Annotated in this window: 47 protein-coding genes, 2 tRNA genes and 1 pseudogene (1 of these 50 running past the window's edge); 7 read left to right on the top strand and 43 right to left on the bottom strand. The window is 69.7% G+C overall.

The genetic code is table 11. The features are described 5' to 3' along the window. From ACWC1K_RS41465 to ACWC1K_RS41450, 4 genes are all read right to left on the bottom strand, one after another. A protein-coding gene (locus ACWC1K_RS41465) for a LytR C-terminal domain-containing protein (RefSeq protein ID WP_450838383.1) crosses the window boundary here: on the bottom strand, positions 1–454 show its start. The gene continues 1,259 nt to the left of window position 1, outside the view; the window shows 454 of its 1,713 coding nt (coding positions 1–454); its start codon is at positions 452–454; its stop codon lies beyond the left edge, outside the window. A gap of 16 nt (positions 455–470) precedes the next feature. After that, positions 471–1,157 (bottom strand): nicotinate-nucleotide adenylyltransferase, encoded by a 687-nt coding sequence (nadD, locus tag ACWC1K_RS41460; protein WP_450838381.1) that lies wholly within the window; start codon positions 1,155–1,157, stop codon positions 471–473. Between the two features lie 79 nt (positions 1,158–1,236). Further along, positions 1,237–1,398, bottom strand: a complete 162-nt coding sequence (locus ACWC1K_RS41455; RefSeq protein WP_450838379.1) for a hypothetical protein — start codon at positions 1,396–1,398, stop codon at positions 1,237–1,239. Between the two features lie 108 nt (positions 1,399–1,506). Next, a complete protein-coding gene (locus tag ACWC1K_RS41450; protein ID WP_450838377.1) occupies positions 1,507–1,668 on the bottom strand; it encodes a hypothetical protein in 162 nt (53 codons plus the stop codon). 125 nt (positions 1,669–1,793) lie between these two features. Here ACWC1K_RS41450 and ACWC1K_RS41445 point away from each other — a divergent pair, with 125 nt between their 5' ends. Then, complete coding sequence (locus ACWC1K_RS41445) at positions 1,794–2,909, top strand: M48 family metallopeptidase (RefSeq protein WP_450838406.1); 1,116 nt, start codon at positions 1,794–1,796, stop codon at positions 2,907–2,909. Positions 2,910–2,955: 46 nt separating this feature from the next. Here ACWC1K_RS41445 and ACWC1K_RS41440 read toward each other — a convergent pair whose 3' ends face one another. The 5 genes from ACWC1K_RS41440 to proB all read right to left on the bottom strand — a co-directional run bounded on the left by ACWC1K_RS41440 (position 2,956) and on the right by proB (position 8,048). Further along, positions 2,956–4,029: an SCO2583 family membrane protein gene (locus ACWC1K_RS41440; RefSeq protein WP_450838375.1), complete on the bottom strand. Its 1,074-nt coding sequence runs from the start codon at positions 4,027–4,029 to the stop codon at positions 2,956–2,958. 111 nt (positions 4,030–4,140) lie between these two features. Beyond that, the gene (locus ACWC1K_RS41435; protein WP_450838373.1) at positions 4,141–4,710 is read right to left on the bottom strand and encodes an SCO2584 family spore wall biosynthesis protein; all 570 of its coding nucleotides are present in this window, start codon (positions 4,708–4,710) and stop codon (positions 4,141–4,143) included. 106 nt (positions 4,711–4,816) lie between these two features. Then, positions 4,817–6,103 carry a glutamate-5-semialdehyde dehydrogenase gene (locus ACWC1K_RS41430; protein ID WP_450838371.1) on the bottom strand — a complete coding sequence of 429 codons (1,287 nt, stop codon included), beginning with the start codon at positions 6,101–6,103 and terminating at the stop codon, positions 4,817–4,819. A gap of 149 nt (positions 6,104–6,252) precedes the next feature. Further along, positions 6,253–6,705, bottom strand: a complete 453-nt coding sequence (locus tag ACWC1K_RS41425; protein ID WP_351471117.1) for a hypothetical protein — start codon at positions 6,703–6,705, stop codon at positions 6,253–6,255. A gap of 236 nt (positions 6,706–6,941) precedes the next feature. Next, the gene (gene proB / locus ACWC1K_RS41420; protein WP_450838369.1) at positions 6,942–8,048 is read right to left on the bottom strand and encodes a glutamate 5-kinase; all 1,107 of its coding nucleotides are present in this window, start codon (positions 8,046–8,048) and stop codon (positions 6,942–6,944) included. A gap of 214 nt (positions 8,049–8,262) precedes the next feature. Between proB and ACWC1K_RS41415 the strand changes: the two genes are divergently transcribed. Then, entirely contained in the window at positions 8,263–9,681 is a 1,419-nt protein-coding gene (locus ACWC1K_RS41415; protein ID WP_450838367.1) for a polysaccharide pyruvyl transferase family protein, read from the top strand. Positions 9,682–9,732: 51 nt separating this feature from the next. Here the strand turns inward: ACWC1K_RS41415 and ACWC1K_RS41410 are convergent, their stop codons facing one another. From ACWC1K_RS41410 to ACWC1K_RS41355, 12 genes and pseudogenes are all read right to left on the bottom strand, one after another. Beyond that, entirely contained in the window at positions 9,733–10,971 is a 1,239-nt protein-coding gene (locus ACWC1K_RS41410) for a glycosyltransferase family 2 protein (protein ID WP_450838365.1), read from the bottom strand. Positions 10,972–11,201: 230 nt separating this feature from the next. Continuing rightward, positions 11,202–13,310 (bottom strand): hypothetical protein, encoded by a 2,109-nt coding sequence (locus tag ACWC1K_RS41405; protein WP_450838363.1) that lies wholly within the window; start codon positions 13,308–13,310, stop codon positions 11,202–11,204. Positions 13,311–13,490: 180 nt separating this feature from the next. Continuing rightward, positions 13,491–14,987 carry a D-ribitol-5-phosphate cytidylyltransferase gene (locus tag ACWC1K_RS41400; protein WP_450838361.1) on the bottom strand — a complete coding sequence of 499 codons (1,497 nt, stop codon included), beginning with the start codon at positions 14,985–14,987 and terminating at the stop codon, positions 13,491–13,493. A gap of 183 nt (positions 14,988–15,170) precedes the next feature. Next, positions 15,171–15,600, bottom strand: a pseudogene (locus tag ACWC1K_RS41395) (hypothetical protein); the annotation flags it as partial. An 85-nt stretch (positions 15,601–15,685) separates the two neighbouring features. Further along, the gene (locus ACWC1K_RS41390; protein ID WP_450838359.1) at positions 15,686–17,236 is read right to left on the bottom strand and encodes an alkaline phosphatase D family protein; all 1,551 of its coding nucleotides are present in this window, start codon (positions 17,234–17,236) and stop codon (positions 15,686–15,688) included. A 308-nt stretch (positions 17,237–17,544) separates the two neighbouring features. After that, positions 17,545–18,984: a VCBS repeat-containing protein gene (locus tag ACWC1K_RS41385; RefSeq protein WP_450838357.1), complete on the bottom strand. Its 1,440-nt coding sequence runs from the start codon at positions 18,982–18,984 to the stop codon at positions 17,545–17,547. A 268-nt stretch (positions 18,985–19,252) separates the two neighbouring features. Next, positions 19,253–20,695 (bottom strand): GTPase ObgE, encoded by a 1,443-nt coding sequence (obgE, locus tag ACWC1K_RS41380; RefSeq protein WP_450838356.1) that lies wholly within the window; start codon positions 20,693–20,695, stop codon positions 19,253–19,255. Positions 20,696–20,824: 129 nt separating this feature from the next. Then, on the bottom strand, positions 20,825–21,079 hold the full coding sequence (gene rpmA / locus ACWC1K_RS41375) for a 50S ribosomal protein L27 (protein WP_020940020.1): 255 nt from the start codon (positions 21,077–21,079) through the stop codon (positions 20,825–20,827). A 14-nt stretch (positions 21,080–21,093) separates the two neighbouring features. Continuing rightward, positions 21,094–21,414, bottom strand: a complete 321-nt coding sequence (gene rplU / locus ACWC1K_RS41370) for a 50S ribosomal protein L21 (protein ID WP_007381993.1) — start codon at positions 21,412–21,414, stop codon at positions 21,094–21,096. A 235-nt stretch (positions 21,415–21,649) separates the two neighbouring features. Beyond that, positions 21,650–25,417: an Rne/Rng family ribonuclease gene (locus ACWC1K_RS41365; protein WP_450838354.1), complete on the bottom strand. Its 3,768-nt coding sequence runs from the start codon at positions 25,415–25,417 to the stop codon at positions 21,650–21,652. Between the two features lie 263 nt (positions 25,418–25,680). Next, entirely contained in the window at positions 25,681–26,445 is a 765-nt protein-coding gene (locus tag ACWC1K_RS41360) for a TIGR03936 family radical SAM-associated protein (RefSeq protein WP_450838352.1), read from the bottom strand. Between the two features lie 48 nt (positions 26,446–26,493). Then, positions 26,494–27,573: a hypothetical protein gene (locus tag ACWC1K_RS41355; protein WP_450838350.1), complete on the bottom strand. Its 1,080-nt coding sequence runs from the start codon at positions 27,571–27,573 to the stop codon at positions 26,494–26,496. A 121-nt stretch (positions 27,574–27,694) separates the two neighbouring features. On the opposite strand from ACWC1K_RS41355, the gene ACWC1K_RS41350 reads away from it, so the two are divergent. After that, positions 27,695–28,390, top strand: coding sequence for a DUF899 domain-containing protein (locus ACWC1K_RS41350; RefSeq protein ID WP_450838348.1), 696 nt, complete (start codon positions 27,695–27,697; stop codon positions 28,388–28,390). Here ACWC1K_RS41350 and ACWC1K_RS41345 read toward each other — a convergent pair. The 13 genes from ACWC1K_RS41345 to ACWC1K_RS41285 all read right to left on the bottom strand — a co-directional run bounded on the left by ACWC1K_RS41345 (position 28,363) and on the right by ACWC1K_RS41285 (position 45,064). Continuing rightward, a complete protein-coding gene (locus ACWC1K_RS41345; RefSeq protein WP_450838346.1) occupies positions 28,363–29,136 on the bottom strand; it encodes a glycosyltransferase family 2 protein in 774 nt (257 codons plus the stop codon). The genes ACWC1K_RS41350 and ACWC1K_RS41345 overlap by 28 nt on opposite strands. Positions 29,137–29,179: 43 nt before the next feature. Further along, positions 29,180–29,536: a carboxymuconolactone decarboxylase gene (locus tag ACWC1K_RS41340; protein ID WP_450698003.1), complete on the bottom strand. Its 357-nt coding sequence runs from the start codon at positions 29,534–29,536 to the stop codon at positions 29,180–29,182. Positions 29,537–29,670: 134 nt separating this feature from the next. Further along, positions 29,671–31,617, bottom strand: coding sequence for a TIGR03960 family B12-binding radical SAM protein (locus ACWC1K_RS41335; protein WP_450838344.1), 1,947 nt, complete (start codon positions 31,615–31,617; stop codon positions 29,671–29,673). A 110-nt stretch (positions 31,618–31,727) separates the two neighbouring features. After that, entirely contained in the window at positions 31,728–33,233 is a 1,506-nt protein-coding gene (locus ACWC1K_RS41330; RefSeq protein WP_450838342.1) for a CYTH and CHAD domain-containing protein, read from the bottom strand. A gap of 57 nt (positions 33,234–33,290) precedes the next feature. Further along, positions 33,291–34,490, bottom strand: coding sequence for a rod shape-determining protein RodA (gene rodA, locus ACWC1K_RS41325; RefSeq protein ID WP_450838340.1), 1,200 nt, complete (start codon positions 34,488–34,490; stop codon positions 33,291–33,293). After that, the gene (gene mrdA, locus ACWC1K_RS41320; RefSeq protein ID WP_450838338.1) at positions 34,487–36,736 is read right to left on the bottom strand and encodes a penicillin-binding protein 2; all 2,250 of its coding nucleotides are present in this window, start codon (positions 36,734–36,736) and stop codon (positions 34,487–34,489) included. Before mrdA ends, rodA begins: the two co-directional genes overlap by 4 nt. Before the next feature lie 83 nt (positions 36,737–36,819). Continuing rightward, positions 36,820–37,500 carry a rod shape-determining protein MreD gene (gene mreD / locus ACWC1K_RS41315; RefSeq protein WP_450838336.1) on the bottom strand — a complete coding sequence of 227 codons (681 nt, stop codon included), beginning with the start codon at positions 37,498–37,500 and terminating at the stop codon, positions 36,820–36,822. A 19-nt stretch (positions 37,501–37,519) separates the two neighbouring features. Then, positions 37,520–38,479, bottom strand: coding sequence for a rod shape-determining protein MreC (gene mreC / locus ACWC1K_RS41310; protein WP_450838334.1), 960 nt, complete (start codon positions 38,477–38,479; stop codon positions 37,520–37,522). A 175-nt stretch (positions 38,480–38,654) separates the two neighbouring features. Beyond that, positions 38,655–39,674, bottom strand: a complete 1,020-nt coding sequence (locus ACWC1K_RS41305; protein WP_099928866.1) for a rod shape-determining protein — start codon at positions 39,672–39,674, stop codon at positions 38,655–38,657. A 300-nt stretch (positions 39,675–39,974) separates the two neighbouring features. Further along, positions 39,975–40,388, bottom strand: a complete 414-nt coding sequence (gene ndk, locus ACWC1K_RS41300) for a nucleoside-diphosphate kinase (RefSeq protein ID WP_030934323.1) — start codon at positions 40,386–40,388, stop codon at positions 39,975–39,977. Positions 40,389–40,459: 71 nt separating this feature from the next. Continuing rightward, positions 40,460–40,828: a DUF4233 domain-containing protein gene (locus ACWC1K_RS41295; RefSeq protein ID WP_450838332.1), complete on the bottom strand. Its 369-nt coding sequence runs from the start codon at positions 40,826–40,828 to the stop codon at positions 40,460–40,462. 6 nt (positions 40,829–40,834) lie between these two features. Further along, positions 40,835–42,319, bottom strand: a complete 1,485-nt coding sequence (gene folC, locus ACWC1K_RS41290) for a bifunctional tetrahydrofolate synthase/dihydrofolate synthase (RefSeq protein ID WP_450838330.1) — start codon at positions 42,317–42,319, stop codon at positions 40,835–40,837. A gap of 120 nt (positions 42,320–42,439) precedes the next feature. After that, on the bottom strand, positions 42,440–45,064 hold the full coding sequence (locus ACWC1K_RS41285) for a valine--tRNA ligase (protein ID WP_450838328.1): 2,625 nt from the start codon (positions 45,062–45,064) through the stop codon (positions 42,440–42,442). A 137-nt stretch (positions 45,065–45,201) separates the two neighbouring features. Here ACWC1K_RS41285 and ACWC1K_RS41280 point away from each other — a divergent pair, with 137 nt between their 5' ends. Next, the gene (locus ACWC1K_RS41280; protein ID WP_450838326.1) at positions 45,202–46,218 is read left to right on the top strand and encodes a hypothetical protein; all 1,017 of its coding nucleotides are present in this window, start codon (positions 45,202–45,204) and stop codon (positions 46,216–46,218) included. Positions 46,219–46,387: 169 nt separating this feature from the next. Here the strand turns inward: ACWC1K_RS41280 and clpX are convergent, their stop codons facing one another. The 5 genes from clpX to ACWC1K_RS41255 all read right to left on the bottom strand — a co-directional run bounded on the left by clpX (position 46,388) and on the right by ACWC1K_RS41255 (position 51,243). Continuing rightward, complete coding sequence (clpX, locus tag ACWC1K_RS41275; RefSeq protein ID WP_030934339.1) at positions 46,388–47,677, bottom strand: ATP-dependent Clp protease ATP-binding subunit ClpX; 1,290 nt, start codon at positions 47,675–47,677, stop codon at positions 46,388–46,390. 178 nt (positions 47,678–47,855) lie between these two features. Next, the gene (locus ACWC1K_RS41270; protein WP_030934342.1) at positions 47,856–48,536 is read right to left on the bottom strand and encodes an ATP-dependent Clp protease proteolytic subunit; all 681 of its coding nucleotides are present in this window, start codon (positions 48,534–48,536) and stop codon (positions 47,856–47,858) included. Positions 48,537–48,584: 48 nt separating this feature from the next. Beyond that, positions 48,585–49,190 carry an ATP-dependent Clp protease proteolytic subunit gene (locus tag ACWC1K_RS41265; RefSeq protein ID WP_360833534.1) on the bottom strand — a complete coding sequence of 202 codons (606 nt, stop codon included), beginning with the start codon at positions 49,188–49,190 and terminating at the stop codon, positions 48,585–48,587. Between the two features lie 354 nt (positions 49,191–49,544). Then, positions 49,545–50,942, bottom strand: a complete 1,398-nt coding sequence (gene tig, locus ACWC1K_RS41260) for a trigger factor (RefSeq protein WP_450838324.1) — start codon at positions 50,940–50,942, stop codon at positions 49,545–49,547. Between the two features lie 224 nt (positions 50,943–51,166). Further along, positions 51,167–51,243: transfer RNA gene (locus ACWC1K_RS41255), tRNA-Pro, on the bottom strand. A 130-nt stretch (positions 51,244–51,373) separates the two neighbouring features. Here ACWC1K_RS41255 and ACWC1K_RS41250 point away from each other — a divergent pair. Next, positions 51,374–51,444: transfer RNA gene (locus ACWC1K_RS41250), tRNA-Gly, on the top strand. A gap of 148 nt (positions 51,445–51,592) precedes the next feature. On the opposite strand, the gene ACWC1K_RS41245 is transcribed toward ACWC1K_RS41250, so the two are convergent. Then, entirely contained in the window at positions 51,593–51,787 is a 195-nt protein-coding gene (locus tag ACWC1K_RS41245) for a hypothetical protein (protein ID WP_016435177.1), read from the bottom strand. A gap of 614 nt (positions 51,788–52,401) precedes the next feature. Here ACWC1K_RS41245 and ACWC1K_RS41240 point away from each other — a divergent pair. Further along, on the top strand, positions 52,402–53,580 hold the full coding sequence (locus ACWC1K_RS41240; RefSeq protein ID WP_450838323.1) for an acyltransferase family protein: 1,179 nt from the start codon (positions 52,402–52,404) through the stop codon (positions 53,578–53,580). A 40-nt stretch (positions 53,581–53,620) separates the two neighbouring features. Here the strand turns inward: ACWC1K_RS41240 and ACWC1K_RS41235 are convergent, their stop codons facing one another. Together ACWC1K_RS41235 and ACWC1K_RS41230 are read right to left on the bottom strand one after the other, a co-directional pair. Then, positions 53,621–54,088, bottom strand: coding sequence for an HD domain-containing protein (locus ACWC1K_RS41235; protein WP_450838322.1), 468 nt, complete (start codon positions 54,086–54,088; stop codon positions 53,621–53,623). A gap of 4 nt (positions 54,089–54,092) precedes the next feature. Further along, entirely contained in the window at positions 54,093–55,283 is a 1,191-nt protein-coding gene (locus ACWC1K_RS41230; RefSeq protein ID WP_450838320.1) for a PP2C family protein-serine/threonine phosphatase, read from the bottom strand. A gap of 162 nt (positions 55,284–55,445) precedes the next feature. Here ACWC1K_RS41230 and ACWC1K_RS41225 point away from each other — a divergent pair, with 162 nt between their 5' ends. Beyond that, positions 55,446–56,684: a GNAT family N-acetyltransferase gene (locus tag ACWC1K_RS41225; protein WP_450838319.1), complete on the top strand. Its 1,239-nt coding sequence runs from the start codon at positions 55,446–55,448 to the stop codon at positions 56,682–56,684. Positions 56,685–56,691: 7 nt separating this feature from the next. On the opposite strand, the gene ACWC1K_RS41220 is transcribed toward ACWC1K_RS41225, so the two are convergent. Then, positions 56,692–57,501, bottom strand: a complete 810-nt coding sequence (locus ACWC1K_RS41220; RefSeq protein WP_450838318.1) for an Fpg/Nei family DNA glycosylase — start codon at positions 57,499–57,501, stop codon at positions 56,692–56,694. Between the last annotated feature and the right edge of the window lie 170 nt (positions 57,502–57,671).

Here is a 57,671-nt window from a genome sequence, read left to right as displayed (position 1 = left end):
CGAACTGCTCGGTGTGGTAGTCCCGTTCGGGCCGGGGCGGGGCCTTGTCGCCCTGGGTCTGCTCCGGCGGGCCGGCCTGCTGCGGGATGTACGCGGTCTGCTCGGTGACGACACGGGGTTGCTGTCCGCTTGCCGCGGCCTGCCCGTAGGGTTCGTACGGCGCCCCGGACGGGCCGCTCTGGTGCGTGCCGGTGCCGTAGGGGTCGTAGGGCGGCACGGGCGGCTGCTGACCGGTGCCGTAGGGGTCGTACTGCTGCGGCACCGGCTGCCGGCCGCCGGTGGCGTACGGGTCGTATCCGTAGCCCTGCTGCTGCCCGTACGGGTCGTACGGCTGCTGCGGGGCCTGTTGTGGCGGTGCCTGCCGGTAGACGGGCCGGCCGTACTCGTCGTAGCCGACGAGTTCGTACTGGTCCTCGTGGTCGCCGCCGTAGCCCGCGTCGTATCGGTCGTTCACCGGTGCCCCTCTCGGCTCACTCGCCGCGGTACAGCTCGCGCTTGTCGATGTAGCGCACGACTCCGTCCGGCACCATGTACCAGATGGGATCTCCCTTGGCGACTCTCGCACGGCAGTCGGTGGAGGAGATGGCCAGCGCGGGAACCTCCACGAGAGAGACACCGCCTTCCGGGAGACCGTGGTCGGTCAGGTGGTGGCCGGGCCGGGTGCACCCGATGAAGTGCGCGAGGGAGAACAGCTCCGCGGTGTCCCGCCAGGTCAGCAGCTGGGCGAGGGCATCGGCGCCGGTGATGAAGAACAGGTCCGTGTCGGGGTTGAGCGCGCGCAGGTCGCGCAGGGTGTCGACCGTGTAGGTGGGGCCGCCGCGGTCGATGTCGATGCGGCTCACCGAGAACTGCGGATTCTCGGCGGTCGCGATGACCGTCATCAGATAGCGGTCCTCGGCCGGGGAGACATGGCGATGGCTCTTCTGCCACGGCTGGCCCGTCGGGACGAACACCACCTCGTCCAGGTGGAACTGCGCGGCGACCTCACTGGCCGCCACGAGGTGCCCGTGGTGGATCGGGTCGAAGGTTCCGCCCATGACGCCGAGGCGGCGCTTGCCCGGATTCGACGGCCCGTTGCCGGGGCCGCTCACCGCTCGGGGTTCCGTGCCGATCGTCGCGTCCTTCGCCGGACCGGTAGGCATGTCCTGCTCTCCCATGCGTGCAGACCCTACCGGCCCGGCCTGAGGACACCGGCCCGAGGATGTCCCGAGTGCCCCGCTATGGGCACCGGGCGCCTCAGCGGTCGCGGTTGAAACGGGTGGTGATCCACAGCAGAAGAAGCAGGATGAACAGCGCGCCACCACCGGTGACGTAAGGGCTGAGGCTCTCGTGGTTGCCGCCGCCCTCGCCCTCGGCGGCAAGGGTGGCCAACTGGGCGGCGGTGCTGTGGAAGCTCATCTCGACAGGACCTATCGGTGTGGGCGGGATAAAGATGTCGGCCCATCGTAAGCGGGCGCCTGCCGGGCGATCACCCCGACTCCGCTGTCGGGGAACCCGGGGCGACCGTCAGTCGTCCTTCTGCTTGTAGCCCCGCAACAGGAACCACCCGGTCAGCGCACAGCCCACCATCATCACGATCAGTACGACCCGGAGCAGATTCCCCGGCGCTTGGTGTGGGGCGGCGCTCGCGGCCTCGGCGAGCCAGGCGGCCGCAGGGGTGTGCTCCATGGTTTTGGACTCCTTCGGTGTAGTGCCCGTCCACGGTAACTCCGCCTAGGCTGGGGCTCGCTTCGGGGGCGCAAAGGGCCGCACAAGGGTCCGCAAAGGGCCACTACACGCACATGGGGGAGAACATGTCCGACGACGGCCACCACGAGCACAACGGGCACGAGAACGTACCGAGCAGGCAGCGCAGGCGCTTCCCGGGGATCTCCTCGCGTGCGTACGAACACCCGGCGGACCGCTCCGCGCTGGTGGCGCTGCGCAAGCTGAGCGGCTTCGACACGGTCTTCAAGGCGCTCAGCGGGCTGCTGCCCGAGCGCAGCCTCAGGCTGCTGTTCCTGTCCGACTCGGTGCGCGTCTCGGACCGGCAGTTCGCGCACCTCAACGACATGCTGCGGGACGCCTGTTACATCCTGGACCTGGAGAAGGTCCCGCCGATGTACGTCAACCAGGACCCGCAGCCGAACGCCATGTGCATCGGCCTGGATCAGCCGATCATCGTCGTCACCACCGGGCTCGTCGAGCTGCTCGACGAGGAGGAGATGCGGGCGGTCATCGGCCACGAGGTGGGCCACGCCCTGTCCGGGCACGCGGTGTACCGCACGATCCTGCTGTTCCTGACCCAGCTGGCGGTCCGGGTCGCCTGGATCCCGCTGGGCACCATCGCGATCATGGCGATCGTGACGGCGCTGCGCGAGTGGTTCCGCAAGTCGGAGCTGTCCGCGGACCGGGCGGGATTGCTGGCCGGGCAGGATCTGGAGGCCTCGATGCGCGGCCTGATGAAGATCGCGGGCGGCAACCATCTGCACGAGATGAACGTGGACGCGTTCCTCGAGCAGGCCGAGGAGTACGAGGCGGGCGGCGACCTGCGCGACTCCGTGCTGAAGATCCTGAACCTGCTGCCGCGCTCGCACCCGTTCACCACCATCCGGGCGGCCGAGCTGAAGAAGTGGTCCGAGTCCCGGGACTACCAGCGGATCATGGACGGCCACTACCCGCGGCGCAGCGAGGACAAGGACGCCTCGGTCTCGGACTCGTTCCGGGAGTCCGCGGCGAGCTACGCCAGCAATGTGAAGAGCTCCAAGGACCCGCTGATGAAGCTGGTCAGCGACATCGCCGGCGGGGCCGGGGGCATCGGCGGGCGGATGCGGCGCGGGTTCGACGGCTTCACGAGCTCGGCTCCCTCGCAGGAGCGCCCGCCGCAGGACGAGCCGCCCACGGACACCCCGCGGCGCGACGAGGACTGATCCGGCGGTTCCAGGTCGGCGGGGACGGCGGCGCCCCGCCGGCCGCTCACACCTTGGGCTGCGCGCTCGTCGCCAGGGAGCCGCACAGGGCGGTGGCGCCGCCCGTGGCGTAGGGGTCGGTGCCTGCGGGGCCGCCCGCCTTGGCCGTCTGCCCGGCCAGCAGCGGGTGGAAGTGGTTCGTCGAGTCCTCGGCGCAGGACAGCGGGCCGGCCTGGACGTAGGAGACCACCAGCTGGGCCTGGTGCAGGCGCAGGTCGTCGCGGTCGAAGCGGAAGTGCAGCTCGCGCCGGACGGTGAACAGGGAGGCCTGGGCCTTGGCGTCGGCGCCGGTCGGCTTCAGCGCGTAGACGAAGGTGTGGTCCGCGGTGACCTCGAGGGTGGCCGAGTCGGTCTCGGTGGCCTGCAGCGTGCCCTGGACGCGGATCCTGCCGTCGGCGAGCTGGGCGCGGGTCTGGTCGAAGCGGACCAGCCATCCGGTGGGCTGGTGGCGGCCGTCGGCTGTCGGGTGCTCGAAACTCTGGTCGAACTGGTCGAGTTGGCTGCCGTCGAGCAGGACGCGCGGGGCGCGGACGTCCTGGCTGCTGAGCACCTCGGGGTAGAGCGCGGACCGGACTATGTAGTCCTTGGCGGTGGTCAGGGCGGCCACCACCTGGCTGTCCGAGAAGTGCGCGGTGCGCCGCGCGGCGGGCAGCGGTATGCCCTCGGCGCCGACGCGGAACTGGGCGGCGGGGCTGTGCGCGTACAGGTACTCGGGATCGGTCGCGCCCGGCACCCTGCCCTGCGGTGAGAGGGGTATGACGGTCATCCGCAGGGGCTCGACGGGCTGCCGGGCGGCGGGGCTCTGGTAGGGGTGCCGTACACCCATGTAGATCGCGGTACCGAAGGCCACCGCTATCAGCAGCACCAGGATCAGCGCCTGCCGGGACAGGCCTCTGCGCAGTGGCGGGCGGCGGCGCACGGCGGGCGCGTGGTCGGCCATGCGCTCCCGCGCGGAGAACTCCTGGAGGCGGGCAGCGCGGACGAACGACTCGTCGAAGACGACGGATCGGTATTCGTCCTCTCCTCCACCGCCGGGGGCGCCCTCGGGTGTCCCCTCAGGTGGGTCTCCAGGCCCTCCCATATATTCAGGGTAGGTCTCCGGGAGCCCCGGTAAACGCCCTGGTACACGACAACTTCTGACAGGTTCTCACCAGGTTCGAAAGAGAGCGCGAAGGGGACGCTCAGGCGCCGCTCAGGGAGTCGGCGGGATGACCGAGAGCGCCGGCTGAGAGTTGTCGGCGGAGGCGGAGGGCGGCGCAGCGCTGCCCTGTTCCAGGCCGGTCGAGGCGGGCGGCGGCGGCCCCTGGTCCCGGCTGCCCGAGGAGGCGCCGCGGTAGACCGCGGTGAAGGCCAGCGCGACCATGCCTATGCCCATCACGAGGGCGAGCATCCAGGCGACCGGGCGGTGCCAGCGGACCTGCTTTCCGTACGTCCCGGGGGCGCCGTAGCGGCCTTCCAGGATGTCGGTGTCGTCCGGGTCGTCGAGCTCGGGATCATGGCCGAAACCGGAGGGTTCGTATCCCTCCTCGTACCGCTCGCCCCTGGCGTGGGCCCGGCGCGCTTCCGCCTCGGAGGCCTCCGCTCTCGCCTGGGCGGCGGCAAGGAGGCGTTCGACGGCGGTCGGCTCGTGCACCACCGCCGCCCGTACGAAGGCCTCGTCGAAGACCACGGAGGCGAACTCTTCGTCCGACACCCCGCGGTCGTGGTCGTCGTCGGGCTCCCAGCCGTCAGGGAACGGCGTGCCCCCCACGTCCTCCGGCACGGGATCCAGAGTAGACCTGGGGGGTCAATTTGGGCAGACGGTATGGAAATTCATCCGCCTTGTGAGACACCTCTCGTGCGGCACGGCCGCCCGGGAGGGCGCGGTCTCAGCGCCGGATGTGTCCGTCGCCGGTGACGATGTACTTCGTGCTGGTCAGCTCCGGCAGCCCCATCGGGCCGCGCGCGTGCAGCTTCTGCGTGGAGATGCCGATCTCCGCGCCGAAACCGAACTGGCCGCCGTCGGTGAAGCGGGTGGAGGCGTTCACGGCGACCGTGGTGGAGTCGACGAGCTGGGTGAAGCGGCGGGCGGCCTGCTGCGAGGTCGTCACGATCGCCTCGGTGTGACCGGAGGTCCACAGCCGGATGTGCTCGACGGCCTTGTCCAGGGAGTCGACGACGGCGGCGGCGATGTCGTAGGAGAGGTACTCGGTGTCCCAGTCCTCCGGTGTCGCCTCGACGACGGTCGCCTTGGAGTCCTTGGCGTAGGCCAGCACACGCGGGTCGGCGTGCACGGTCACGCCGGCCTCGGCGAGGGCGTCCAGGGCGCGCGGCAGGAACTCCGGGGCGATGTCCTGGTGGACCAGGAGGGTCTCGGCGGCATTGCAGACGCTGACCCGCTGGGCCTTGGAGTTGATCAGGATGTCGATGGCCATGTCGAGGTCGGCGCTCGCGTCGACGTAGACGTGGCAGTTGCCGGTGCCGGTCTCGATGACGGGGACGATCGACTCCGTCACGACCGTCTGGATGAGGGAGGCGCCGCCGCGCGGGATCAGGACGTCGACCAGGCCACGGGCACGCATCAGCTCGCGTACGCTCTCGCGGCTCTCGCCGGGTACGAGCTGTACGGCGTCGGCGGGCAGTCCGGCGCCGCCGACGGCGTCCCTGATGACCCGGACGAGGGCGGTGTTCGACTCGTAGGCGGAGGCCGAGCCGCGCAGCAGGACGGCGTTTCCGGACTTCAGGCAGAGGGCGGCGGCGTCGACCGTGACGTTCGGTCGGGCCTCGTAGATGATGCCGACCACGCCGAGCGGGACGCGGACCTGACGCAGGTCGATGCCGTTCGGGAGGGTCGAACCGCGGACGACCTCGCCGACCGGGTCGGGCAGGGCGACGACGTCACGCACGTCGGAGGCGATGGCACGCACCCGCTCCGGGGTGAGGGTCAGCCGGTCGATGATGGCCTCGCTGGTACCGGCCTCGCGGGCCTTGGCGATGTCCTTGGCGTTGGCCTCGACGATCTCGCTCGTACGGACCTCCAGGGCGTCCGCGATGGCGGCCAGCGCGTCGTCCTTGACCGCGCGCGGCAGCGGGGCGAGGTCGGCGGCGGCGGCCTTGGCGCGGTAGGCGGCCCGGTTGACCGGGGACATGGAGTCGTACGGCGAAAGCGTGGTCATGAGGAAAGGTTAGTGCGCCGGACGGGCCCGTCCACCGCGCGTCCCAAACCCCGAGACACGCCCTTTTGTGCCTAAACCGGCGCCGCTCTCGCGGACCTGGTTGCTCGCCGTGAGGGTTCCGCAATTAGTGGTTACGGTCCGTGGTCGGATCAAAAGGGGTGTACGCCGACGGGGGTGGCGGGCGCAGGGCCGTACCCCTCCGCTATGCGCTGGTGGTAGGTCTCGCGGTCGATGACCTCCAGGCCGACGATCTCCCAGGGGGGCAGCTTGGCGGTCTGGCGGTGCTCGCCCCACAGGCGCAGGGCGACGGCGGCCGCGTCATGCAGGTCGCGGGCCTCCTCCCAGTAGCGGATCTCCGCATGGTCGCCCGCGTACCGGCTGGTCAGCAGAAAGGGGTGGTCGTGGGCGAGCTGTTCGAGGCCACGGCGCACCTCCTTCAGCGGGGCCTCCTCGCCGGAGACGCTGAGGGTGACATGCCACAGGCGGGGCAGGTCGGCCGGCTCCTCGTACCGGTCGCCGGCCGCGACGCTCGTCAGGGCGCGCTCCTCGCCGGCCGCGCGGGAGGGGGCGCCGTCACGGGGCGCCGCCGCCCCAGGGCGCACTCGTCTCACGACGGCCTCCTTCACGCAGTGATCGACTGGCGGACGTGCGGAATGTATCCCTGAGACAAAGTTGAGCAGGCCGCAAGGGCTCGTGGGGCGGTTTTGCGGAACGTCCACCTCAGGACGGGCCGATTTGCGGGTCGTTCCCCCCGTTTTCGGCCGAAGCCGGCCCAGAGACTCAGCAGCCGGGGCCGAGGGATCGGCTCCCAAGGTGATGAAAAGTCGTTCCTGAGGCGTCAGGGGTGCAGGAGGACCAGGTCGTCGCGGTGGATGACCTCGCGTTCGTAGGCCGGGCCCAGTTCGCGGGCCAGTTCCCGGGTGGAGCGGCCGAGGAGTTGGGGGAGCTCCTTGGCGTCGAAGTTCACGAGGCCTCGGGCCACCGCGCGGCCTTCGGCGTCCCGCAGTTCCACCGGGTCCCCGGCCACGAACTCGCCCTCCACGGCGGCGATCCCGGCCGGCAGCAGCGACTTGCGCCGCTCGACGACCGCCCGCACCGCCCCGTCGTCCAGCGTGAGGGAGCCCTGCGGGGTGGAGGCGTGCTGCAGCCACAGCAGCCGGTCGGCGGAGCGCTTGCCCGCGGGGTGGAAGTAGGTGCCGGTGTCACCGCCGTGCAGGGCCTCGGCGGCGTGGATCGCGCTGGTCAGGACGACGGGAATGCCCGCGGCGGCCGCGATCCGGGCCGCCTCGACCTTGGTGACCATGCCGCCGGTGCCGACGCCGGCCTTGCCCGTGCTGCCGATCTCGACGTGCGCGAGATCCTCCGGTCCGCGCACCTCGGCTATCCGCGAGGTGCCGGGCCTGCTCGGATCGCCGTCGTAGACGCCGTCGACGTCGGACAGCAGCACCAGCAGGTCGGCGTGGACGAGGTGGGCGACGAGGGCGGCGAGCCGGTCGTTGTCGCCGAAGCGGATCTCGTCGGTGGCGACGGTGTCGTTCTCGTTGACGATCGGGAACGCGCCCATCGCGAGCAGTTTGTCGAGGGTGCGGGAGGCGTTGCGGTGGTGGGCGCGGCGGCTCATGTCGTCGGAGGTGAGCAGCACCTGGCCGACCCGGACGCCGTAGCGGGCGAAGGAGGCGGTGTAGCGGGCGACGAGGAGGCCCTGGCCGACGCTGGCGGCGGCCTGCTGGCGGGCGAGGTCCTTGGGGCGGCGGCGCAGGCCCAGCGGTGCGAGCCCGGCGGCGATGGCGCCCGAGGAGACCAGGACGATCTCCTTCTCCCCGCCGCTGCGGCTCTTGGCGAGGACGTCCACGAGCGCGTCCACCCGGTCGGCGTCCAGGCCGCCGGACGCGGTGGTCAGCGACGAGGAACCCACCTTGACGACGATCCTGCGGGCCTCGCTCACGGCCTGCCTTGCCCCTGCCACCTTGTTCTTCCGTCCCCTCGCGCACTCGGGCTCCCCCGCCCGGCAATCTACGCGAAGGGGACCGTCCCGCGCGCGCGGGGTCCAGTCCCCGGACAGGCGCCACGTAACCATTTGCTCACGCGTTGCATACGGCAAAAAGGTTGCACTGGTTGCGTATAGAAAACAAAGCCCCGGTAAATCTAATTTGAACAGCGTGCCACCTAAAGATCGCCCCGAAGTCAGCCGTACCAGGCGCATACTCCTCCGTTCCGGGAAGAGCCCCTACGACGTCTTTCCAGTCGAGGAGGCCCTCCACCGGGACGTCATCGCCACCAACTCCGGCAATCTGATCTTCAGTGACGCCTCCCACAAGATCCTCGAGACACCCGGCACCGAGGTCGTCTCGAACGGCATCCGGACCGATGTGGCGGCGGCGGACCGGATCAACGAGGAGTACGACGCGTTCGTCGTACCGCTGGCCAACGCCTTCCGGCCGTCGTTCGAGTCACAGCTGAAGCGGCTGACGCGGCTGATCAGCAGGCTGCGGATCCCGGTCGTGGTGCTGGGCATCGGCGCGCAGGCGGGGCTGAGCTACAACGCGGAACGGCTCAAGCCGATGGAGCAGTCGGTGCGCGAGTTCGTCTCCGCGGTGCTCGACCGCAGCGCCTCGATCGGGGTGCGGGGCGAGTTCACCGAGAAGTACCTCAGGGACCTGGGGTTCAGCGATGTCGAGGTCATCGGCTGCCCGTCCCTTTTCCTGTACGGCAAGGAACTCGCCGTGCACAAGCGGGCGCCGGAGCTGACCGCCCGCTCCCGGATCGCGGTCAACGGCTCGCACAGCGCGGTGCAGAAACAGGGCCTCGACAAGGTCGTCGACCGCGCCCACGCCCGCTATCCGCACCTGACGTTCATCGGCCAGAACCTCAGCGACGCACGGCAGCTGCACTGGCGGGACCTGTCCCACCCGAACGCCGCGGTGACCGCGATCCCGACCCACCCGGACCACCCGATGTACCGGGAGGACAAGGTCCGGGTCTACATCGACCCGGTGATCTGGATCGACGATCTGCGGGGGTACGACTTCTCGTTCGGCTCCCGCATCCACGGCAATATCGCGGCGCTTCTCGCGGGCACGCCCGCCACCGTGCTGTGCGGCGACTCGCGGACCCTGGAGCTGTGCCGCTACTTCGACATCCCGCACCGCCGCATCGACAGGCTGCCCCCGGATCTCGACCCGGCGCAGCTGTACGAGGAGGCCGACTTCAGCGGCCTGACCGGCGGCCATCTGGAGCGCTTCGAGCGGTTCACGGCGTTCCTGGACCGAAACGGCCTGGAGAACACGTTCACGCACGGCGACGGCGGCGCGGCCTTCGAGGCCCGGATGCGCTCGCTGGCCTTCCCGGCCGGGGTGCGCCCCTGGAACGACGCCGACCTCGCCTCGCTCACCTCACGCTTCGGCTGGCTGCAGAGCCGTATCAGCGAACTGTCCCTGGACAACGCCCAGTTGAAGCGTGAGCTGGAGCGGGGCGCCGCCAAGTCCGGTACGGCGGGCCCGTCGGCGTCCGTCTACCGGCGGGCCCGTCGGGTGGTGGGGCGGCCGATCCGGCGGGCGCTGCAGTCCGGCAGGCAATAGCGCCTGCGCCCCTTCGGGGCGCTGCTCGGCCCCGCCCGGATCCCCCGGCCGTCAGGCCGCCGCGGCCGTCCCGCCCGGGGTGCGCGTCCTGCCCGCGCCCGCCCGGGCCTTCATCACCCGGCGCGCCTTCCGTACCGCCCGCTTCAGTACCGAGCCGGCGGAGTGTTCGCGGTAGCCGTGGACGGCGCGGGCCTCGCGGGGTGCCGCGAGGTAGACGGAGTCGGGTATGGCGGCCTTCGCATCCCGGAAGTGCGGGTAGACGAGGTAGACCTCCCGGCCCTTCTTCTCCAGGACGGCCGCCGCCTGCTTCTTCGCCTTCACGAACTCCACGACGGGAACCAGGAGTTCGGGCTTCTGCTCGGCGACCAGGTGCAGTCGCAACCGCTCCTCGACCTTGAGGCGGCCTGCGACGCCCTCGCTCCAGAACTCCTCCATCAACGGCTTCGCGAGCTCGAACTTGTGCCGTCGTACCTTCTCGCTGTCCGTGAGGTACTTCGGGCCGAACTGCGGCAGCAGCGTGATCAGGAAGGGGCGGACCAGGAGCATGTCGCGCTTGTCCCCGGCGGGGACGAGTTCGGCGATCAGGTTCATGAGGGCGCGCGCGGAGTCGAAGCGCAGGGTGTAGCCGCCGCTCTTCGTGACGTGCTTGCCGTCGTCGCGGCCCACCAGGTAGTAGCAGGTGTAGTCGGCGAGCACGGAGACGCCGTTCGCCCGCAGATACGCCTCCATCGTGAACAGGGCGTCCTCGCCGGTCCACAGGGACTCGTCGAAGCGCATGCCGTGCCGCTCCAGGAACTCACGGCGGAACAGCTTCTGCGCGCTCAGTGTGAACTTGATGTTGGAGGAGTAGACGTCGGTGCGGTCGAGGGTCTTGCCCCACATCGACTGCGGCGGCTTGCGGTTGATGCCCTCGACGCGGCCGAGGACCACGTCCGTGCCGTTGCGGTCGGCCATCGCGACCATGCGCTCCAGGGCCTCGGGGCCGAGCCGGTCGTCGGCGTCGAGGAAGAAGACATAGCGCCCGGCGGCCTTGCCCAGGCCGACGTTGCGCGGGCCGCTGGGTCCGCCGGAGTTGTCCTGCCGGATCACCGTGACCGGCATCGCCACACGGGCCGCGAACTCCTCCAGGTACTCCCCCGAGCCGTCCGTGGAGCCGTCGTCCACGGCGATGACCTCGATGCGCTCCGGGTCGATGGTCTGTGCCTCGACGGACGCCAGGCACTCGACCAGATAAGGCATCGCTTCGTACGCCCCGATGACGACGCTCACATCAGGCTGCGTCACGGTCACTATCTCCCCCTTGTCAACGGGATATTTCCCCCGTATCGCCTCATTCGCTACCTGAAAAGACGGCCGACCCGGGCAAGCGGTTGCTCTATGACCGGGTTTTCGTGACTCAGTTCACATGGCGAACGGACAGTACGGACACATGAACATACGAAGAAGGGCCCGGTTTTCGAGGATCACTCCTCGAAAACCGGGCCCTTCTCACCCGTTTCACACCACGGGCGGCGGCCTTTTCACGCGGTGGGCGGCTGCGCCGACAGTGCGTCCGACAGTTCGTCCGCGCCGGGGGTGCCGGCCGCGGCGGCCCGGGACTCCTGGCCGAGGTTGCGGGTGTCGGCCTTGAGCGTCAGGTTCGCCACCGCGGTGTTGAACTGCTCGATGGAGGTCGGGTCGTCCGGGCCGAGCAGGTACTGCTTCAGCTCCTTGCGGTCCTCCGCCAGCGTATCGGCGGCCGGGTCGCGGACCGCGTCCAGCAGTGCGCCCAGTTCCTTGGCGCTGTTGGAGAGGATCACCGCGGCGCGCACGGCGGTGTTCTGCCGCTTGAACTCCTCGGCACCCAGTCCGGCGGAGTCCGTGACCGCGTACGGCTTGCCGCTCGCGATGAAGTCGGAGACCACGCTGGAGATGTCGGAGACCATCGCGTCGGAGACGTTGAAGCAGTCGTACAGGCGCGGCTCGGCGCCCGTGATGACGCGGTGCTCCCAGACGGGGAAGGAGCGCCAGTACGCGTCGTTCCACTCGCCCCGCAGCCGGGCGATCTCCTCGTGCTTGCCGAGGTCGACCACGCCGTCGCGCGAGGCTTCGGCCTCGTCGCCCCGGTCGTTCGCGGCGCCGGCCAGCTCGGCGAGGCGGGCCTCGATCCGGGCCAGTTCGGCCTTGGCCTTCGTCTGCTCGGCCGTGTCGGCGGTGAAGCGGGAGTCGGCGGCGCGCGCGGCGGCGGCCTTCTCGACCAGCGCGACGATACGCCGGTGCGCCGCGCCGGCCTCCTTGCTGACGGTGCCGGTGAACGGGTGCGCCTTGTAGAGGACGCGGACCGGCGGGTCGGCCTTCACCAGCTTCTTCACGATGTTCTCGCCGGCCAGCACGAGCGAGGTGTTGCCCGGGTCGCCGTCCCATCCCTCCCAGGTCGGTGCGTACAGCACCGTGGGGCAGCGTCCGTCGGCAGCTGAGTCGCGGGCACCCTCGAGGCCGCCCTGCCAGGTCTTGATCGGCGCCAGCTGCGGGCGGCCGACCTCCACGATGTCCTCGTCGCGGACGCCGACATCGGCTATGGCGTAGCGGTCGCGGCCCGCGCGGCCCGCGGTCCACACCTCGTCGTACACCTTGCTGAACGGGTTCACGCTGGCCAGCTTGTCGCTGTCGCCGTGGCCGATGAAGACGTGCTTCATGGTGGGGACGCGCAGCAGATGGATGTTCTTGCCGACGTTCGCCGCGTACAGCGCCACCCGCACGGTGCTGAGGTCCATGTTCATCAGGTGCACACCGCCGGGCACGCAGATGACGGGGGCCGTGGTGGGCGCCAGGTTGGCCAGGATGACCCGCTCGCGCAGGATGACCAGCGGCTTGGAGTCGAGCTGCTCCATCGTCTCCAGCCACATGTTGACCTGGTACGCGGAGTCCTTGGAGCCCGAGAAGTACAGGACCGTCTCCGGCTTGTACTCCCGCAGCCAGTCGTCGACGGCCGCCAGGACCTTCTCGGCGTTCGGCGGGACCTTGCTGCCGCGGACGTACGGCACCAGCGCGAGGACGTACAGGCAGCCCAGGAAGATGGTGATCCCGATGCCGATGAAGCCCGGCACGGACGACTCCATGGCCGCGGCGACCAGAATGCCCGCGACGGCCGCGAGGTCGAGGTGGAGCATCTTCTCGGCCGAGCGGTCCAGCAGCACACGCGGCGGCGCGTCCGGGATGCGGATGCGCGAGGCCAGATCGACGTTGCGGGTGGCGACCGGCATCCGGCGGCGGTTGCGGATCAGGGTGACGAGGGCGCCGTGCGGGGCCTGGAGGCCGTAGAAGGCGATGAAGCAGGCGACCGCGCCGTAGTAGATCAGGTTGTCCGCGAGGGACAGCCGGGCCAGCAGCAGGATCAGCAGCAGCTCTCGGATCAGGAAGCGGATCGAGAGGCCGGCGCGGACCTTGCTGAGCCGGTTGACGAGGTAGCTGCCCTTGCGGTGCAGATAGTGGTCCGCCAGGTACGTCACGGCGGCCGCTGCCGCGAAGGCGTAGATGCTCGGGACGAGCGCGGCCACCATGATCGCCGGGAAGCCCAGCATCATGAGGACCGCCGCGGCCAGCTCGGCCGCGCTGCCCACCCGGGCGACGCGAATAGCGGTGGATATCACGGAGAACCTGCTCTGGGAGGGGGAGTGCCGGTTTTGTTCTGAAGTGCGCAGGGTTTGTGGCAATTCGGTGGGAATTCGTCGGGTGTACGGATTCAGGCCCCTGCGAACACCCGGTCAATGCACTGCATTGACACCGGAAAGCAGAGGCCTGAATAACGGAAGACTAATTCCCGTCGATTATTACATGCCGTCCTGTCGGTCCAGCACCGAGGCCAGCGCCTGCTCGAAGCCGGAGGCCTTGGCCGCGCCCGCCGTCGGGTCCTGCTGGCGGACGTCGATGACATGGCCGGTCAGCTCGGACAGCAGCACGTCCAGCGAGGTGCGGGCCACGGCCTCCGAGGAGAGCAGCGAACCCTCGGGCTCCTGGCCGAAGGCCTTGGTGCGCATGGGCGTCGCGGTGCGCTCCGGGTTGACGCAGTTGACGCGGATACCGTCGCCGGCCCACTCGTCGGACAGGGCCTGGGTGAGGTTCACCATGGCGGCCTTCGTCGAGGAGTAGAGGCTGTACTCGGCACGGCCGCGGGTGTAGCTGCTGGAGGTGTACAGCAGCAGCTGGCCCTTGGTCTCCGCCAGGTACTTGTACGCGGAACGAGCGATCTGCACCGGGGCCAGGTAGTTGACCTTCAGCGCTTCCTCGATGGTCGCGTTGTCGGTCTCGGCCAGCTTGCCGATGCGCAGCACGCCCGCGGTGTTGACGACGTAGTCGATCCGGCCGGTCTCCGCGTAGGCCTTCGACAGCGCGTCGTCGACCTCCTCCGGGTTCTCCACGTGCGTGCCGGTGGTGGAGCGGCCCAGCGCGTACACCTTGGAGCCGTAGGACTCGGCCAGCTCGGCGATGTCCTTGCCGATGCCGTACGAGCCGCCGAAGATCACGACCGTCTTGCCGGTCAGCAGCTCGCGGTAGGCCTCCTCGCTCACCTGCTCGGGCGCGGCGGTCGAGGCCAGCTGGAACAGCTTGTCCGCGATGAAGACGTCGACCGGCTGGGTGACCTTCATGTTGTACTCGTCGCCCGCGACGACGTGGATCGGCACGTCCGGCAGGTACTTCAGCACGACGGAGCAGTCGTCCGTGGCCTGGAAGTTCGGGTCACCGGCCGCGACCTCGTAGGCCCGCTTGATGGTCGACAGCTTGAAGGCCTGCGGGGTCTGGCCGCGGCGCAGCCGGGAGCGGTCGGGGATCTCGGTGATGAACTCCCCGTCCTCGCCGTGCGTGCGCGTCACGATGATGGTGTCCGCGGACGGGATGGCGACGTCGACGGCCTGGTAGCGCTCCAGGGCGGCCACGCAGTCGTCGATCACGCGCTGTGCCAGCAGGGGGCGTACGGCGTCGTGGAAGAGGACGTTGAGGTCCTCGCCGTCGGCCAGGCCCTCGCCGAGGGCCTGGATGGCGCGCTCGGTGGTCTCGTTCCGGGTCGAGCCGCCCTCGATGATCTTCTTGACCTTCTTGAACCCGGCCTTGGCGACGATCTTCTCGATGTCGGGGACGTATCCCGGCGCCATCAGCACGATGACGTCATCGATCGAGTCGGCCTTCTCGAAGGTGGTCAGGGTGTGCTCGATGACTGCCTTGCCGGCGATCTTCAGCAGCTGCTTGGGGATCGAAAGACCCACACGCTGGCCGGTACCGCCGGCCAGGATCACTGCGGTGGTACGGGGCTTGGCTATGTGCTGGGACACAGAGGACCTACCTTGGGGCGACAGGGAACGCGGAAATGGTCCCACTTGCGGTTACCGCTGTGCAAGGTGAGCGCCGTTCGCTGCATATGTGCGCGCCACCTGTCATTCACCTGGCACCGCTGGTGACGGTGGGGCCACCTCCGTCAGCTGTCTCGGAATTGCTGTGAGTAACTGCACAGGGGTTCAGGGCCGCCGCGGCTTCTTCGGACAGCGGTGGCCGAGCACCTTCACGAGTTCCACCGAAGACGTCCGGTGAACCGTGCGCGCCCTGGCTCCACCGTGCCGAAGCCCGCCGGTCAGGGTTCCCGCGGGCCGCACATCGCTCCCGGGGGTCGGCAGCGCCGGATCGCCGAGGACCCGTACGCCCGTATGGGCGATGCGGTCAATCATCTCGACGCCGATCCCCGCGGCGGCCTCGACGGCTCACCGCGGTGTCGGGATCTTCACGTCCTGCGGCGCCGGGCTGCACGCGTTCTTCATATGCATGACCCGCGCCGTTACGAACGGGACCGGAATACAGCTCGTCGGGCAGTCCATTGCCCCGGAATTCCCTATTAAGATTCCGCAGCATTTCGGTCTCGGTGAGGGTAAGGGATCGATTCGCCGTGTCCGGAGCGCAACGGACGGTAAGAGTCCTGCCCGGGATTACCCAGGAGCACCGTGGGACTCCGGTGAGTCCCACGGTGTCCGCCCTCCGCTCAGACCACCCGCACGCCGGGTTCGCCCGATTCCACCCGCAGCCGCGCCAGCGTGCTCGCCGTGGCGGTCGGCTGCCGGACCGTGTCCACCACCCTCACCTGGGCGTCGATGCCGTCGCGGTCGATGTCGAGGAGGTGGTAGCCGCGGTGGGCGTCGATCAGCTTCCAGTGCGGGTTGTCCGGCATCCGCGGGTCCCACTCGGCGTGGAAGGCGGCCTGGTCCTGGTCCCCGTTGCTGGAGATGGACGTACCGACGAACTCGGCGCCGACGACCTCGGAGTCCGGGTCGTCGTAGTCGGTCTTGAGGTCGCTGATCATCGTGAGGTGGCGGTCGCCGCTGAGCACCACCGGGTTGCGGATGTCGGCGAACTCCTCCAGGAGGGCGTTGCGTTCGACCTGGTAGCCGTCCCAGGCGTCGTAGTACCAGAGCTTGCCCTCGCCGATCTGGAGGTCGGTCTCGGCCATCATTATCTGCGAGGCGATCAGGTTCCAGCGGGCCGGCGAGTCCTGCAGCCCGTCCAGGAGCCACTCCTTCTGCTCGGCGCCGAGCATGGTGAGCGACGGGTTCTCCGCGGCCGCCTGGCTGGTCACCTGGTCGCTGCGGAACTGCCGGGTGTCCAGGACGTTCAGGCGGGCGAGGCGGCCGAACTCCAGCCGCCGGTACATCTGGATGTGCGGGCCGTCCGGGATCGCGGAGGCACGGACCGGCATGTGCTCGTAGTACGCCTGGAAGGCCGCCGTCAGCCGGGCCACGAACGCGTCGTGCGGCTGCTTGTCGGGATCCTGCGGGATCTCCCCGGCCCAGTCGTTGTCGACCTCGTGGTCGTCGAAGGTGACCACCCAGGGCGTGTTCGCGTGCACCGCGGCGAGGTCGGGGTCGGTCTTGTACTGCGCGTACCGGTTGCGGTACTGCTCCAGGGTGTACGGCTCTCCCGTGCCCTCGTGCCTGCGCACGGCCGTGGCCGACGGGGTGGACTCGTAGATGTAGTCGCCGACGAACAGGACGAGGTCGGGGTCCTGGTCGAGCATGTCGGCGTACGGGGTGAAATAGCCGTGCTGCCAGTTCTGGCAGGAGGCGAGAGCGATGCGCAGCGAGCCGCCCCTGCTGTGCGGGTGCGGGGCGGTACGGGTGCGGCCGACGGGCGAGATCTGGCCGTCGGCGCGGAAGCGGTACCAGTACGAGCGGTCCGGGCGCAGGCCTCGTACGTCCACGTGAACGCTGTGCCCGTACTCGGGCCGGGCCTGGGCGACGCCCCGGCGGACGGGCTTTCTGAACCGGTCGTCCTCCGCGAGCTCCCACTCCACCGGGACCGCGGTGTCGGGCATGCCGCCGCCGTTCAGGGGGTCGGGTGCGAGCCGGGTCCACAGCACGATGCCGTCGTGCAGCGGGTCGCCGGAGGCGATGCCGAGGCTGAACACGCCGTCGGGCAGGGTGGCTTCGGTCGCACGGGCCGTCCCCGGCAGCCAGAGCTGGGCGGACGCGGCGGCGCCGAGGACGGCGGCACCGGCGGTCAGAAAGCGGCGTCGGTCGGGCGAGATTGCTCCGGTCATCGCGAACTCCCCTGTCTCGCAAGCCTCTTGGACACGTGAAAGCTCACGCAGCCGGGCGGTCCACCCGCTGAACGGAGGCCTTCGCGTGCATGACAAATGGGCAGACAACAGAAGACCCGTTGCGACACGGGAGCAACACGACGAACGTGATTTTGCCGCAACGGGCCTTACATGCCCTCAATTGACACCGGGCGGAGGGTTGTTCAGTGAGCGAAGTTCAAGCCGAGTTGGACCTCGGCCGCGACCAGGACGACGGCCGTCGAACGCGTTTTCGCCCGGTGAACCCACGGAGAGCTCGCCGCGCGAACTCAGCGGGTGAACTCGCTCCCGAGTCGGGCGAGTTCGGGATCCGTACCGAGGGCTGTGGCACCGAAGGACACGGAGCCCGTGGCGGTGACCCCGGATGCAGTGGAACGGAAGCCCCATACCGAACCGGCATTCGAGTTCTCACCGGGCGCGCCGACGACCAGATCCGCACGGCCGTCGTCATCGCCGTCGAGGAGGGTGACCGCCTCGCCGAAGCGGTCGGCGCGTTCGGCGGTGCCCGGGACGCCCGTCGTGTTCTGGCTGAACACCTTCGTACCGGCGCCGGTCGGCCCGGAGGCGCCGCCGGGCACGACGGCGACCGTCCCGGCGTCCTGTATCCCGGAGAAGTCCTCACCGGGAATGCCGACCGCGATGTCGGCGTAACCGTCGCCGTTCACGTCACCGACCGCGACGTCCGTACCGAAGAGATCACCGAACTCCGTCGCACCCGGCACGCCCGGCGTGTCCTGGTCGATCGTGCGCGGGTCGGCGGTCTGCGGCCCCTGTGCCGTACCGAGCACAACACCGATCCGCTCGCCGTACTCGCTCAGGTCGGGCGTGCCCTCGCCGGAGTACGCGAGCCGGGGCCGCCCGAAGACGAGATCGTCCCGCCCGTCGCCGTTGACGTCACCGAGCGCGATGCTCTCACCGCCCTCGATCTCCCGCCCCTCACCGTCCTTCAGACGCACCGGCGAGGCGAGTCCGTTCCTGGTGCCGTGCAGGTAGAAGAGGGTGTGCCCGACGTTCTGGTCGCCCGGGTCGTCGAAGTCGAACGGCCCGGTCAGCACGACCACGTCGCTGATGCCGTCCCCGTCCACGTCCCCGCCCGCCACGTCCAGCACCTGCACATCGGCATCGGTGAACGAGCTGTCCTGGCTGCGGGCGGGCACTCCGGTACGGCTGAACGGCCCCGACTCCAGCGACGAGGGACCCGCCAGGTCGGCGTGCCCGTCCCCGTCGAAGTCACCGGCGACGACCCGCGCGGAACTGTCGGTGCGGGCGCCCGGCAGAATCGTCCCGCCGGAAAGCCCGCTCTTGCCGCCCCACAGCACGGTCACACTGCCGTGCCGGGCCGTCCCGCCCTGCGTCCACTGCTCGCCCGCCGCCGGGACCACCAGGTCGGTGTAGCCGTCGCCGTCCAGATCGCCTGCGGTGAGATGGGCACCGAAGTAATCGCCCGCCTCGGGAGTGCCGGGCACACCGGAGGTCGCCTGCGTGAAGACCTTCTTGCTCGCGAGGTTCAGCCCGTGCGCCGACCCGTACACGACAGCCACATACCCGGCGGCCTTCTTGCCGCCGACCGTGGCGGCCGGCGCCCCGGTGGCGAGGTCCTCGTACCCGTCGCCGTTGAAGTCCTGCCGGACACTCTTCACCGCGGCGGGCTGTGCATGGGCCAGCGGTGAGGCGACGGCCGTCCCGGCGAGCAGCGCGAGAGCGACCACGACTGCACGCCGTGTTCTGGGCACAACAACGGACTCGGACACGTCGACTCCGGGAATCTGTAGGGCGGTTGACCACGGAGAGGCTCAAGATCCTCATCCGCGTTGCCCAGTACGACTACCCGTGGGGCGAAGTGGTTGCCCTGAAGTCCGTGGCGATTCTGCCCGGCGTTAACCGTCCAGCCCGTCCGGCGTTTGAGGACGAGGCCGTTCAGGCCGAAGCGGGGGCCTGGGGGCGGCAGCCCCCAGTCGTCACCAACCCGCCGCGCGCCTACTCACCGAACGGTTCGAAGCCGCCGTACTCCTGAAGGGCTTCATCGCGCTCGGCCTGCCGATCGCGACGCCGCTGCGCCGCGGGCCTGGGCGCCTCGAACCGGTGGTCCTCACCGCGACGGCCCAGCATCTCCGCCCCGGCCATCACCGACGGCTCCCAGTCGAAGACGACGGCGTTCTCCTCGGGTCCGATGGCGACACCGTCACCCGACCGGGCCCCCGCCTTCATCAACTCCTCCTCCACACCGAGGCGGTTGAGGCGGTCCGCGAGATAGCCGACGGCCTCGTCGTTGCTGAAGTCGGTCTGCCGCACCCAGCGCTCGGGCTTCTCGCCCCGCACCCGGAACAGCCCGTCCTCCTCGCGCGTCACCGTGAAGCCCGCGTCGTCGACGGCCTTGGGCCGGATGACGATCCGCGTCGCCTCCTCCTTCGGCTTCGCGGCGCGCGCCTTCGCCACGATGTCGGCCAGCGCGAACGACAGTTCCTTCAGCCCGAGATGGGCCACCGCCGACACCTCGAAGACCTGGTACCCACGCGCCTCCAGATCCGGCCGCACCATCTCGGCGAGGTCCTTGCCGTCCGGTACGTCGATCTTGTTCAGTACGACGATCCGCGGCCGCCGGTCGAGCCCGCCGTACTGCTTCAGCTCCTCCTCGATGACATCGAGGTCGGAGACGGGGTCCCGCTCGGACTCCAGCGTCGCCGTGTCCAGCACATGCACCAGCACACTGCACCGCTCGACGTGCCGCAGGAACTCCAGCCCCAGCCCCTTGCCCTGGCTGGCGCCCGGGATCAGCCCCGGTACGTCCGCGATGGTGTACACGGTCGAACCGGCGGTCACGACACCCAGGTTGGGGACGAGGGTCGTGAACGGGTAGTCGGCGATCTTCGGCTTGGCGGCCGACAGCACCGAGATCAGCGAGGACTTGCCGGCGCTCGGGTAGCCCACCAGCGCCACATCCGCGACGGTCTTCAGCTCCAGGACGATGTCCTGCAGATCGCCGGGGACACCGAGCAGCGCGAAACCGGGCGCCTTGCGGCGCGCCGACGCGAGCGCCGCGTTGCCGAGCCCGCCGCGGCCGCCCTGCGCGGCGACGTAGGAGGTGCCGTGTCCGACCAGGTCGGCGAGCACATTGCCGGCCTTGTCGAGGACGACGGTGCCGTCCGGCACGGGCAGCACGAGGTCCTGGCCGTCCTTGCCCGAGCGGTTGCCGCCCTCACCGGGCTTGCCGTTGGTGGCCTTGCGGTGCGGGGAGTGGTGGTACTCGAGCAGAGTCGTCACGGACTGGTCGACGGTGAGGATGACGTCACCGCCGCGCCCGCCGTTGCCGCCGTCGGGTCCGCCGAGCGGCTTGAACTTCTCACGGTGGACGGAGGCACAGCCGTGACCTCCGTTACCCGCGGCGACATGCAGCTCGACGCGGTCCACGAAGGTGGTCATGGTGGGTGCCTCCAGTTACGTACGGGTATTACTCATGTCAACACGCGAAAGGCGGACCCGCCTTCCCGCACGGGAAGTGAGGTCCGCCTCGCGAAGCGTTCGGGCTTCAGCCCCGAGTCAGGAACCGACTCAGGCGACCGGAACGATGTTCACGACCTTGCGGCCACGGTGGGTACCGAACTCCACCGCACCGGGCTGCAGCGCGAACAGCGTGTCGTCGCCGCCACGGCCGACGCCCGCGCCGGGGTGGAAGTGGGTGCCGCGCTGGCGGACCAGGATCTCGCCCGCGTTGACGACCTGACCGCCGAAGCGCTTCACGCCGAGGCGCTGAGCGTTGGAGTCACGACCGTTACGGGTGGACGATGCGCCCTTCTTGTGTGCCATCTCTCCTCAGTCCCTTACTTCGCAGCCGCGGGGATCTCAGTGACCTTGATCGCCGTGTACTGCTGGCGGTGGCCCTGACGACGGCGGTAACCGGTCTTGTTCTTGTAGCGAAGGATGTCGATCTTGACGCCCTTGTGGTGGTCCACGACCTCGGCCTGGACCTTGATGCCGGCCAGGACCCACGGGTCGCTGGTCACAGCGTCGCCGTCGACAACGAGCAGGGTCGAGAGCTCGACCGTGTCGCCAACCTTGGCAGTGGAAATCTTGTCAACCTCAACGATGTCGCCGACAGCAACCTTGTGCTGGCGACCACCGCTGCGCACGATGGCGTACACGCGGATCTCACTCTCTCGCTCGGGAACGGCACCCCCGCAGTCCAGCCATCCGGCACGGGCGGCCTCTCCGGAGCACCCAGTGCCCTGGAGGAATGAGGTTTACGGGGATGTGGCGCGTCCATATCCAAGGACACGCCGACGGTCAAGGTTACGGGGCCGTGGCCGGAGGGGTCAAACCGGGCCGGGCCCCACACACGTGCGGCCGGTCACAGGGACCGGCCGCACAGCGCACTGCTCAGCTCTCGTCGGCGGCGGCCGAGACCGCGGTCTTCTTCGCCGCCGTCTTGGCCGCGGCCGTCTTGGCGGTCTTCGCCGCCTTCTTGGCCGTGACCTTCTTCGCCGCCGTCTTCTTGGCAGCCGCCGTCTTCTTGGTGGCGGCCTTCTTGGCGGTGGCCTTCTTGGCCGTCTTGCGGGCGGCCGTCTTCTTGGCCGGAGCCGCCTCCTCGGCGCTCTCCTCCGCGGCAGCCGGCTCATCCGCGGCCGACGGGACGACCACGACGGCCGTCTCCTCGGACGCGGTCGGCGCGGCCTCCTTGCGCACGGCACGGCGCCGCGGGCGGGCCGGAGCGGCGCTCTCGGCCGGGGCCTCGGGCTCCGCGACGGCCTCCGCCTCCACCGCCGGTGCGGCCTCCGCGGCCGGCGCGGTCTCGGCGACGGTCACCACGGTGGCCTCGGCCCCCGCGGGCGACCCGGCCGGCGCGGACACCTTGCGGGTCGCACGACGGCGCGTACGCCCCTTGGGTGCCGCCTCCTCCGTGGCCGGGGCCTCGGCCGGAACCACGGCGTCCTCCACGGCCGCGGGCTCGGCGAGCGCCTCGGCGGCGGGCTCGGGCTGCACCGGACGCTCCGCCTCTTCCTCGGCCGTCACGTCCTGAGCAGTCGGCGCTTCGGCCTCCGCGTACCGCGGTGCCTCACGCCGGGGCGCACCCGCCGGAGCGGACGCCCGACGGCTCGCGCGGCGCCGTGAGCGGCCACGGCCGACCGCGGCCTCCGCCTCGGCGACGCTGCTGTACAGCTCCTCGTCCGGCGCGAAGGCCGGCTCGGACAGCGCGACCGGTGCCGCGACCTCGGCAGCGACCTCGTCCTCGGTCTCCTCGACGGCCTCCGGAGCCTCGACGGCCGCCACGGCCTCGTGCTCGTGCCCCTGCCCGTCGCCGCCGCGACCGCGCTTCTTGCGCTTGCCGCCGCCACCGGCGGAGGTCGGCTGCTCCATGTGCACGATGACACCGCGGCCGTTGCAGTGGACGCAGGTCTCGGAGAAGGACTCCAGCAGGCCCTGGCCGACCCGCTTGCGGGTCATCTGCACGAGCCCCAGCGAGGTCACCTCGGCGACCTGGTGCTTCGTACGGTCGCGGCCCAGGCACTCCAGCAGGCGCCGCAGCACCAGGTCCCGGTTGGACTCCAGCACCATGTCGATGAAGTCGATGACGATGATGCCGCCGAGGTCGCGCAGCCGCAGCTGGCGCACGATCTCCTCGGCCGCCTCCAGGTTGTTCCTGGTGACCGTCTCCTCGAGGTTGCCGCCCTGGCCGGTGAACTTGCCGGTGTTGACGTCGACGACGACCATCGCCTCGGTCCGGTCGATCACCAGCGAGCCGCCGCTGGGCAGCCAGACCTTGCGGTCCAGGGCCTTGGCGAGCTGCTCGTCGATCCGGTACGTGGCGAAGACGTCGACCTCACTGGTCCACTTCGACAGCCGTTCGGCGAGGTCGGGCGCGACGTGCGAGACATAGCCGTGGATGGTCTGCCACGCGTCGTCGCCGCTGACGACGACCTTGGTGAAGTCCTCGTTGAAGATGTCGCGGACGACGCGGACGGTCATGTCCGGCTCGCCGTACAGCAGCGTCGGCGCGTTGCCGTTCTTCGACTTCTTCTGGATGTCCTCCCACTGCGCCTGCAGTCGCTCGACGTCGCGGCGCAGCTCGTCCTCGCTCGCGCCCTCGGCGGCGGTGCGCACGATGACGCCCGCGTCCTCGGGGACGATCTTCTTGAGGATGGTCTTCAGCCGGGCCCGCTCGGTGTCGGGCAGCTTGCGGCTGATGCCGGTCATCGAGCCCTCGGGGACATACACGAGGTAGCGGCCCGGGAGGGAGACCTGGCTGGTCAGACGGGCGCCCTTGTGCCCGATCGGGTCCTTCGTCACCTGGACGAGCACGGGCTGGCCGGACTTGAGCGCGGACTCGATGCGGCGCGGCCCGTTGGCCATGCCGAGCGCCTCGAAGTTGACCTCACCGGCGTACAGGACCGCGTTGCGGCCCTTGCCGATGTCGATGAAGGCGGCTTCCATCGACGGCAGCACGTTCTGGACCTTGCCCAGGTAGACGTTGCCGACGTACGAGGTGGCCTGCTCCTTGTTGACGTAGTGCTCGACGAGCACGCCGTCCTCGAGGACGCCGATCTGGGTGCGCTCACCGCTCTGCCGGACGACCATCACGCGCTCGACGGCCTCGCGGCGGGCCAGGAACTCGGCCTCGGTGATGATCGGGACGCGCCGGCGCCCCTGCTCACGGCCTTCCCTGCGGCGCTGCTTCTTGGCCTCGAGACGCGTGGAGCCCTTGATGGACTGCACCTCGTCGGACGGCTCGGCACCCTTTTCCCGCGCGGGACGGGGCTCGCGGACCTTGACGACGGTGCGCTCGGGGTCGCCCTCGCCGGGCTCGGTGTCCAGGGAGGTGTCACCGGCACGACGACGGCGGCGACGACGACGCCGGCTGCTGGAGCTGGAGCCGCCGCTCTCGGCGGACTCGTCCTCCTCGTCGTCCTCGATCTGCTCGGCGGTGTCCTCGGCGTCCTGCGCGGCCTGTACGGCGGCCGCCTCCTCGGACTCCTCCGACTCGTCGTCACCCGCGGACTCCGCGGACTCGCCACGCCGACGGCGACGGCCGCCACGGCGACGGCGACGGCGCGAACCGGTGTCCTCGGACTCGTCGCCCTCGGCGCCGTCCTCGGCGGACTCCTCGGCCTCCTCCGCCTCGTCCTCCACGGCTGTCTCGACGGCCTGCGGCTCGGCCTCCTCACCGAACGCGGCACCGCGGCGACGGCGCCGGCGGCGCGCCCCGGCCTGCTCCTCGGGGAGCTCCTCCGGCTCGGCGGACCCGGCCTCGGCGGCCGCTTCGGCGGCGGCCCGCTGCGGCGTCTGGAACTGCGGCTCGGTGAACACGGGCGCCTGGAACACGGCGACCGCGGGCCGGGCCGGGCGCCGCGGACCCTCGTCCTCGGCGCTCTCGGTGCCCTCGACGGCGGCGGCCTGCGCGGGCTCGGCGAACCCGGTGGCGGCCTTGCGGGCGGTACGGCGACGCGTACGCCGCGGCGCGCCGTCCTCCTCGGCCTGCTCGGCGGCCGGAGCGGCGGCGGGCTCTTCGACAGCGGGCGCCTCTTCGACGCCGGCGGTCTCCTCGACCGGCGTGGACACGCGGCGCGTGGCACGACGACGCGTGCGGCGCGGGGCGGCGTCCTCGGCCGGCTCGACGGCCTCGACGGCGGGCGCCTCGGCCGCGGCGGGCGGCTCGGCGTCCTCGGCAGCGGTCGCCTCGACGTTCACGGGCGCCTCACCGGGCGCCGACACACGGCGCGTGGCACGACGACGGGTCCGGCGCGGAACGGCGTCCTCGTCGGACTCGGCAGGGGCCTCGGCGACGGCCGCGCTCTCGGGCTCCTCGGCCGGAGCGGCGGCGGGCACCACGGTCTCGGCCGCCTCGGCGGCAGCGGGCGCCCCGGCAGGCGCGGACACCCGGCGGGTCGCACGACGACGCGTACGCGCGGCGGGCGCAGGCTCCTCGACGGCCTCTTCGGTCTCCTCGACCTCGGCGGCCTCGTCGGGCTTCTTCTCGCTGTCCCCGTCGGCCGGTATGGCCGGCGCGACGATCTCCTCCGGGGTTTCGGAGGCGGCCGCGGCGGGGGGACCCGCCGGGCGCGAGGCGGCACGGCGCCGACGACGCGGCGGCAAGGTGTCGCTGGGGGTGTTCAGTTCGGAACCCTCAGTGGGTTCGGTCGGTTCGAGCATGCGGGCATTTCTCCCGTCAGGCTCCCGGGCGCCGCACCTGGTCCGGCGTTGATCGCCGGTGACGTCCGCGGCTCGCGCGATGCGCGGTGCCGCCGTCCGGGGCGCGGGCGCCGCACGGGAGCTCTCTGTGTCCTGTCTCGCCGGTTCCGTACACCTATTGCGTACGGCCTGGCGAAAGTCTTCTGTGTCGGTGCGCTGCCCGACCCAGGTGGCTCCCGAGTACGAGGGCGGCGCTTCGACGTCCGTCCTTCGCGGGACCTTCCTTACGCCGACGCCTTCGCGGCGGCAGCGGAATCGGCCGTGGGTAGGGCCGTCGCTGCCTCGCGGTCGGGCGCGAGCGGGTCGGTCACCGTGCCGGTCTCTTCATCGAACAGCCCCTGCGCCAGCCTGGTCACCGCTGCGGGGACCGGCGGCGCCAGGTCGGCCACGGCGCGGAGACCGGACAGGACGTCGTCGGGTCGTACGGCAGGCGTCACGTGCCGAACAACCAGCCGCAGTATCGCACAGGGCTGGTCGGTCGGCCTATCAGCCGGATCACTATGCGTTTCAAGATGTACGACCGCGGGGCGTGCGTCGAAGGTCCGGACGCCGTTCTTGGTCATGCGCTGGACCTCGACGGCCTCGGCGGAGTTGAAGGCCTGGGCGGCCCGCTCCGCCTCGGCCGGGTCCACGCCGTCCAGCCGCAGCTCCCACACGGAAGCCGTGAGCCGGTCGGCGAGGCCGGAGGTCCGGGCCTCCACCGCGTCGACGACGTCGAGCCCGGCGGGCAGCGACTCGTCGAGCAGAAGCCTCAGCTTCTCCGGGTCCCGCGCCTCGGTGAGGGCGATCTCCAGATACTCCGCCTCACTGCCCGTGCCGGTGGGTGCGGCATTGGCGTACGACACCTTCGGATGCGGCGTGAACCCCGCCGAGTACGCCATGGGCACCTCGGCGCGGCGCAGCGCACGCTCGAAGGCGCGCTGGAAGTCACGGTGGCTGGTGAACCGGAGGCGGCCGCGCTTGGTGTAGCGCAGTCGGATGCGCTGCACCGCGGGTGCGGGCGGCGGGCCTTCGGGCTGTCGCTTGCCCAGTGTCGTTCAGTCCTTCGTGAGAGCGGTCGTACTGCTACCAAGAGTACGTGTCTCGCGGGCCGGAGGTTCCCGCCGGGCCACAGCCTCTCTCCGCTCGGGCTCCCCGAAGAGCATCCGCCGGACGTCGGCGCGCGCCTGCCGCGCGGCCTCCCGGGCGGAGGCGAGCGCCAGCCGGGTGGCCCGCCCCACACTGCGCGCCGCCTCGGCGGCGGGCCGCAGCACGGCATCCCGTACGACCTGCCCGACCGGAGTGAGCACGGTCCGGTAGACCCAGCGCACCGGCTCCACGAAGATCCACCGGAAGAGGGTGCCGAGAGCCCGGCCCACGGCGAGCGAGATCCGCCCGGCCACCCGCCAGGCATGCCCGATCGCCTGCCCCACCTCGCGCCCGACGACGGTGAGGAACCGCCCGACGGGCACCAGCACCCACGTCCACAGGGCGAGCGCGGGCAGTACGAACAGCACCCGGCCCACCCAGTACAGGCCGATCCCGACCCCGGTGGCGACCACGCCCACGAGCCACGCGATCGCCCGCCCGACCGGCGCGAGCACGCGCGCGTACACCCACACCGCGGGAACGACGACGAGATACCGCACCAGCCACGCGACACCGGCGAACACACCGGTCCCGAGCAGGGCGAGCACCGCCCCGATCCCCCTGAGCACCCACATCACGCCCTGCCCGACGGGCGTCAGCACGCGCGCGTACACCCACACCAGGGCCTGTCCGAGCGGGGTCAGCACATACCGGTGGAACCACTTCAGCGGCACCACGACGAGCACGCTCCCGAGCCACCCCAGTGCCCTGCCGACAGGCACGAGGAAGTACCGCCACAGCCCCACGAAGGGCCACACGAACACCGCCCGCGCCACCCACAGCAGCGCCCGCCCCACGGGCCGGAACAGGGTGTCGTTCAGAAACCGCCCGGTGACGACGAGCGCGTCCCACACCATCCGCACCGGCACGACCAGCACGAGCACGACGATCCGCACCGGAAGACGGATCGCCACGACCAGGCACCCTTCGGGCGACTGCCGCGCGGGCAGCTGTGCGGGGTGTCCGACGGGCGGCTTCTGCAGATCCATACCCACACAGACGCCGGGGCGGCCCGTCCGGATCCCTCGTCGGAACACCGATGAGTTCCGCAGCGCCGCGCGGTCTACCCCGCACCAGCGAAAGTCACGCGCGAGCTCTGTGAGGGGAACCATGACCCACCACGCCCTGCCACCCGTCGTCGACACCGCAACGTGGGAGCACAGGCTCGCCACACTGCGGGCCCGGGAGAAGGCCGCCACGCGGGAACTCGACGCCATCGCCGCCGAGCGTCGCCGGCTCCCGATGGTCGAGATGCCCGACTACACCCTCGAGGGCGAGGACGGCCCCGTCCGGCTGGCGGACGTCTTCGAGGGCAGGAGGCAACTGATCGTCTACCACCACATGTGGTCCGCCGGCCAGGAATGGCAGTGCCCGGGCTGCACGGGCTTCACCTCGCAGTACACCCGCCTCGAATTCCTGGACAACTACGACGCCCGATTCGTCATCGTCACCCAGGGTCCGATCGAGGAGGCGCTCGCCTACAAGCGGCGCGTCGGCAACCGCATGACCTGGTACTCGACCGCCAACAGCCCCTTCGGGTCCGACGTCGGCGCACCACCCGACGGCGGTTTCGCGGTCAACGTGTTCCTCCGCGACGGCGACACCGTCCACCGCACCTGGCACACCAACGGCCGCGGCACCGAGCAGATCGGTCACAGCTTCGCGCTGATCGACCTCCTCCCGTACGGCCGCCAGGAGGAATGGCAGGACTCACCCGAGGGCTGGCCCCAGTCCCCCACCTACAGCCGGTGGGCGACGTCCAAGGACATCGCCGCGCTCTACGGGCCGGGCTCCGGCGACAGCTGAGCCCTGATGTCGGCCCACGCCCGGACCGCCTCCGCATGCTCACGGATCAGGGACATACGGGCCTCCCATTCCGCTCCGCCGCGATGGTCGGGATGGGCGGTGATCTGCCCGCCGTGCTTGCGGTAGGCGAGTCCGGTCTCGCCGATGAACCATCCGTCCGCCAAGGCGTCCAGACCGAGCAGCAGCCCGGTGTCGCCCGAGGCGGGCAGGGCCATCCAGCCGCCCAGCAGCGCCAGCAGGGGGCGCCTGACGCACAGGGTGGCGGGGTGGACCTGCGGCCGATGCTGCTCGGCCCAGAAGCCGAACTCGCTGCCCCTGGGGAGCCGGCCCGGTCGCGGGTCGCTCGATGCGAACGAGACGGTGCTGCCGTCCTCGAGGAGATCGACCACCCGCGACGTGGTCCAGCCGACCGAGGCATCCCCCTCCAGCACGGCGAGGTCCCGGGCTAGCGTGCCGGGGGTGAGCTGGTCGTCGGCGTCCAGTGTCTTCACATAGGCACCGGTCGAGCGCGCGAACGCCATGGTCCGCGCCACATGGGGCCCACCGGCACGGGACGCCGAAACCCGGATCCGTGGATCGTCGGCCGGCAGATACGACCGCGCACGCACGTCACTGCCGTCCTCCTGGACGCACCACTCCCATGACCATCCGTCAGGAAGCTCCTGGTCGAGCAGTGAGGCGTAGGCGTCGGGAAGGAAACGGACGGCGCCGCTGTGTACAGGGGTGACGAGGGAGACGACGTTCACGAAGTCTCACCCTACGGACTGGGCCGTCACCCTCCAATCGGGGTCAGGAGCTGCGACGGCTCTGCGCCTCTGCCTGGGCGATGGCCTCCGCTTCGGCGTCGGCCAGCGCGAGCGCGACGCCGAACGCCTGGGTGATGTGGCCCGCGGCCGACATGACGCGCGCCGTTCCCACCACGGGGGCGATGGCGACGAGAAGGTCCTGGAGCTGTTCGACCGTGAATTCGGCCTTGACCGCGGGGTCGATGTGCGCGAGGTAGGAGATCGCCGGTGCGTCCATGGCCACGAGTGCGGCGATGCGGGTGAGGATGATCGATCGCGGGTCCATGTGACAGCGCTCGACGGAGTCGAGGGTCATGGCGGCAATCGTGTCGAGTACGGGCGTGTCGGATTCAGTGGCCATGACGAACCGCCTTCCGGTGCCGAGGAGAGCCGAACCGCCACCCGGCAAGCGCGGGCTCCCCCTGCAGATCCGGCGGGCCGACTCAATCGTAGGCACCCCGAGCCGGGGGCGCGCGCCGAGCCGGCCCGGGCCGGTTACTTGTTGACCACCGTCAGCGGAAGCAGTTTCTTGCCCGTCGGGCCGATCTGGATGTGCGTGTCCATCTGCGGGCACACCCCGCAGTCGAAGCACGGCGTCCACCGGCAGTCCTCGACCTCCGTCTCGTCGAGGGCGTCCTGCCAGTCCTCCCAGAGCCAGTCCTTGTCGAGGCCGGAGTCGAGGTGGTCCCAGGGCAGGACCTCCTCGTACGTCTTCTCGCGGGTCGTGTACCAGTCGACGTCCACGCCGAAGGCGGGCAGCACCTTGTCGGCGCAGCTCATCCAGCGGTCGTAGGAGAAGTGCTCGCGCCAGCCGTCGAAGCGGCCGCCGTCCTCGTAGACGGCGCGGATGACGGGGCCGATGCGGCGGTCGCCGCGGGAGAGGAGGCCCTCGACGATGCCGGGCTTGCCGTCGTGGTAGCGGAAGCCGATGGAGCGGCCGTACTTCTTGTCGCCGCGGATCTTGTCCCGGAGCTTTTCGAGGCGGGCGTCCGTCTCCTCCGCCGAGAGCTGCGGGGCCCACTGGAAGGGGGTGTGGGGCTTCGGGACGAAGCCGCCGATCGAGACCGTGCAGCGGATGTCGTTCTGGCCGGAGACCTTGCGGCCCTCGGCGATCACCTTCATCGCCATGTCGGCGATCTGGAGGACATCTTCGTCGGTCTCCGTCGGCAGGCCGCACATGAAGTACAGCTTCACCTGGCGCCAGCCGTTGCCGTAGGCCGTGGAGACCGTACGGATCAGGTCCTCTTCCGAGACCATCTTGTTGATGACCTTGCGCATGCGCTCCGAGCCGCCCTCGGGGGCGAAGGTGAGGCCGGAGCGGCGGCCGTTGCGCGTGAGCTCGTTCGCCAGGTCGACGTTGAAGGCGTCGACACGGGTGGAGGGGAGCGAGAGGCCGATCTTGTCTTCCTCGTAGCGGTCGGCCAGGCCCTTCGCGATGTCGCCGATCTCCGAGTGGTCCGCGGAGGACAGGGAGAGCAGGCCGACCTCCTCGAAGCCCGTCGCCTTCAGGCCCTTCTCCACCATCTCGCCGATGCCCGTGATGGAGCGCTCACGGACCGGGCGGGTGATCATGCCGGCCTGGCAGAAGCGGCAGCCGCGGGTGCAGCCGCGGAAGATCTCCACCGACATCCGCTCGTGGACCGTCTCGGCGAGCGGGACCAGGGGCTGCTTGGGGTAGGGCCACTCGTCGAGGTCCATGACGGTGTGCTTGGAGACGCGCCACGGGACGCCCGACTTGTTCGGTACGACACGGGCGATACGGCCGTCGGGGAGGTACTCGACGTCGTAGAACGCGGGGATGTAGACCGAGCCCGTCTTCGCGAGACGGAACAGGACCTCCTCGCGGCCACCGGGGCGGCCCTCCGCCTTCCAGTCGCGGATGATCTTCGTCATGTCCAGCACGGCCTGTTCGCCGTCGCCGATGATCGCCGCGTCGATGAAGTCCGCGATCGGCTCGGGGTTGAAGGCCGCGTGGCCGCCGGCCAGGACGATCGGGTCGTCCAGCGTCCGGTCCTTGGACTCCAGGGGGATCCCGGCGAGGTCGAGGGCCGCCAGCATGTTGGTGTAGCCCAGCTCCGTGGAGAAGCTCAGCCCGAACACGTCGAAGGCCTTCACCGGCCGGTGGCTGTCCACCGTGAACTGCGGGACGGCGTGCTCCCGCATCAGCGCCTCCAGGTCCGGCCACACGCTGTAGGTGCGCTCGGCGAGGACGCCCTCCTGCTCGTTCAGGACCTCGTAGAGGATCATGACGCCCTGGTTGGGCAGGCCGACCTCGTAGGCGTCCGGGTACATGAGCGCCCAGCGGACGTCACAGGACTCCCACGGTTTGACCGTGGAGTTGAGCTCTCCGCCGACGTACTGGATCGGCTTCTGCACATGCGGGAGCAGAGCTTCGAGCTGCGGGAACACAGACTCGGCGGCCGCAGCGACTTCGGCAGACATCTCGCGAACCTTCGTGGGAGGGGCTGATGGGACGACCTGAACTGGCAGGGGTGACCATCTAGCCTAACGCGGCCGTGCACCCGCCCCGACCGCTCGGCCCGCCCGGGCGGCTAGACCTGCATCCCGTCCTTGACCTCCTGCCAGACCCCCGGCAGCTGTACCTCCACGGCCGTGGCGCGCGCCTCCTCGCGCCCGTAGAGCACTCCGTACGTGAACGAGCTCTCCCCCGCCGCGTGCGCCACGGCGGACAGCTCGCGCAGGGTCTGGCGGGTCATGAAGCTGTCCTGGTGGTCGCCCAGCAGGTTCTGCAGGGCCTTCATCGACCTGGAAAGCTCGGTCGCCGGGCTGCCGAGGGCCGGTACGGCCGCCTCCGCCGAGTACCGCGTCCGCTTGGCCTCCTTGCGGGCCTCGTGCAGGGCGAGGTCGCGGTCGTGGCCGGGTTCCAGGGCGATGGCCTGCTCGACCAGGCCGGACAGCCTTCCGAAGTCCTTCCGTACGGCCTTGGCGATCACCTTCTCCGGCTTTCCCGCGGCCGCCTCCAGCAGCGGCGGGTCCGCGATCAGCGCGTCCAGGCCGTCCAGCAGCTTCAGATAGCGCTCGGAGTCCAGGACACCGGTCAGGCGGCGGCGCGATCCGCCGCGGCGGGCGTTCATCCAGGTCCGCAGCCGGGTGCGGATCGGGCCGGAGAGCAGCGTTCTGGGCAGCTCGTCCAGGGCTGCCGTGAGGCGCTCGGTCAGCACCTCCCGGTCCCGGTCCACGCCGAGCTCGCCGGCCAGCCACTTCAGTTCCTCACCCACGGGGTCGGTGACGGTACGGTCCAGCACCTTGCCGTACGAGCGGAAGGCGCTGCGCATCCGGCGGGTCGCGACCCGCATGCGGTGCACGGAGTCGTACACGTCCTGCCGTACGGCCGGGTCGAGTTCGACGATGGCGTCGCGCTGCTCGCGGACATAGGCGAGGACGTGGTCCCCGGCCGTCACCGGCGGCTTGGCCTCCTGCTTCTTCCCGCTCTTCTTCTTCGGAGCGGTCTCCGCCAGGGCCCGGGCCAGCTTGGAGGCCGAGGCGGACGGGCGGACGCCTGCCTTGCGCAGCCGCTTGTCGACCTTGTCCAGAAGGACGGGGTCGCCGCCGTCGGCGAGTTCCACCTCCAGCTCGGTCCACTGGGCCGAGCCGCCCTTGCCGGTGAGCCGTTCGGCGTGTACGGCGTCCACGCTGACCTCGGCGAGCACCCGGCCCCCGGCGTCGACGAGGTCGCGCAGGTCACGGTCGGAGCGCAGCCGCACCACGGGCAGCAGCTCGGCGTCGCGGACCCGGGAGCGGACCAGCCCGGCGAGGCTGCGCGGGACGGTGTCGGAGAGCGGGGCCTGGATCTCGTCGCGGACACCGGGGGCGACCGGGAACTTCAGGTGCCAGCCCGCGTCGGAGCCGCCGGTGCGCCGGCGCAGGGTGATCGCGGACGCGGCGAGGCGTTCGTCGGAGGTGTCGTAGTAGGTGGCGTCCAGGTGCGCGACGCCCTTGTCGACCACCGCGTCGATCCCGGCGACGCCGGTCAGGTCGGGCAGGCCGCTCTCGTCGGACTCGTACTTCCGCTCGATCTCCCGCTTGGTGTCCGCCATGAACCGAATCTAGTTCCTGCGGAACTGCTGCGACAGAGGGGCGCCACCGCCGAAGGCCTACGCGGACATGGGCCTCTGCACCCTGATCGACTGCAGCAGCCCCACCGCCATCCACACCGCGAACATCGACGAGCCGCCGTACGACACAAAGGGCAGCGGCAGGCCCGTGACCGGCATGATCCCGAGGGTCATGCCGATGTTCTCGAAGGTCTGGAAGGCGAACCAGGCGACGATCCCGGCGGCGACGATCGTGCCGTACAGCTCGGTCGAGTCGCGGGCGATGCGGCAGGCGCGCCACAGGACCACGCCGAGGAGGAAGATGATCAGTCCCGCGCCGACGAAGCCCAGCTCCTCGCCGGCGACCGTGAACACGAAGTCGGTCTGCTGCTCGGGCACGAACTGGCCGGTGGTCTGCGACCCGTGGAAGAGACCCGCGCCGGTCAGACCGCCCGAACCGATGGCGATGCGCGCCTGGTTGGTGTTGTAGCCGACGCCCGCGGGGTCGAGGCTGGGGTTGGCGAAGGCCGCGAAGCGGTTGATCTGGTACTCGTCCAGGATGTGCAGCTGCCAGATGGTGATGCAGCCGACGACGCCGGCCGTGATCAGGCCGAAGACCCAGCGGTTGGAGGCGCCGGAGGCGAGCAGCACGCCCAGGATGATCGTCACCAGGACCAGGACCGTGCCGAGGTCGGGCATGAGCAGCACGATCAGGATGGGTACGGTGGCCAGGCCCAGCGCCTGCAGGACCGTGCGGTGGTCGGGGTACTTCTTGTCGCCCGCGTCGACCCGGGCCGCCAGCAGCATCGCCATGCCGAGGATGATCGTGACCTTCACGAACTCGGCGGGCTGAAGGGAGAAACCGCCGCCGAAGACGATCCAGTTGCGGCTGCCGTTGATGGTGGCGCCGAGCGGGGTGAGCACCAGCAGGATCAGGAAGACCGAGGCGCCGTAGAGGATCGGGACGGCGGTGCGCAGAGTGCGGTGGCCGAGCCAGATCGTGCCGGCCATCAGGGCGAACCCGATGCCGGTGTTCACGATGTGCCGGATGAGGAAGTAGTACTGGTCGCCCTGGTTGATCTCGGTGCGGTTGCGGGTCGCCGAGAAGACGAGCACCGAGCCGATCGCCGAGAGCGCCAGGGCCGCCAGCAGCATCGGCCAGTCCAGCCGGCGGGACACCGAGTCACGGGCGAAGATCCGGGTCCAGCCCGCGCGGCGGGGGCCGTATCCGGGGACGGAGAAGCTGCCTGCACCGGTCATGTGAGCATCCTCCGGCTTCCCCGCCTGCGCGGCCGCCTGCGGGTGGTCCGGTTGGTCGACGTGGGCGAGGGCGAGGTCGCGGCGGGCTGGCTCGCGCCCGGGGAGGGGCTGGCGTTGTCGCCCGCGTGGAGTTCCTTGGCCGGGTCCTTGGGGACCTTCGGCGAGGCGATCGTGCCGTCCGTCTTGACCTTGGGCAGGCCCTTCTGCGGGCTGGGCAGCAGTGCCTTCTTGCTGTCGATCGAACCGTCGGGCTGGACGCCGTAGAGGGCGCTGTAGATGCTGCGGACCGCCTCACCGGAGGCGCCGGAACCCGTACCGGCCTGGGCGATCGTCATGACGACCGAGTAGTCCTTGGAGTACGTGGCGAGCCACGAGGTGGTCTGCTTGCCGTAGACCTCCGCGGTACCGGTCTTGGCGTGCAGCGTGATCTTGTCCTGCGGCCAGCCCTTGAACTTCCAGGCGGCGGTACCGGCGGTGATGACGCCCGCGAGGGCCTTGTCGATGCCCTTGTGCGTGGCCTCGCTGATCGGGAGCCGGCGCAGGACCTTGGGCTTGATCTCGTTGACCGTCCTGCCGTCGGCGCTGATGATCGCCTTGCCGATGGTCGGGACGTGCTCGGTGCCGCCGTTGGCCAGGGCCCCGTAGATCATCGCCTCCTGGATCGGAGTCAGGAGGGTGTCACCCTGGCCGATGGAGTAGTTGATCGAGTCGCCCTCGCGCATCTTGAAGCCTTCGAGGCAGCCCTCGTACTCGATCCGCTGGACGTAGGTGCCGCCCTTCTTGCCGCTCTTGCACCAGGCGTCCTTGTTGGCCTTCCAGTAGTCCCGCTTCCACTGGCGGTCGGGGACGCGGCCGGTGACCTCGTTCGGGAGGTCGATGCCGGTCGGCTTGCCGAGGCCGAACTGGTGGGCGGTCTTGTAGAAGTAGTCCTTGGGCTGGCCCTTCTTCGGGTTGATCCCGCCGTCCTTCTTCCACTCGCGGTCCGCGAGGCCGTAGAAGACGGTGTCGCAGGAGACCTCCAGGGCGCGGCCCAGCGAGATGGGGCCGAAGCTCTCGCCCTCGAAGTTCTTGAAGACCTGGCCGCCCACCGAGTACGAGCTGGTGCAGGGGTAGCCGCCGTCCCAGACGTAGCCGGCCTGGACCGCGGCGGCCGTGGAGACCACCTTGAAGGTCGAGCCCGGCGCGGACTGACCCTGTATGGCCCGGTTGAGCAGCGGGTAGTCGGAGTCCTTGCCGGTGAGCTGCTTGTAGTCCTTGGCGGAGATGCCGCCGACCCAGACGTTCGGGTCGTAGGTCGGCGCGGACGCCATGGCGACGATACGGCCGGTCTTGGCCTCCATCACGACGACGGCACCCGAGTCGGCCTTGTACTTCTCGCCCGTGACCTTGTCGTACTGGCCGCGGGCGATCTTCATCGCGTTGTGCAGCTCGTACTCGGCGACGCGCTGGACGCGGGAGTCGATGCTGGTGACGAGGGTCGAACCGGCCTGGGCGGGATCGGACTTGGCCTTGCCGATGACGCGGCCGAGGTTGTCGACCTCGTAGCGGGTGACGCCGGCCTTGCCGCGCAGCTCCTTGTCGTACTGGCGCTCGAGGCCGGAGCGGCCGACCTGGTCGGAGCGGAGATAGGGCGAGTCGGTGTCCTTGGCCTTCTGGATCTCCTCGTCGGTGACGGGCGAGAGATAGCCGAGGACCTGCGCGGTGTTGGACTTGCCGGGGCCGGGGTAGCGGCGCAGCGCCTCGGGCTCGGCGGTGATGCCGGGGAAGTCCTCGGAGCGCTCGCGGATCTGCATGGCCTGGCGGGGCGTGGCCTCGTCGGTGATGGGGATCGGCTGGAAGGGCGAGCCGTTCCAGCAGGGCTGGGGCGTCTTGGCGTCGCACAGCCGGACCCGCTGCATGACCTCCTTGGGCTTCATGCCCAGGACCCCGGCCAGCTTGGTGAGGACCGCCTTGCCGTCGTCCTTCATCTTCAGCAGGTCGGTGCGGGAGGCGGAGACCACGAGGCGGGTCTCGTTGTCGGCGAGCGCCACACCGCGGGCGTCCAGGATCGAGCCGCGTACGGCGGGATCGACGACCTGCTGGACGTGGTTGCCGGACGCCTCCTTGGCGTACTCGCTGCCCTCGCGGATCTGGAGGTACCACAGCCGGCCGCCGAGGGTGCCGAGCAGGGAGAGGACGAGGATCTGGATGACGACGAGCCGGATCTGGACCCTTGGGGTCCGTCCGGTCTCGGGAATATTGGTCACTGCGGCTGCCTCCCCCTCTCAGTGTGTGTACGTGTCATATACGACGGAGCTGTGAAGGGCTCCCGCCGCCAACTCCCGCCTGCTCACAGCCGCTTGACCCCCTTGATGCGGCCCACCCGGGCGGTGCGGGTGCGGGCCTTGGCCTTCAGGCTGCCGAGGCCGCCGCGCTGGCCGCCCAGCTTGAGGCCGGTGCCGGCGGAGATCCAGCCGGAGGTGATGTCGGTGGCCTTCTTCGACGGGGAGGTCGCCTCGGCGAGCGGGTCGTTGTCCGCGCGCCGGGCCAGGGCCATGATCCCGGGGACCACGAAGGGGGCGAGCAGCAGGTCGTACAGGGCCGCGGAGAACAGCAGGCTGACGAGTCCGACATGGCGGGCGGCGGTGTCGCCGACGAGGGCGCCCACACCGGCGTACAGGAGGGTCGAGCCGATGGCGGCGGCGACCACGACGAGCATGGGGCCGGTGGCCGACTTCAGCCGCCCGTTCTCCGGTCTGGCCAGCCCGGCGAGGTAGCCGATGACGCACAGCACCAGGGCGTAGCGGCCGGCGGCGTGGTCGGCGGGCGGGGCGAGGTCGGCTAGCAGGCCCGCGCCGAAGCCGACGAGGGCACCGCCGACATGGCCGTAGACCAGGGCCAGGCCCAGCACGGTGAGCAGCAGCAAGTCGGGGACGGCGCCCGGCAGATGGAGCCGGGCGAGGACGCTCACCTGGACCACCAGGGCTACGACGACCAGGGCCGAGGAGAGCAGGATCCGGTTGACGCGCATGGGGATTCAGCTCCTACTGCTACGGGGTCTGGCCGGGCGACGCGGACGCGGACGCGGTCTCGGACGCGTTCGCTGACGGAGTGACCGTGACGGTGACCGTCGGGGTGGGCGTCGGCTGGGGCTTGTCGGGGAGCACCGTGTCGCGCGGGTCCTTCTTCGGGGTCTCCACGACGACGCCGACGATGTCCAGCTTGGAGAAGCTGACGTACGGCGTGACGTAGAGGGTGCGGGTCAGGTTGCCGCCGGACGGGTCGACGCGGGAGACCACGCCGACCGGGACGCCCGGCACGAAGGGCTTGTCGGCCTCGGAGCCGAAGGTGACCAGCCGGTCGCCCTTCTTCACGTCCGCCTTGGAGTTGAGCAGTTCCACCCGGAGCGGGCGGTCGCCCTGCCCGGTGGCGAAGCCGAGCTCGTCGCTGCCCTCCATGCGGGTGCCGACGGTGAAGTCCGGGTCGTTGGCGAGCAGGACGGTGGAGGCGTCGGGGCCGACGTTGGTGACGCGTCCGACCAGCCCGTCGCCGTTCAGTACGGTCATGTCCCGCTTGATGCCGTCGCTCGCGCCGACGTCGATGGTGATCGTCCAGGAGAAGCCCTGGGCCGCTCCTATGGCGATGACCTGGGCACCCTTGATGCCGTACTGGCCCTCGGCGGAGACCTTCAGCATCTTGTCGAGCTGCGCGAGGCGGCTGCGGTTGCGGTCGTCGCTGCCGAGTTTCGCCTTGAGGGCCGCGTTCTCCGTCTCCAGACGGGCGAGCCGGTCGTGCCGGGTGCCGGAGTCACGGACCGCTGAGACGGCGTTGCCGACCGGGTCGACCGCCGACGACACGCCGTCCTCGATCGGGCCGAACACGGTGGCCGCGACCTGGCGGGCACCGTCGACCGGTGAGTCCTCCCCGCCGCGGATGTCCACCGTGATCAGCGCGAACGCGATGGCGATCAGCAGCACCAGGAGCAGCCGGCTCTCTCGTGTGTCCCTCACGTGCGGCGGCCGTGCCTTCCTCATAGGAATGTGCAGAGGTTCAGGTGTTCAGTTCAGCTGTGCAGTTACGGCAGAGGCTTATGGGCGAGCTTATGCCTCTATATCAACTGCCTCTATATCAACGATCCGCCGCACGAGAGGAGATCGTCCCGTACGGCGGAATCGAAGAGTTATGTCATCTGCGCGGCTGGGCGTCCAGCACCTGCTGGAGCGCCTCGAACTCCTCGACGCACTTGCCCGAGCCGAGCGCCACGCTGTCCAGCGGGTCCTCGGCGATGTGGATCGGCATCCCGGTCTCCCGGCGCAGCCGCTCGTCGAGTCCGCGCAGCAGCGCCCCGCCGCCGGTCAGCACGATCCCCCGGTCCATGATGTCGCCGGACAGCTCCGGCGGGCACTTGTCGAGGGTGGTCTTGACGGCGTCCACGATGGCGTTGACCGGCTCCTCGATCGCCTTGCGCACCTCGGCGGCGGAGATGACGACGGTCTTGGGCAGCCCGGAGACGAGGTCCCGGCCGCGGATCTCGGTGTGCTGGTCGTCGTCCAGGTCGTAGGCCGAACCGATCGTGATCTTGATCTGCTCGGCCGTCCGCTCACCGAGAAGGAGGGAGTACTCCTTCTTGATGTGCTGGATGATCGCGTTGTCCAGTTCGTCGCCCGCGACGCGGATGGACTGGGCGGTGACGATGCCGCCGAGCGAGATGACCGCGACCTCCGTGGTGCCGCCGCCGATGTCCACCACCATGTTGCCGGTGGCCTCGTGGACGGGCAGGCCGGAGCCGATGGCCGCCGCCATCGGCTCCTCGATGATGTGCACCTGACGAGCCCCGGCCTGCGAGGACGCCTCGATCACGGCGCGGCGCTCGACGCCCGTGATGCCGGAGGGCACGCACACGACGACGCGCGGCCGCGCGAGATACCGCCGCTTGTGGATCTTCAGGATGAAGTAGCGGAGCATCCGCTCGGTGATCTCGAAGTCGGCGATGACGCCGTCCTTCAGCGGTCGTACGGCAACGATGTTGCCAGGGGTCCGACCGATCATCTTCTTCGCCTCGGCGCCGACCGCGAGGATGCCACCGGTATTGGTGTTGATCGCGACGACGGACGGTTCGTTGAGTACGATCCCACGACCCCTGACGTACACCAGCGTGTTGGCGGTCCCGAGGTCGACAGCCATGTCACGGCCGATGAACGACATTGAGTTCCCCATCAGGATTCGTCTGGCCTTCCTGGGAGCTTTTGAGGGCTTTTCAGGTCGGCGAAGTGGGTGCTGTGACGTGAAGGCTTCCATCGTAGACGCGCCTGCACAAACACTGCGCGAGGGTCTTCGCCATTGTCAGCAGATGAAGTGTCGCCTCGCTTGTGGAGACGGCCCATCGGGGGCACTCGTTCCCCCGATCGGCACGCATATGCCAGAGGACGGCCGGAAACTCTCGGCCGCCCCAGGTCAGAAGGGCGAGCGACCTGACGGTCACTCAAAAATTCATAGGTTTGTCGCTCAACCGCGGCCGGGGAAAAAGATCTTCACCTCGCGCTCGGCGGACTCCTCGGAGTCGGAGGCGTGGATCAGGTTCTCCCGGACGATCACACCGTAGTCGCCGCGGATGGAGCCGGGAGCAGCGGCGATCGGGTCGGTCGGGCCGGCGAGCGCGCGCAGCCCCTCGATGACCCGCTCGCCCTCGACGATCAGCGCGACGACCGGACCGGAGGCCATGAACTCCACCAGCGGCTCGTAGAAGGGCTTGCCCTTGTGCTCGCCGTAGTGCTGCTCCAGGGTCTCCTGGTCCAGGGTGCGCAGCTCCAGCGCGGTGATCTGCCAGCCGGCCTTGCGCTCGATACGGCTGATGATCTCGCCGGTCAGGCCACGGCGGACCGCGTCGGGCTTGAGCAGGACGAGGGTGCGCTGGGTCACTGCGGGCTCCTATGGAAGATCAAGGATCGTGCGGGGGTGTTCGAAGATTACAGGGCGTGGCCTGACCCTTGTCACACAGCGTCAGGAGTGGAGGAGCCCGACGAGCCCGTCTGTGCCGCGGCGAACCGCGCCTTCGCCTCGTCGATCTTTCTTCCGTAGTGCACCGAGGCCCACCACAGGGCCGCGAAGACCACGCCCAGGAAGAACATCGTCGGGACGACGAAGCCGGAGGCGACGAGGGCGGCCTGAAGCGCCCAGCCGAGGGCGATGCCGCCCGGCCGCGTCACGACACCGCACAGCGCCACGCACAGGAACATCGCGATGCCGCTGACCGTCCACACCGTGGATGTGGCGAGGTCGGGGTCCTTCATGGCGACGAGTCCGGCGAAGCCGATCACGAAGAACTCGCCGATCAGGGTCGAAGCACAGAGCGTACGCACGGGTTGTCAGCCCCTTCCCAGCAGCAGCCGGGCCTCGCCGACGGTGATGACCGAGCCGGTCACCAGCACCCCGCCGCCCGCGAACTCGCCCTCCTCCTCGGCCAGCGTGATCGCGGCCTCCAGGGCGTCCGGCAGCCGTGGTTCGACCTGGACGCGCTCGTCGCCGAAGACCTCCACGGCGATCGCGGCGAGCTCGTCCGCGTCCATCGCGCGGTGGCTGGAGTTCTGCGTGACGACGACCTCGGCGAAGATCGGCTCGAAGGCTTCCAGCAGTCCTCGTACGTTCTTGTCGCCGCTCGCGCCGACCACACCGATCAGCCGGCTGAAGTCGAAGGCCTCCCCGACCGCCTCGGCGGTGGCGCGCGCGCCGGCCGGATTGTGGGCGGCGTCCAGGACGACGGTGGGCGAGCGCCGTACGACTTCGAGCCGCCCCGGCGAGGAGACGGCCGCGAAAGCCTTGCGGACGGTGTCGATGTCGAGCGGCTCGGGCCGCTGGGAGCCGACCCCGAAGAACGCCTCCACGGCGGCGAGCGCGACGGCGGCGTTGTGCGCCTGGTACGGCCCGTGCAGCGGGAGGTAGACCTCGTCGTACTCGCCGCCGAGGCCGCGCAGGGTGAGCAGCTGCCCGCCGACCGCGACCTGACGTGCCACGACCCCGAACTCCAGGCCCTCCCGTGCCACGGTGGCGTCCACGTCGACGGCCTTCTTCAGCAGCACCTGGGCCGCGTCCACCGGCTGTTGGGCCAGGATGACCGTCGCGTCCTGCTTGACGATGCCGGCCTTCTCGGTGGCGATCGCGGCGGGCGTCTCACCGAGGCGGTCGGTGTGGTCGAGGTCGATGGGGGTGACGACGGCGACGTCCCCGTCGATGACGTTGGTGGCGTCCCAGGAGCCGCCCATTCCCACTTCCACCACGGCGACATCGACGGGAGCGTCCGCGAAGGCCGCGTAGGCCATGCCCGTGAGCACCTCGAAGAAGGACAGCCGGTACTCCTGCTGTCCGTCGACCATCTCGATGTACGGCTTGATGTCGTGGTACGTCTCGATGAAGCGCTCGGCCGAGATCGGGGCGCCGTCCAGGCTGATGCGCTCGGTGATCGACTGGACGTGCGGGGACGTGTACCGGCCGGTGCGCAGGTCGAAGGCGCCGAGGAGGGCCTCGATCATGCGGGCGGTGGAGGTCTTGCCGTTGGTGCCGGTGATGTGGATCGAGGGGTACGAGCGCTGCGGCTCCCCCAGGACGTCCATCAGAGCGGCGATACGGCTGACCGAGGGCTCCAGCTTGGTCTCGCCCCAGCGGGTGGCGAGCTCCGTCTCGACCTCGCGCAGGGCCTTGTCGACCTCGGGGTCCTCCGGCCGCGCGGGCACATCGGCGCTGGGGGCTCCGCCCTGCGTGCGCAGGGTGCGGCTGCCGGCCTCGATGATCGCGAGATCTGGGTCCCGGTCGGTCTCGGCCGCGATGATCTCGTCGAAGGGGTCGCTTTCACTCACGGGGCCAGTCTACGGACGACCACTGACAGAGTGCCCACGGAGTGGGTGGGTGACGGTCGTCTGGCGGGCGCGGGGAACGTTGTGGCTTGTCGCGCAGTTCCCCGCGCCCCTAAAAAGCCGCTACTGCTGGGGCAGCCGGTCCAGCTGGGCCTGGATCCGGGCGATGTCCTCGTCCGCCTTCGCAAGGCGCCCGCGGATCTTGTCCACCACGTTGTCCGGCGCCTTCGCCAGGAACGCCTCGTTGCCCAGCTTCGCCGTGGCCTGGGCCTTCTCCTTCTCGGCCGCCGCGAGGTCCTTCGCGAGCCGCTTGCGCTCCGCCGCGACGTCGATGGTGCCGGACAGGTCGAGGGCGACCTCGGCACCGCCGACCGGCAGCGTCGCCGTAGCCGTGAAGGACTCCCCCTCCGGCTGCAGACGCAGCAGCTGGCGGATGGCCGCCTCGTGCGGAGCCAGCGCCGTGCCGTCCAGCGTCAGCCGGGCCGGAACCCGCTGGCCCGGCTGCAGACCCTGGTCGGCGCGGAAGCGGCGGACCTCGGTGATGACGGACTGGAGGGTCTCGATCTCCCGCTCCGCCACCGTGTCGCGGAAGGCGCTGTCCTTCGGCCAGTCCGCGATGACGATCGACTCGCCGCCGGTGAGAGTGGTCCAGAGCGTCTCCGTGACGAAGGGGACGACCGGGTGGAGGAGCTTGAGGGTGACGTCGAGGACTTCACCGAGGACCCGCTTGCTGACCTCGGCCGGCTCGCCGCCCGCCTGGAACGTCGTCTTGGACAGCTCGACGTACCAGTCGAAGACCTCGTCCCACGCGAAGTGGAACAGCGCGTCCGAGAGCTTCGCGAACTGGAAGTCCTCGTAGAGCGCGTCGACTTCGGCGACCACGGAGTTGAGGCGGGAGAGGATCCAGCGGTCGGTCGCGGACATCTTCGAGGCGTCCGGCAGCGGGCCGTCCACCGTCGCGCCGTTCATCAGCGCGAAGCGGGTGGCGTTCCAGATCTTGTTGGCGAAGTTGCGGGAGCCCTGGACCCAGTCCTCGCCGATCGGGACGTCGACGCCCGGGTTGGCGCCGCGGGCGAGGGTGAACCGGAGGGCGTCGCTGCCGTACTTGTCCATCCAGTCCAGGGGATTGACGGCGTTCCCGAAGGACTTCGACATCTTCTTGCCGAACTGGTCGCGGACCATGCCGTGCAGGGCGATGGTGTGGAACGGCGGGGTGCCGTCCATCGCGTAGAGGCCGAACATCATCATCCGGGCGACCCAGAAGAAGAGGATGTCGTAGCCGGTGACCAGGACGGAGTTCGGGTAGAACTTAGCGAGCGACTCCGTCTGTTCGGGCCAGCCGAGGGTGGAGAACGGCCACAGGCCGGAGGAGAACCAGGTGTCGAGGACGTCGGTGTCCTGACGCCAGCCCTCGCCGGTGGGAGCCTCGTCGTCGGGGCCGACGCAGACGACCTCGCCGTTCGGGCCGTACCAGACCGGGATCCGGTGACCCCACCACAACTGGCGCGAGATGCACCAGTCGTGGAGGTTGTCGACCCAGTCGAAGTACCGCTTCTCCATCTCCTGCGGGTGGATCTTGACCTTGCCCTCGCGGACCGCGTCACCGGCGGCCTTGGCGAGCGGGCCGACCTTGACCCACCACTGCATGGACAGCCGCGGCTCGATGGTGGTCTTGCAGCGCGAGCAGTGGCCGACCGAGTGGACGTAGGGCCGCTTCTCGGCGACGATCCGGCCCTCGGCGCGCAGCGCGGCGACGATCGCCGAGCGGGCCTCGAAGCGGTCCAGTCCCTGGAAGGGGCCGTGGACGGTGATCACGGCGTGCTCGTCCATGACCGTGATCGCCGGGAGGTTGTGGCGCTGGCCGATCTCGAAGTCGTTCGGGTCGTGGGCCGGGGTGACCTTGACGGCGCCGGTGCCGAACTCCGGGTCGACATGCTCGTCCGCGACGACCGGGATGGTGCGGTCGGTCAGCGGGAGCTTGATCTGCTTGCCGACGAGGTGCCTGTAACGCTCGTCGTCCGGGTGAACGGCGACGGCCGTGTCACCGAGCATGGTCTCGGCGCGGGTGGTGGCGACGACGACCGTCTCCTCCCCCTCGCCGTACTTGAGGGAGACCAGCTCGCCGTCGTCGTCCTGGTACTCGACCTCGATGTCCGAGATGGCCGTCAGGCACCGGGGACACCAGTTGATGATGCGCTCGGCGCGGTAGATCAGCTCGTCGTCGTAGAGGCGCTTGAAGATGGTCTGGACGGCCTGGGAGAGCCCCTCGTCCATGGTGAACCGCTCGCGCGACCAGGCGACACCGTCGCCCAGGCGCCGCATCTGCCCGGAGATCTGCCCGCCGGACTCGGCCTTCCACTGCCAGACGCGCTCGACGAAGGCCTCACGGCCGAGGTCGTGACGGGACTTGCCCTCCTTGCCCAGCTCACGCTCGACGACGTTCTGGGTGGCGATGCCGGCGTGGTCCATGCCGGGCTGCCAGAGCGTCTCGAAGCCCTGCATGCGCTTACGACGTGTCAGCGCGTCGATGAGGGTGTGCTCGAAGGCGTGCCCGAGGTGCAGCGAGCCGGTGACGTTGGGCGGCGGAATGACGATGGTGTAAGGCGGCTTGTCGCTCTTCTCATCCGCCTCGAAGTAACCACGCTCTACCCAGCGCTCGTACAGCGGCCCCTCTACATCGGCCGGCGCGTACTGGGTCGGCAGTTCGGTGTCGGGCGCTGATGGCTGCTGCTGAGCGTTCTCGGTCACGGGGTCAGTTTAGGGGTGTCGCGGGGGTGTCCCGAAACGCGTTTGTTCTGTAACGGTGCGGCCCCCGCCGGAACGCGCGCGCGGGGTGTGGGCCAGGATGTCAGGACCATATAAGGCATCTGGAGGGGAACCCAGAAATGAGTCACAACCAGCCGGGCCCGTACGGCGGGCAGCCCCAGCAGCCCGGACCGTACGGCCAGCCGGGCCCCTACGGCCAGCAGCCGCCGCAGGCCCCTCCGGCCCAGCCCGGCTACGGCTACCCCCAGCAGGCCCCTCCGCCGCAGCCCGGCTACGGCCACCCCCAGCAGGCCCCTCCGCCGCAGCCCCAGCCGGGTTACGGCTACCCGCAGCAGGCACCCCCGCCGCAGCCCCAGCCCGGCTACGGCTACCCGCAGCAGCCGCCTTACGGCCAGGACCCGTACGGCCAGCAGCCCTACACCGTCCCGCAGCCGCCGGTGCCCAGCGGTGGCGGCGGCAAGAAGGCGGGCCTGATCATCGGCGCGGTGGCGGTCGTGGCGGCCATCGGGGTCGGGGCGTACCTCGTGCTCGGCAATGGGGGCGGGGGCGGCGGCAGCGTCTCGGACGACGGTGCGCACAAGCTGACGGCGCCGGCGACCGTGATCAGCGGCGAGTACACGAAGTCCCAGAGTGCCGACTCCGCCGGTCAGATGACCAGCGAGGACAAGGCCGACTTCCAGAAGTGGGGCGTGCAGAACGCCAAGGACGTCAGCGCCGGGTACAAGAGCGGCACGGGCCTCAGCGCGAAGAACCTGTCCTTCAGCGGTGTGTACGGCACCATCGACGACCCCGAGGCCGTCGTCGACGCCATGTTCGCCAAGGTCAAGTCGGAGTCCCAGAAGGACCAGAGCAGCAGCGGAACCAAGGGGAAGCTGGTCGGCAGCCCGCAGGCGGTGACGCCTTCCGGTTTCTCAAACGGCGTCATGAAATGTCAGATCATCGAGCTCGACGGCGCCGCGTCGGGCGCCGGTTCCGCGAAGACCATCAAGATGCCGATGTGCATCTGGGGTGACCACAGCACCGTCGCGGTGGTCTCGTCCTTCAGCCTGGCCGACCTCGCCGGGGGCGGGGCTTCGATCGACGACGCAGCCTCCCTCGCGGCAAAGCTCCGCAACGACGTACGCGTCAAGGCCTGACCGCACTCGCAGCGGACGATGGGGCGCCCGGTCGGACCGGGGCGCCCCATCACTGGACATACAACTCCCGGCACGGCCAAGGCACTTGCTGCGGCCGGGGATCCGGGATCACGAAAAAGGTGCCCGGCGCTACAGAAAGCACCGGGCACCTGTCGGGTACGTATGGCGGCTACGCCGTCTTCTGCTCCCCCGGCCCCCGCCCGTTCCGCGCATCCCGCGGGATCAGGGTCGGGTTCACGTTCGAGTGGACGACGTCCGCCGTGACGACCACGCGGGCGACGTCCTTGCGGGACGGGACCTCGTACATGACCGACATGAGGACCTCTTCCATGATGGCCCGAAGCCCTCGCGCGCCGGTCTGGCGGAGGATCGCCTGGTCGGCGATGGCCTCCAGGGCCTCACGCTCGAAGTCCAGTTCCACACCGTCGAGTTCGAACAGGCGCTGGTACTGCTTCACCAGGGCGTTACGGGGCTCGACCAGGATCTGGAGCAGGGCCTCGCGGTCCAGGTTGTGGACCGAGGTGATGACCGGGAGGCGGCCGATGAACTCGGGGATCATGCCGAACTTGACCAGGTCCTCGGGCATGACGTCCTCGAACTGGTCCTTCGCCTCCAGCTCGCGCTTGGAGCGGATCGTCGCGCCGAAGCCGATGCCCTTCGCGCCGGCCCGGGACTCGATGATCTTCTCCAGGCCCGCGAAGGCGCCGCCCACGATGAACAGGACGTTCGTCGTGTCGATCTGGATGAACTCCTGGTGCGGGTGCTTGCGGCCGCCCTGCGGGGGCACGGAAGCGGTCGTGCCCTCCAGGATCTTCAGCAGGGCCTGCTGGACGCCCTCGCCCGACACGTCGCGGGTGATGGAAGGGTTTTCACTCTTCCTCGCGACCTTGTCGATCTCGTCGATGTAGATGATCCCGGTCTCGGCCTTCTTGACGTCGTAGTCGGCCGCCTGGATCAGCTTGAGCAGGATGTTCTCGACGTCCTCGCCGACGTAGCCCGCCTCCGTCAGCGCCGTGGCGTCGGCGATGGCGAACGGGACGTTCAGCATGCGGGCCAGGGTCTGGGCCAGGAGGGTCTTGCCCGAGCCCGTGGGGCCGAGCAGCAGGATGTTGGACTTCGCCAGCTCGATCGCGTCGTCGCGGCCGTTGGCGCCGCCGTTCTCACCGGCCTGGACGCGCTTGTAGTGGTTGTAGACCGCCACCGAGAGGGCCTTCTTCGCCGGCTCCTGGCCGACGACGTAGCCCTCGAGGAACTCGTAGATCTCGCGGGGCTTGGGAAGCTCCTCCCAGCGCACCTCGCTCGTCTCCGCGAGCTCTTCCTCGATGATCTCGTTGCAGAGATCGATGCACTCGTCGCAGATGTACACACCAGGCCCTGCGATGAGCTTCTTGACCTGCTTCTGGCTCTTGCCGCAGAACGAGCACTTGAGCAGATCGCCGCCGTCACCGATGCGTGCCACGGTGTGCTTCCCCTTCGCCTGGGAGACGCCTGAATCCAGCGGCTCCTGGTGCTGCCTTAATCCGACGGTACCTTGCCGGGCCCCCCGTTCGGGCCCCCCTTGGCGCGGTTCACTTTGACGTGCAGCGTGTCAAAGCGCACTTTCCGTGCCAAGGGGCGGCAGACGATACAGCCTCCGACTAGCGGACGGCCGCGTTGTTCATCTTCCGGGTGGAGATGATCTGGTCGATCAGGCCGTACGAGAGCGCCTCCTCGGCCGTGAGGATCTTGTCGCGCTCGATGTCCTCGCGGATCTTCTCGATCGGCGTGGTGGAGTGCTTGGCGAGCATCTCCTCCAGCTGCGCGCGCATCCGCAGGATCTCGTTCGCGGCGATCTCCAGGTCGGAGACCTGGCCGCGGCCCGTCTCGCTGTAGGGCTGGTGGATCAGCACGCGCGCGTTCGGCAGGGCCATGCGCTTGCCGGGCGTACCGGCGGCCAGCAGGATCGCCGCGGCGGAGGCCGCCTGGCCCATGCAGACCGTCTGGATGTCCGGCTTCACGAACTGCATCGTGTCGTAGATGGCCGTCAGCGCGGTGAAGGAGCCGCCGGGGCTGTTGATGTAGACCGAGATGTCCCGGTCGGGGTCCATCGACTCCAGGCACAGCAGCTGCGCCATGACGTCGTTGGCGGAGGCGTCGTCGATCTGGACGCCGAGGAAGATCACGCGCTCCTCGAAGAGCTTCGCGTACGGGTCGTACTCGCGGATGCCCTGCGAGGTGCGCTCGACGAAGCGCGGGATGACGTAACGGGACTCCGCCGTGGGGCCCGTGTACTCGGCGCGTGAGCGGTCGTACAGGCCGCTGCCGGGGAAGTCGTTCACTGTCTGTCTCCTAGGAGCTGAGGCGGTCGGCTGGGGGCTGTGCGGGGCTCAGGCCCCGGTACCGCCGCCGCCCGGCATACCGGCGGCCGTGGGGATGACGTCGTCGATGAGGCCGTACTCCTTGGCCTCGTCGGCGTCGAACCAGCGGTCGCGGTCCGAATCGCGGGTGATCTGCTCGACCGACTGGCCGGTGTGGAAGGCCGTGAGCTCGGCCATGCGCTTCTTGGTGTGCAGCAGCCGCTCCGCGTGGATCTTGATGTCGGAGGCCGAACCGGCCAGGCCGGCGGAGGGCTGGTGGATGAGGATCTCGGCATTCGGCAGCGCGAAGCGCTTGCCGGGGGTGCCCGCGCTGAGCAGGAACTGCCCCATCGAGGCCGCGAGTCCCATGGCGATGGTCACCACATCGTTCTTGATGAACTGCATGGTGTCGTAGATCGCCATACCGGCCGTGATCGAACCGCCGGGGCTGTTGATGTACAGGTAAATGTCCTTGTCCGGGTCCGCGGCAAGGAGCAGCAGCTGCGCGGTGATCTTGTTCGCGATGTCGTCGTCGACCGGCTGGCCGAGGAAGATGATCCGCTCGTTGAGCAGCCGGTTGTAGACCTGGTCACCGAGGCCACCACCGATGGAAGGCTCGCCGGCGGCTGAAGGCATCAGATTCGTCACGTATCCACCTGCTCGTCTTACGACGGCGCCGGGCCGTCTCACGTATCCCTGCGGGGCTGGAGCCATCGGGGACTCCACTCCCCCCGTATTCATGGACCCTAACGCGCTGGTCCCGTCGGAGAATCCCGCAGAGGGGGGTGTTCGCCGGGGGCGTAGCGTCGTGCGTACTTTCCGTTCGTCGGCCACTGCGGGTAGTGCGGCTGTTCGCGCCCGCGCGCCGGAGCCGCATGTCGACATAGCCCCGCGCCCCTCCAGGCCGGCTGGAGCTCCCCCAAGACGAAACGGGCCCCTGGGTCGTGTCCCCAGGGGCCCGTCATGCGTCCGTCAGAGGCGCCGTGGGCGTCAGCCCTCGGTCTTCTCCTCGTCGGCCTCGGTGGCGTCGGCCTCCGTGGCCTCCGCGGCGACCTCGGCGGCCGTCTCGACCTCGTCCTCGTCGTCCAGGTCGATGACCTCGCCGTTGGTGTCCTTGACCGTGGCGGCCTCGACGACGACCGCGAGGGCCTTGCCGCGGGCGACCTCGCCGACCAGGAGCGGAACCTGGCCGCCCTCGACGACGGCCTGGGCGAACTGGTCGGGGGACATGCCGGAGGAGGCCGCGCGCCGCATGAGGTGCTCGGTGAGCTCCTCCTGGTTGACGTTGAGCTTCTCCTGCTTGACCAGCTCGTCGAGGACGAACTGGGTCTTGATGCCCTTGACCGCGGCTTCCTTGGTCTCGGCGTCGAACTCCTCGACCGTCTTGCCCTGGATCTCGAGGTACTTCTCGAGGTCGAGGCCCATCTGGCCGAGCTGGTGGTGCTCGAGGTTGTGCTTACGGGTGTTGATCTCGTCCTCGAGCAGCTTCTCGGGGACGGGCACCTCGACCAGCTCGAGCAGCTTCTCCAGGACGCGCTCCTGGGCCTGCGTGGCCTGGTCGTACTGCTTCATGTTCTCGAGGCGCTTGCGGCTGTCCGCCTTCAGCTCCTCCAGGGTGTCGAACTCGGAGGCGAGCTGCGCGAACTCGTCGTCCAGCTCGGGCAGTTCGCGGGCGGCGACCTGGGTGACCTTGACGGTGACCTCGGCCTCCTTGCCGGCCGCCGAGCCGCCCTTGAGCTCGGAGGTGAAGGTGGCCTCCTCGCCGGCGGACAGGCCCTTGACGGCGTCGTCGATGCCGTCGAGCAGCTCGCCGGAGCCGACGGTGTAGGAGACGCCGCTGGCGACGCCGTCCTCCAGGACCTCGCCCTCGACCTTGGCCTCCAGGTCGATGGTGACGACGTCGCCGTCCTCGGCGGCACGCTCGACCGGGGAGGTCGAGGCGAAGCGCTCGCGGAGCTGCTCGACCGACTTCTCGACGTCCTCGTCGGTGACCTCGACGGCGTCGACCTCGACCTCGATGCCGGAGTAGTCCGGGATCTCGAGGGCGGGACGGACGTCGACCTCGGCGGTGAAGTTCAGCGTCTCGCCGTCCTTCAGCTCCGTGATGTCGACCTCGGGCTGGCCGAGGACGTTCAGGTCGGCCTCGTTGACCGCCTCGGTGTAGAACTTCGGAAGCGCGTCGTTGACCGCCTCCTCCAGGACCGCACCGCGGCCGAACCGCTGGTCGATGACGCGCGCCGGGATCTTGCCCTTCCGGAAGCCCTTCACCGTGACCTGCTGGTTGATCTTCTTGTACGCCGCGTCGAGGCTGTCCTTGAGCTCCTCGAAGGGCACCTCGACAGTGAGCCGAACCCGGGTCGGGTTCAGGGTCTCCACGGCGCTCTTCACGGTTCGGTCTCCTTGTGGCTGACTTCTTGGTTTCTGCCGGAGCCAGACTGGTCCGGCGGATTTCGCCGCCCGGAGGACGTCCTAGGGATCTCCAGTGGTGGTCCAGTGGATTCCTGCGGATGAGACACACGGGCGCGCAGCTTGCATAGTAACCGCAGCAGCTGAACGCCCCAAAGGCGATCATGCGAGGTGATCGCCCGGGGTGACCGGTGTTGACCGGTCGGTGGTCGGGGTGGCGGGATTTGAACCCACGGCCTTCCGCTCCCAAAGCGGACGCGCTACCAAGCTGCGCCACACCCCGTCAGGTGCGACACGTAGGGTACATGCCCGCAGGCAGTGCGGCTGCCGCATTTACGGGGTGTGCACCGAGGGGGCCCGACCCGCTACGATGCCTCCTGTGCCGCGGTCACCTGACCTGCGGCGCGCGCTGTGCGGGCGTAGCTCAATGGTAGAGCCCTAGTCTTCCAAACTAGCTACGCGGGTTCGATTCCCGTCGCCCGCTCTCCACGCATCAGGGCCGGGCCGGAGGATCTTCCTCCGGCCCGGCCCTGATCGTTTCGGGCCCGGTACGTCCGGCGCGTAGAGCGTGGTCGGCCACGGGCGCGGCTCGGCGGCCTCCGCGTCCAGTGCGGGCGGGGCATCCGCCCGGATCAGAAGCTGATCGAGTTGATGGTCTCCGCTATCGAGTTCAGGAACCGGTTGATTGACGGGGCCATGCCGGTCGACGCGAGGAAGAAGCCGAAGAGCACCGCGACGATCGCCGGGCCGGCCTTGATCGAGCCTCCCCTGATCAACACCACCAGGATGATCGCCAACAGCAGCACCACTGACAGTGAAATGGCCACAACTGATCACACCCTCGGTCGGTCCGCTCTCCCGGCCCGGGGGTGCCAGCCCCGCGCACCCCCGCCAGAACCATCGTGCCACCAACGGGGCTCCCGTATGCGGCAGGTGAGGCATCGTCGGTCACACCTGTGCCGGAGCTTTGCCTGGGCCATGCGGGCCCGGCACGTCCGAGGGCCCCAACACCCGTGTCTCGTACAGCAATTCGACGGTGCACCCGCACAGGGAATTCACCGAGATCGTTTCCATGTCCACACAACGCGTTCGCAGGTATTTCGAATTGTTGTCACGGGCACAGCAAAGGCGCCAACACCGGCCCCTCGAAAGGCCAATGAAGCAGACATTCCACTGGTGTCGCCCCCTGGTCATATGCCCCGTTTAGTCAGGACGAGTCGTGACAACCAGGACATGTAATGGTGTGTTGACCGTCACCTCCATGACGTTGTCAACTTCCCTTAATCTCGGGTACTCGAAGCCAATTGGCAGGAACGACGTGGGGAGTTTTACGAAAACCCACAGACGACGCTAGGGTGCCTCAAATGTTTCACGCTGCCTCGTCCCCCGCACGCGCAGCGAGGTCCGGGACCGTCTCCCCCAGCTTCCGGGGGGAGGGTCTGTGACGAACTCGTTGCAACCGCACGGCCAGAACAGGGCGCCGCTCCCTCCGGCACAGTCGCCGGCGTCGGGAGTGCCGAGTCCACGCTCCCCGCAGACACAGCAGAACAAGCCCCCCAAACCCGGCAAACGGCGCGACTCGTTCTTCGACAACGCGAAGTACCTGGCGATCGTGCTGGTCGCGATGGGCCACTCCTGGGAGCCGCTGAAGGGTGACAGCCGCATCCTGGAGGCCGCGTACACCGTCGTGTACTGCTTCCACATGCCGGCGTTCATCATCATCTCCGGCTACTTCTCGCGCAGTTTCGACATGCGCCCCGACCGCCTCAGACGACTGGTCACCGGCGTCCTCGTGCCGTACGTCGTCTTCGAGACCGCGTACACCCTCTTCAAGCGCTACGGCGACCACGACCCGAGCATGACGGTCAGTCTGCTCGACCCCTGGTACCTCACCTGGTTCCTGATCGCGCTGTTCATCTGGCGTCTGACGACCCCGCTGTGGAAGACCCTGCGTTGGCCTCTGCCCATCGCCCTGGGCATCGCGATGTTCGGGTCGGTCTCGCCGGAGATCGGCAACGACCTCGACCTCCAGCGCGTCCTGCAGTTCCTGCCGTACTTCGTGCTGGGCCTGTGCATGAAGCCCGAGCACTTCCAGATGGTGCGGACACGGAAGGTGCGGATCCTTGCGGTGCCGCTCTTCGCGGCCGCGCTGGCCGTCGGCTGGTGGGCCGTGCCGCGGATGAACACCGCGTGGTTCTACCACCGGGACGCCGCCCAGGAGATGGCCGCGCCGTGGTGGTCCGGACCGGTCATGGTGCTCGCCATGTTCGGCTGCTCGCTGCTGCTGACCGCCTGCTTCTTCGCCTGGGTGCCACGCCGGAAGATGTGGTTCACGGCGCTCGGTGCGGGCACGCTCTACGGCTATCTGCTGCACGGGTTCCTGGTGAAGGCGGGTGAGTTCTACGGCTGGTTCGAGCCGGAGTGGTTGCACCGGCCGCTGGGGGAGATCTTGGTGACGGTGGCTTTTGCCGGGGCTGTCACGTTGCTGTGCACTTCGCCGGTGCGGCGGGTGTTCAAGGGCGTGATGGAGCCCGAGATGAGGTGGGCTTTCAGGCCGGAGGCGGCGGAGGTCGCGCGGCAGCGCGGGTTGCAGCGCGAGCGCGAGATGGCCAACGCCTGAGGATTTGCCGCGATATGTCGTTCCCCGCGCCTTCAGGGCGCTACTGCTGAGGCAGGCCGAGAAGTGCACGCATCCGTGTGTACTTCTCGGTCAGTCTTGTGCGGGTCGACTCGTCGGTCAGGCGGGCCAGGCGGGCCGGATCCGCATTGTGGGCCAGGTCCGCTTCCTTCACCAGCAGCGCGCCCGGCGTGCACAGGATCCGTTCGGCGTACGCTTCCGGGCTCTCCCCCGGGCGCTTGGTGACCGCCAGGACGATGTTCTTCGTGCGGGAGCTCAAGGGGGCCTCTTCCAGCCATTGCTCGGAGAGTGCGTCGTCCTCGATGGCGTCGTGGAGCCAGGCTGCCGCTGTCTGGTCCTCGTCGCCGCCCCGAGCGCGTACGCCCTCGGCGACGGCCCGGAGGTGCTCGGCGTAGGGGCGTCCCGCCTTGTCCGTCTGGCCTGCGTGGGCGGCACGGGCGGTGGCCTCGACCTCGGCGAGGGTCATCGGCACCTGAGGGGTTTCGGTCATCGGCTCATCCCAGCGCCGGCGGCTGGGAGGTCGCCGTCGGGCCCTCCCGGCAGATCAGCAGCAGTGCGCGGTCGTCGTTCACGTCCTTCGCGACCGCCTCGATGAGGTGCCAGGCGGCTCCGTGGAAGCCGCCGGCGACATAGCGGTCCGCCTCGCCCGTGAGGCGGTCGATGCCCTCGACGATGTCCCGGTCGGAGGTCTCCACCAGGCCGTCCGTGAACAGCATCAACACGTCACCGGGGCGGAGTGAGCCCTTCACGGGGTCGAACTGCGCGCCGTCGTACACACCGAGGAGCGGGCCCTCGGCCGCCTTCTCCTCCCAGCGGCCGCTGCCCGCGCTGAGCTGGAGACCCGGCGGATGGCCCGCGGAGTAGAGCTCGTAGTCGCCCGAGTCGAGGTCCAGGACGAGGTGGATCGAGGTCGCGAAGCCCTCGTCCCAGTCCTGGCGAAGCAGATAGCCGTTGGCCGCCGGCAGGAACGCGTGCGGGGGCAGGGAGCCGAGGAGGCCGCCGAACGCCCCCGACAGGAGCAGGGCACGCGAGCCCGCGTCCATGCCCTTCCCGGAGACGTCCGTCAGGACGACCTCCAGGGTGCGGCCGCCGTTGGTGCGGGCGGCGACCACGAAGTCGCCCGAGAAGGACTGGCCGCCCGCCGGGCGCAGCGCCATCTCGCGGTGCCAGCCGACCGGCAGCTGCGGCAGCTTGCTCTGCACCCGGATGCGTTCGCGCAGGTCGAAGAGCATGGTGCCGCCGCGCCGCCAGGGCACACCGACCCGGCTGCGGAACTGGGCGATGAGCAGACCGAAGAAGCCGCAGGCGGCCACCACCAGCACCACGCCAGGGGTGACACGGGAAGGGCCCTCCGTATAGGGCCCCAGTTTCACCGACTCCACGATCAGCGCCGTGGCCGCGGCCGCGTACAGACCGAGCAGGCTCGCCGGGCGCAGCAGCAGGCCGCCCGCGACGATCGGCAGGACCAGGACGGCCGGTGAGCACCACACGGAGTTGGCGAGCGTGACGGCGGCGATCAGCGGGACGGTGAGGAGCAGACCGGCGAGCGCGACCCAGTCCGAGCCGTCCCCCCGGAAGTAGTCCACGGCGCTTCTGCGCAGGCCGACGCGGACCCGGTGCCACTCCATCTTCAACCGGGCCGTGAACGTCTCGGCTGCTGCGCGCCGCTCTCGTCCTGCTGCCATTAGTTCGGGACCCTATCCATCGGACCAGCTGCTTGGCACGGGAGGTCCCACTTGTCCCCCGTCCGAGGTTCAACTTCACAGTGAACTTCACAGAGAGCCGTCGCGGGTCCGCCAAGGCGAAATTCCCTCGCTCGTCCCGCAATGCCCTGGTAGGCATGGTTCATGGGGACTGACCTGACTGACGTGCGCGTGCTGCGCCGGGAAGACTGGGACGAGTGGTACGACAACCTGATCCGCGCCTTCGGCGGGGTTACGGAGTCGGCCGAGGAGCGGGCGCTGTGGCGTGAACTCACCGAGACGGACCGTTCCATCGGCGCCTGGGACGGTGATGCGTGCGTCGGGACGGCGGGCGCGTTCTCCTTCCGGCTGACCGTGCCCGGCGGGGCCGCGGTGCCCGCGGCGGGCGTGACCATGGTGTCCGTGGCCGCGACGCACCGGCGGCGCGGGGTGCTGACGTCCATGATGCGGCGGCAGTTGGACGACGTACGGTCCTGGGGCGAGCCGCTGGCCGTCCTGACGGCGTCCGAACCCGCGATCTACGGACGGTTCGGGTACGGCGTCGGAACGTACCACGTCAACGCCGAGATCGACACGACGCGTGTACGGCTGTCCGTGCCGCCCGGCACCGATGACGTACGGCTGCGGTACGCCGAGCCGGCCGACGTGCTCGACGCGTGCGAGGCGGTGTACGCCCAACTGGTCGCTCGGCGGCCCGGGATGGTGGCGCGCATTCCGGGCTGGGAGCGGGTGTGGCTGCTCGACCCGGAGAGCGAGCGTGGCGGTGCGTCGCCGCTGCAGTGCGTGCTCGCGGAGCGGGACGGCGAGGTCGTCGGGTACGCGCGCTTCCGGATCCATCGGGACTGGGAGCCGGCCGGGCCCAAGGGCCGGGTGCAGGCGCAGGACGTGGACGCGCTGGACCCGGCGGCGCACGCCGCGCTGTGGCGGTTCCTCTTCGACATCGACTTGACGTCGAAGGTGAGCGCGCGCGGGCGGCCGGTCGACGAGCCCTGGCAGCACATGGTGTCCGACGTCCGCCGCTGCTCGCTGCTGGTCCGGGACTCGCTGCACGTACGGCTGGTGGACGTGGGCGCCGCGCTTCAGGCGCGCACGTATCAGGCGCCGGTGGACGTGGTGCTGGAGGTCGAGGACGCCTTCTGCCCCTGGAACGAGGGCCGCCTGCGACTGACCGGCGACCCGAAGGGCGCCTCGTGCGAGCGTACGGCGGACGCGGCCGATCTCGCCCTGTCCGTACGGGAGTTGGGCTCGGCGTACCTCGGCGGGGTGTCGCTCGCGTCGCTGGCGGCGGCCGGCCGGGTGCGCGAGCTGCGCCGGGGCGCGCTGGCGGAGGCGTCGCTGGCGTTCGGCTCGACGGTGACGCCCTGGCTGCCGCACGGCTTCTAGCGGTGCGTCAGCGCTGTTGGCAGGTGGGACACCAGAAGAGGTTGCGGGCGGCGAGGTCGGCGGTGCGGATCTCGCCGCCGCAGATGTGGCAGGGCAGGGTGGCCCGGCGGTAGACGTACACCTCGCCGCCGTGGTCGTCGACGCGCGGCGGGCGGCCCATGGCCTCGGGGGTGTGTTCCGGGCGGACGGTGTCGATGCGGTTGTGGCGGACGCCCTCGTGCATCAGCTCGACCAGGTCGGACCAGATCGCGTCCCACTCGGCGGAGGTGACGTCCCTGCCGGGGCGGTAGGGGTCGATGCCGTGACGGAAGAGGACCTCGGCGCGGTAGACGTTGCCGACGCCTGCGATCACCTTCTGGTCCATGAGGAGTGCGGCGATCGTCGTACGGCTGCGGGCGATTCGGCGGTACGCCGTCCGCGGGTCGGCGTCCTCGCGCAGGGGGTCGGGGCCGAGGCGGTCGTGTATCGCCTGCTTCTCGGTGTCCGTGATCAGGGCGCAGGTCGTGGGGCCGCGGAGGTCGACGTACGAGGTGGCGTTCGCGAGGCGGAGGCGGACGGTGTCCGTGGGCGGGGGTGCCGGGGCGTCGCCGAAGGTGACCTTGCCGAAGAGGCCGAGGTGGATGTGGACCCAGTCCGTGTCGCGGAAGCCGAGGAAGAGGTGTTTGCCGTGGGCCTCGGTGTGGGTGAGTTCGGCGGTGTCGAGGAGTTCTGCGGCGTCGGAGAATTTGCCCTGGGGGCTGGTGACGTGGGGGCTCGTGCCGAGGAATCTTGTGGCGTAGTCCTTGGCCAGGCGGTGGATGGTGTGCCCCTCTGGCACGGTGGCTCCTGTTCGTCCGTGGGTGGGGGCTGATGTCACGGTTTTTCGCCCCCGCCGCCCCTACCCGTTCCCGTCCCCAGGGGCTGCCGCCCCTTCGACCCCGTCCAGGGGGCTTCGCCCCCTGGACCCCCATCGGCCTGAACGGCCTCGTCCTCAAACGCCGGACGGGC

Source organism: Streptomyces sp. NPDC001492 (assembly GCF_053597275.1).
The sequence above is the reverse complement of the archived record's forward strand: the minus strand, read 5'-3'. Positions and strand labels throughout refer to the sequence as shown.

Bases quoted from the DNA above. Each gene is read 5' to 3' on its own strand.
- nadD (WP_450838381.1), bottom strand. From the start codon at position 1,157: ATGGGAGAGCAGGACATGCCTACCGGTCCGGCGAAGGACGCGACGATC.
- ACWC1K_RS41455 (WP_450838379.1), bottom strand. From the start codon at position 1,398: ATGAGCTTCCACAGCACCGCCGCCCAGTTGGCCACCCTTGCCGCCGAG.
- ACWC1K_RS41450 (WP_450838377.1), bottom strand. From the start codon at position 1,668: ATGGAGCACACCCCTGCGGCCGCCTGGCTCGCCGAGGCCGCGAGCGCC.
- ACWC1K_RS41445 (WP_450838406.1), top strand. From the start codon at position 1,794: ATGTCCGACGACGGCCACCACGAGCACAACGGGCACGAGAACGTACCG.
- ACWC1K_RS41440 (WP_450838375.1), bottom strand. From the start codon at position 4,029: ATGGGAGGGCCTGGAGACCCACCTGAGGGGACACCCGAGGGCGCCCCC.
- ACWC1K_RS41430 (WP_450838371.1), bottom strand. From the start codon at position 6,103: ATGACCACGCTTTCGCCGTACGACTCCATGTCCCCGGTCAACCGGGCC.
- ACWC1K_RS41390 (WP_450838359.1), bottom strand. From the start codon at position 17,236: ATGACCGGAGCAATCTCGCCCGACCGACGCCGCTTTCTGACCGCCGGT.
- obgE (WP_450838356.1), bottom strand. From the start codon at position 20,695: ATGACCACCTTCGTGGACCGCGTCGAGCTGCATGTCGCCGCGGGTAAC.
- rpmA (WP_020940020.1), bottom strand. From the start codon at position 21,079: ATGGCACACAAGAAGGGCGCATCGTCCACCCGTAACGGTCGTGACTCC.
- ACWC1K_RS41365 (WP_450838354.1), bottom strand. From the start codon at position 25,417: ATGCTCGAACCGACCGAACCCACTGAGGGTTCCGAACTGAACACCCCC.
- ACWC1K_RS41355 (WP_450838350.1), bottom strand. From the start codon at position 27,573: ATGGATCTGCAGAAGCCGCCCGTCGGACACCCCGCACAGCTGCCCGCG.
- ACWC1K_RS41350 (WP_450838348.1), top strand. From the start codon at position 27,695: ATGACCCACCACGCCCTGCCACCCGTCGTCGACACCGCAACGTGGGAG.
- ACWC1K_RS41340 (WP_450698003.1), bottom strand. From the start codon at position 29,536: ATGGCCACTGAATCCGACACGCCCGTACTCGACACGATTGCCGCCATG.
- ACWC1K_RS41335 (WP_450838344.1), bottom strand. From the start codon at position 31,617: ATGTCTGCCGAAGTCGCTGCGGCCGCCGAGTCTGTGTTCCCGCAGCTC.
- ACWC1K_RS41330 (WP_450838342.1), bottom strand. From the start codon at position 33,233: ATGGCGGACACCAAGCGGGAGATCGAGCGGAAGTACGAGTCCGACGAG.
- rodA (WP_450838340.1), bottom strand. From the start codon at position 34,490: ATGACCGGTGCAGGCAGCTTCTCCGTCCCCGGATACGGCCCCCGCCGC.
- mreD (WP_450838336.1), bottom strand. From the start codon at position 37,500: ATGCGCGTCAACCGGATCCTGCTCTCCTCGGCCCTGGTCGTCGTAGCC.
- ACWC1K_RS41305 (WP_099928866.1), bottom strand. From the start codon at position 39,674: ATGTCGTTCATCGGCCGTGACATGGCTGTCGACCTCGGGACCGCCAAC.
- ACWC1K_RS41280 (WP_450838326.1), top strand. From the start codon at position 45,202: ATGAGTCACAACCAGCCGGGCCCGTACGGCGGGCAGCCCCAGCAGCCC.
- ACWC1K_RS41265 (WP_360833534.1), bottom strand. From the start codon at position 49,190: ATGCCTTCAGCCGCCGGCGAGCCTTCCATCGGTGGTGGCCTCGGTGAC.
- ACWC1K_RS41235 (WP_450838322.1), bottom strand. From the start codon at position 54,088: ATGACCGAAACCCCTCAGGTGCCGATGACCCTCGCCGAGGTCGAGGCC.
- ACWC1K_RS41230 (WP_450838320.1), bottom strand. From the start codon at position 55,283: ATGGCAGCAGGACGAGAGCGGCGCGCAGCAGCCGAGACGTTCACGGCC.
- ACWC1K_RS41225 (WP_450838319.1), top strand. From the start codon at position 55,446: ATGGGGACTGACCTGACTGACGTGCGCGTGCTGCGCCGGGAAGACTGG.